At 45.0% G+C, this 57671-nt stretch carries 45 protein-coding genes (2 of these 45 running past the window's edge); 26 read left to right on the top strand and 19 right to left on the bottom strand.

The features are described from left to right. The 4 genes from LZG72_RS04530 to LZG72_RS04515 all read right to left on the bottom strand — a co-directional run. On the bottom strand, nucleotides 1-586 hold the 5' end (the start) of the coding sequence (locus LZG72_RS04530) for an argininosuccinate synthase (protein WP_233868077.1). Its footprint begins 614 nt before the window's first position; the window shows 586 of its 1200 coding nt (coding positions 1-586); the start codon lies at nucleotides 584-586; its stop codon lies off the left edge, out of view. Between the two features lie 35 nt (nucleotides 587-621). After that, nucleotides 622-1026, bottom strand: coding sequence for a type II toxin-antitoxin system HigA family antitoxin (locus LZG72_RS04525; protein WP_233868075.1), 405 nt, complete (start codon nucleotides 1024-1026; stop codon nucleotides 622-624). Between the two features lie 15 nt (nucleotides 1027-1041). Then, entirely contained in the window at nucleotides 1042-1338 is a 297-nt protein-coding gene (locus LZG72_RS04520; RefSeq protein WP_233868072.1) for a type II toxin-antitoxin system HigB family toxin, read from the bottom strand. Nucleotides 1339-1512: 174 nt separating this feature from the next. Further along, entirely contained in the window at nucleotides 1513-2238 is a 726-nt protein-coding gene (locus LZG72_RS04515; protein WP_233868070.1) for a GNAT family N-acetyltransferase, read from the bottom strand. 294 nt (nucleotides 2239-2532) lie between these two features. Here LZG72_RS04515 and aat point away from each other — a divergent pair, with 294 nt between their 5' ends. The 5 genes from aat to LZG72_RS04490 are packed head-to-tail and all read left to right on the top strand — an operon-like array spanning nucleotide 2533 to nucleotide 7434. After that, nucleotides 2533-3168 carry a leucyl/phenylalanyl-tRNA--protein transferase gene (gene aat / locus LZG72_RS04510; RefSeq protein WP_233868067.1) on the top strand — a complete coding sequence of 212 codons (636 nt, stop codon included), beginning with the start codon at nucleotides 2533-2535 and terminating at the stop codon, nucleotides 3166-3168. Nucleotides 3169-3218: 50 nt separating this feature from the next. Then, nucleotides 3219-4250, top strand: coding sequence for a glutamate 5-kinase (gene proB, locus LZG72_RS04505; RefSeq protein ID WP_233868064.1), 1032 nt, complete (start codon nucleotides 3219-3221; stop codon nucleotides 4248-4250). Then, nucleotides 4250-5500 carry a glutamate-5-semialdehyde dehydrogenase gene (locus LZG72_RS04500; RefSeq protein ID WP_233868061.1) on the top strand — a complete coding sequence of 417 codons (1251 nt, stop codon included), beginning with the start codon at nucleotides 4250-4252 and terminating at the stop codon, nucleotides 5498-5500. The genes proB and LZG72_RS04500 overlap by 1 nt, the downstream gene beginning before the upstream one ends. Then, nucleotides 5494-6576 carry a M20 family metallo-hydrolase gene (locus LZG72_RS04495; protein ID WP_233868058.1) on the top strand — a complete coding sequence of 361 codons (1083 nt, stop codon included), beginning with the start codon at nucleotides 5494-5496 and terminating at the stop codon, nucleotides 6574-6576. The genes LZG72_RS04500 and LZG72_RS04495 overlap by 7 nt, the downstream gene beginning before the upstream one ends. Nucleotides 6577-6606: 30 nt before the next feature. Continuing rightward, a complete protein-coding gene (locus LZG72_RS04490) occupies nucleotides 6607-7434 on the top strand; it encodes an enoyl-CoA hydratase-related protein (RefSeq protein ID WP_233868055.1) in 828 nt (275 codons plus the stop codon). 30 nt (nucleotides 7435-7464) lie between these two features. Here LZG72_RS04490 and LZG72_RS04485 read toward each other — a convergent pair whose 3' ends face one another. The 3 genes from LZG72_RS04485 to LZG72_RS04475 form a co-directional block, all read right to left on the bottom strand. Continuing rightward, nucleotides 7465-9027, bottom strand: coding sequence for an Rne/Rng family ribonuclease (locus tag LZG72_RS04485; RefSeq protein ID WP_233868052.1), 1563 nt, complete (start codon nucleotides 9025-9027; stop codon nucleotides 7465-7467). A gap of 267 nt (nucleotides 9028-9294) precedes the next feature. Continuing rightward, nucleotides 9295-10137 (bottom strand): tetratricopeptide repeat protein, encoded by an 843-nt coding sequence (locus LZG72_RS04480; RefSeq protein ID WP_233868049.1) that lies wholly within the window; start codon nucleotides 10135-10137, stop codon nucleotides 9295-9297. A 30-nt stretch (nucleotides 10138-10167) separates the two neighbouring features. Beyond that, entirely contained in the window at nucleotides 10168-10473 is a 306-nt protein-coding gene (locus tag LZG72_RS04475) for an HU family DNA-binding protein (protein ID WP_233868048.1), read from the bottom strand. A 159-nt stretch (nucleotides 10474-10632) separates the two neighbouring features. Between LZG72_RS04475 and mutY the strand changes: the two genes are divergently transcribed. From mutY to guaB, 6 genes are all read left to right on the top strand, one after another. Further along, entirely contained in the window at nucleotides 10633-11712 is a 1080-nt protein-coding gene (gene mutY / locus LZG72_RS04470; RefSeq protein WP_233868047.1) for an A/G-specific adenine glycosylase, read from the top strand. Nucleotides 11713-11773: 61 nt separating this feature from the next. Beyond that, nucleotides 11774-12631, top strand: coding sequence for a phytanoyl-CoA dioxygenase family protein (locus LZG72_RS04465; RefSeq protein ID WP_233868046.1), 858 nt, complete (start codon nucleotides 11774-11776; stop codon nucleotides 12629-12631). A gap of 218 nt (nucleotides 12632-12849) precedes the next feature. Beyond that, nucleotides 12850-14055 carry a Gfo/Idh/MocA family protein gene (locus LZG72_RS04460; protein ID WP_233868044.1) on the top strand — a complete coding sequence of 402 codons (1206 nt, stop codon included), beginning with the start codon at nucleotides 12850-12852 and terminating at the stop codon, nucleotides 14053-14055. A gap of 60 nt (nucleotides 14056-14115) precedes the next feature. Beyond that, nucleotides 14116-14592, top strand: a complete 477-nt coding sequence (locus LZG72_RS04455) for a single-stranded DNA-binding protein (protein ID WP_233868041.1) — start codon at nucleotides 14116-14118, stop codon at nucleotides 14590-14592. A 114-nt stretch (nucleotides 14593-14706) separates the two neighbouring features. After that, nucleotides 14707-16023, top strand: a complete 1317-nt coding sequence (locus tag LZG72_RS29320; RefSeq protein ID WP_233868038.1) for a transporter associated domain-containing protein — start codon at nucleotides 14707-14709, stop codon at nucleotides 16021-16023. A gap of 75 nt (nucleotides 16024-16098) precedes the next feature. Further along, nucleotides 16099-17574, top strand: coding sequence for an IMP dehydrogenase (gene guaB, locus LZG72_RS04445; protein WP_233868035.1), 1476 nt, complete (start codon nucleotides 16099-16101; stop codon nucleotides 17572-17574). Between the two features lie 195 nt (nucleotides 17575-17769). On the opposite strand, the gene LZG72_RS04440 is transcribed toward guaB, so the two are convergent. Beyond that, entirely contained in the window at nucleotides 17770-18426 is a 657-nt protein-coding gene (locus LZG72_RS04440; RefSeq protein WP_233868033.1) for a DedA family protein, read from the bottom strand. Nucleotides 18427-18461: 35 nt separating this feature from the next. Further along, entirely contained in the window at nucleotides 18462-19256 is a 795-nt protein-coding gene (locus LZG72_RS04435) for a phosphosulfolactate synthase (protein ID WP_233868031.1), read from the bottom strand. 166 nt (nucleotides 19257-19422) lie between these two features. Between LZG72_RS04435 and LZG72_RS04430 the strand changes: the two genes are divergently transcribed. Then, nucleotides 19423-19893, top strand: coding sequence for a PaaI family thioesterase (locus LZG72_RS04430; protein WP_233868029.1), 471 nt, complete (start codon nucleotides 19423-19425; stop codon nucleotides 19891-19893). 2 nt (nucleotides 19894-19895) lie between these two features. On the opposite strand, the gene LZG72_RS04425 is transcribed toward LZG72_RS04430, so the two are convergent. Then, the gene (locus tag LZG72_RS04425) at nucleotides 19896-21743 is read right to left on the bottom strand and encodes an ABC transporter ATP-binding protein (RefSeq protein ID WP_233868027.1); all 1848 of its coding nucleotides are present in this window, start codon (nucleotides 21741-21743) and stop codon (nucleotides 19896-19898) included. A 132-nt stretch (nucleotides 21744-21875) separates the two neighbouring features. Between LZG72_RS04425 and mazG the strand changes: the two genes are divergently transcribed. Beyond that, the gene (gene mazG, locus LZG72_RS04420; protein WP_233868025.1) at nucleotides 21876-22703 is read left to right on the top strand and encodes a nucleoside triphosphate pyrophosphohydrolase; all 828 of its coding nucleotides are present in this window, start codon (nucleotides 21876-21878) and stop codon (nucleotides 22701-22703) included. A gap of 4 nt (nucleotides 22704-22707) precedes the next feature. Further along, the gene (locus LZG72_RS04415; RefSeq protein WP_233868023.1) at nucleotides 22708-23373 is read left to right on the top strand and encodes a thiamine diphosphokinase; all 666 of its coding nucleotides are present in this window, start codon (nucleotides 22708-22710) and stop codon (nucleotides 23371-23373) included. Here LZG72_RS04415 and LZG72_RS04410 read toward each other — a convergent pair. The 7 genes from LZG72_RS04410 to LZG72_RS04380 form a co-directional block, all read right to left on the bottom strand. After that, complete coding sequence (locus LZG72_RS04410) at nucleotides 23368-25008, bottom strand: M1 family metallopeptidase (protein ID WP_233868881.1); 1641 nt, start codon at nucleotides 25006-25008, stop codon at nucleotides 23368-23370. The two genes, LZG72_RS04415 and LZG72_RS04410, sit on opposite strands and share 6 nt — an antisense overlap. A gap of 192 nt (nucleotides 25009-25200) precedes the next feature. Then, the gene (locus LZG72_RS04405; RefSeq protein WP_233868021.1) at nucleotides 25201-26577 is read right to left on the bottom strand and encodes a glucoamylase family protein; all 1377 of its coding nucleotides are present in this window, start codon (nucleotides 26575-26577) and stop codon (nucleotides 25201-25203) included. A 26-nt stretch (nucleotides 26578-26603) separates the two neighbouring features. After that, nucleotides 26604-28274 (bottom strand): glucoamylase family protein, encoded by a 1671-nt coding sequence (locus tag LZG72_RS04400; RefSeq protein ID WP_233868019.1) that lies wholly within the window; start codon nucleotides 28272-28274, stop codon nucleotides 26604-26606. After that, a complete protein-coding gene (locus tag LZG72_RS04395) occupies nucleotides 28274-29116 on the bottom strand; it encodes a LamG domain-containing protein (protein ID WP_233868016.1) in 843 nt (280 codons plus the stop codon). Before LZG72_RS04395 ends, LZG72_RS04400 begins: the two co-directional genes overlap by 1 nt. 20 nt (nucleotides 29117-29136) lie before the next feature. Then, complete coding sequence (locus LZG72_RS04390; RefSeq protein ID WP_233868013.1) at nucleotides 29137-30630, bottom strand: RagB/SusD family nutrient uptake outer membrane protein; 1494 nt, start codon at nucleotides 30628-30630, stop codon at nucleotides 29137-29139. A 13-nt stretch (nucleotides 30631-30643) separates the two neighbouring features. Continuing rightward, entirely contained in the window at nucleotides 30644-33676 is a 3033-nt protein-coding gene (locus LZG72_RS04385) for a TonB-dependent receptor (protein WP_233868010.1), read from the bottom strand. Nucleotides 33677-33845: 169 nt separating this feature from the next. After that, a complete protein-coding gene (locus tag LZG72_RS04380) occupies nucleotides 33846-36722 on the bottom strand; it encodes a triple tyrosine motif-containing protein (RefSeq protein WP_233868007.1) in 2877 nt (958 codons plus the stop codon). Nucleotides 36723-36728: 6 nt separating this feature from the next. On the opposite strand from LZG72_RS04380, the gene LZG72_RS04375 reads away from it, so the two are divergent. Next, nucleotides 36729-38105: a hypothetical protein gene (locus LZG72_RS04375; RefSeq protein WP_233868005.1), complete on the top strand. Its 1377-nt coding sequence runs from the start codon at nucleotides 36729-36731 to the stop codon at nucleotides 38103-38105. On the opposite strand, the gene LZG72_RS04370 is transcribed toward LZG72_RS04375, so the two are convergent. Next, complete coding sequence (locus tag LZG72_RS04370; RefSeq protein ID WP_233868002.1) at nucleotides 38102-40894, bottom strand: TonB-dependent receptor; 2793 nt, start codon at nucleotides 40892-40894, stop codon at nucleotides 38102-38104. The genes LZG72_RS04375 and LZG72_RS04370 overlap by 4 nt on opposite strands. Nucleotides 40895-41052: 158 nt before the next feature. Further along, a complete protein-coding gene (gene mdh / locus LZG72_RS04365; protein WP_233867999.1) occupies nucleotides 41053-41979 on the bottom strand; it encodes a malate dehydrogenase in 927 nt (308 codons plus the stop codon). 207 nt (nucleotides 41980-42186) lie between these two features. On the opposite strand from mdh, the gene LZG72_RS04360 reads away from it, so the two are divergent. From LZG72_RS04360 to gldF, 11 genes are all read left to right on the top strand, one after another. Continuing rightward, nucleotides 42187-42603 carry a YkvA family protein gene (locus LZG72_RS04360; protein WP_233867996.1) on the top strand — a complete coding sequence of 139 codons (417 nt, stop codon included), beginning with the start codon at nucleotides 42187-42189 and terminating at the stop codon, nucleotides 42601-42603. A gap of 69 nt (nucleotides 42604-42672) precedes the next feature. Continuing rightward, nucleotides 42673-42873 (top strand): twin-arginine translocase TatA/TatE family subunit, encoded by a 201-nt coding sequence (locus LZG72_RS04355; RefSeq protein ID WP_026631334.1) that lies wholly within the window; start codon nucleotides 42673-42675, stop codon nucleotides 42871-42873. 90 nt (nucleotides 42874-42963) lie between these two features. Beyond that, entirely contained in the window at nucleotides 42964-44421 is a 1458-nt protein-coding gene (gatA, locus tag LZG72_RS04350) for an Asp-tRNA(Asn)/Glu-tRNA(Gln) amidotransferase subunit GatA (protein WP_233867993.1), read from the top strand. Nucleotides 44422-44694: 273 nt separating this feature from the next. Beyond that, nucleotides 44695-46275 (top strand): lytic transglycosylase domain-containing protein, encoded by a 1581-nt coding sequence (locus LZG72_RS04345; protein WP_233867990.1) that lies wholly within the window; start codon nucleotides 44695-44697, stop codon nucleotides 46273-46275. A 33-nt stretch (nucleotides 46276-46308) separates the two neighbouring features. Beyond that, nucleotides 46309-46899: a Holliday junction branch migration protein RuvA gene (ruvA, locus tag LZG72_RS04340; RefSeq protein WP_233867987.1), complete on the top strand. Its 591-nt coding sequence runs from the start codon at nucleotides 46309-46311 to the stop codon at nucleotides 46897-46899. A gap of 99 nt (nucleotides 46900-46998) precedes the next feature. Then, on the top strand, nucleotides 46999-54165 hold the full coding sequence (gene sprA, locus LZG72_RS04335; RefSeq protein WP_233867985.1) for a cell surface protein SprA: 7167 nt from the start codon (nucleotides 46999-47001) through the stop codon (nucleotides 54163-54165). 75 nt (nucleotides 54166-54240) lie between these two features. After that, nucleotides 54241-54621, top strand: coding sequence for a glycine cleavage system protein GcvH (gene gcvH / locus LZG72_RS04330; RefSeq protein ID WP_233867983.1), 381 nt, complete (start codon nucleotides 54241-54243; stop codon nucleotides 54619-54621). Between the two features lie 80 nt (nucleotides 54622-54701). Continuing rightward, nucleotides 54702-55985, top strand: a complete 1284-nt coding sequence (locus LZG72_RS04325) for a dihydroorotase family protein (RefSeq protein ID WP_233867980.1) — start codon at nucleotides 54702-54704, stop codon at nucleotides 55983-55985. Beyond that, entirely contained in the window at nucleotides 55982-56542 is a 561-nt protein-coding gene (locus tag LZG72_RS04320; protein ID WP_233867977.1) for a DUF4199 domain-containing protein, read from the top strand. The genes LZG72_RS04325 and LZG72_RS04320 overlap by 4 nt, the downstream gene beginning before the upstream one ends. 44 nt (nucleotides 56543-56586) lie before the next feature. Beyond that, nucleotides 56587-57102 carry a DUF4199 domain-containing protein gene (locus tag LZG72_RS04315; protein ID WP_233867974.1) on the top strand — a complete coding sequence of 172 codons (516 nt, stop codon included), beginning with the start codon at nucleotides 56587-56589 and terminating at the stop codon, nucleotides 57100-57102. 36 nt (nucleotides 57103-57138) lie between these two features. Beyond that, nucleotides 57139-57671, top strand: the 5' portion of a protein-coding gene (gene gldF / locus LZG72_RS04310; protein ID WP_233867971.1) for a gliding motility-associated ABC transporter permease subunit GldF. Its footprint extends 196 nt past the window's final position; 533 of the gene's 729 nt are visible here — the first part of the coding sequence; it begins with the start codon at nucleotides 57139-57141; its stop codon lies beyond the right edge, outside the window.

Raw genomic sequence — 57671 nt, 5'->3', positions numbered from 1 at the left:
TCTCGGAGGTAAGCGTTTCTTTTCCACCAACCGAGGTTCCCCAAAGTCCTTTATTAATACTATATGCGGCTTTGGCCCATTCGCGGCCCACACCTTTTTTAGTCAAATATTCAATTTCAGCTTCGCGGGATAGTTTGAGGTCACGGATTGGTGTGATGATTTCTGCTTCCGGAATAATAATCCGGAAAGCCATATCAAAACGTACCTGATCATTTCCGGCGCCCGTACTTCCATGGGCAATTGCACTTGCGCCAATTTCTTTTGCATATTCGGCAACCGCGACCGCCTGAAATACGCGCTCCGCACTCACCGAAAGTGGATAAGTGTTGTTTTTAAGGATATTTCCGAAAATGAGGTATTTAATGCAGTCGTTATAATACTCGCTGGTTTTAGAAATCGTCGCGTGCTTTTTCACACCTAATGCATACGCATTTGCCTCGATCGTTTGAAGATCTTCCTGAGAAAACCCGCCCGTATCAACCAATACAGAATGGACTTCATAGCCTTTGTCTTCGGCCAGATATTTTACACAAAAAGAGGTATCTAATCCTCCGCTGAATGCTAATACTACTTTGGGTTGTGACATTTTATTGAATGTGATACTAATAAATACCGTAATGATTACTGAACTGCCAGAAGTGTATCCGCGGATATTCCCAGATTTCTGCTCAACTCCCTAATCATCTTTATAGTTAAATTGCGCTTTTTGTTTAAGACTTCTGAAACCCTGTTTTCACCTCCAAAATAAGGCGCTACATCTTTGCGTGTAAGATGTAACTGGTCCATCCTTTCCTTAATTGCTTCAATTGGGTCAGGCTTTGGAATAGGGAAATGCCTCTTTTCATAGTCGATAGCTAGCACCGTGACCGCTTCCAGAATATCCAAAGCCCTTTTTCGATCCTGAGGATCTTCTATCAAATCGGCATCGATTAGGGATTCTATGATTTCACCAGCTTCTTCAAAGTCGAGTTGATTTGTTATCGGCTTAATTTTAATGCTGTCAAGAGCAATCGCAAGTTTTTTCATTTGTCTGATCGATTACTATGTTTCTTTGCTATTTTCTATTATATCGTATTGGGCATGAGTCCCGAGAAATCGAACAAAAACGAGTTGTTTCTCGTACTCAAATTTTGCCACCAACCTATATTTGTTACGAGCGATATTAAAAACAATCCTTCCGTTTCCAACAGTATCGGCGTTTTTGAAAAACTTGATGACCTCATTCGGATTTTGGAAATGGTTTTTTTCTATTGAGTCATACCAAAATTCGAGCGCCGGTCTCGCGTCATTCGTCTTGTTCCAAAACTCCCTTAGTGTGGCTCGGGTAAACACTCTCATAGCGGCTGCAAAAGTACGTAAGTTTCACTGAATGGTATCCCATAATGGGAAAAGGTTATGCCGCTAAGTCACCTGAAACGATTGAAAACAAAAAAATACCTCGCTTAGGGCTTTTAAAGGCTGCCGCGCGAGGTATTTAAAGAGATATTCTAATCTGTAAATGAATGCAGTACTTTAATGTACGAGCAATGCCCCGGCGTTTTTCTTTTTAGCACGTTCCTCCCTTCGCAACAAAATGCGTTGTTTGATACGCATCCAGCGCTCATAAAGGCTCGACTCTTTCAAAAAATCCCAGGAAGTTTTTTCGACGACCTCTGCACCAACAGAAACTTCTGTTTTCTTTTTATCATCCGGGTTATACATCATTCCGGTGCAAAGGCAATGCTTTCTGCCAGTCCGTGTGAGTACGTCGTAGTTTACGCAACTGGCGCAGCCCTTCCAGAATGCATCATCTGCAGGTAACTCGCTGAAAGTTACAGGTTCATAGCCCAGATCGGAATTTATTTTCATCACCGGCAAGCTGGTGGTGATACCAATAATTTTCGCATCGGGATATTTTTTGCGGGATAATTCAAAAGCCTTTTGTTTGATGGCTTTTGCCATTCCGCTGTTACGGAAATCCGGGTGAACGATAAGGCCGGAGTTCGCCACAAACTTTCCATGTTCCCAGGTCTCAATATAGCAAAAGCCCACCCATTGCCCGGTATCCGTCGTCGCAATGATCGCTTTTCCCTCGACCATTTTTTCCATGATGTACACCGGGGAGCGTTTTGCGATACCAGTACCACGTTTTTTGGCACTCTCCTCCATCTCTGCACAAATTGTCTCCGCAAAATGAAGGTGATTTTCATTGGCAGTCTGAACTACAAATTTACTGCCCACTACTTCGGTATTTTTCATTGATGGCTATGCTGACAAAAAATTCGAAACAATAATTACTATACCCAGAGAAAACGATGGGACGTTTAGAACTGCAAGAAAATTAGGGGTATAAAAGATTTACCACGTAGGTAAAAGATAATTATGCGGTCCACGGGGACCTGAATCGGAAAGGCGTAGTATGAAGGACAGTATATATGCCGTTGTTGTTCATTGACTTGTTATCCGTCTTGGAAGGTGCAAATTTTAGAAAAAAAAATATCACTCCAAAGAAACAGAAGATATATTTTTATGGTTCAATTCAATCGCATTTGCATGTCAGAACTTAGTACCGATGATATTCTGAATGGCTATATAAACGGAATTTTTCCGATGGCGGAATCAGACGGGACGATTTACTGGTATTCTCCTAATCCTCGGGCCATTATTCCAATCGATACATTTAAGCCGCCAAAGTCTTTGCGGCCGGTTATTAATAAAAATTATTTTGAGATACGGGTTAATTCAAACTTTGAAGGTGTTATGCGCGGCTGCTCGGGGCCACGTGCGAAGGAAGAAGGGACGTGGATCTCAGAAAATATCATAGCCAGCTATACGGCTTTGCACCATATGGGTTATGCACATAGTGTTGAAGCTTACCGGGAAAACCGGTTGGTAGGTGGGTTATATGGAGTGGCTATTAATGGGGTTTTCTTTGGAGAATCGATGTTTACCGTTGAAAGCAATGCCTCCAAAGTTGCCTTTTATTACCTCATTCAAATTCTGCGTTTAAACCAGTTTGTTCTGTTGGATACACAGTTTATCAATGATAATGTACTTCGATATGGAGCAATCGAAATTCCGCGTAACGAGTACCTTGATCTTCTCGAAAAAGCCTTGAAAGAAAAACGCAGGTTTGACGCGCGGGTCATAACGAAAGTAGCTGGCGATAGTGCGGCAGCCCGGGGGTAATGCGCCTATTTCATTTAAATCGTTAATTTTGGCCAAATTGATTGAAAACAGTGTCAAAACCCATACTCGTCATCAAATTTGGAACGGCCTCGATTACGCTTCCTTCGGGTGAACCGGATGTCCGGATTATTTCGGAAATAGCCAGGCAAGTTTCAGAAATTCATTCCAAATACCGGATTATCATTGTTTCTTCGGGTGCAGTAGGTGCGGGAAAAGCCTATATTGGAGATTATAGAGGCACCATGACCCAAAGAAAGGCTGCTGCTTCGGTCGGGAACCCACTATTGGTCGGCTTATATGCTTCTCATTTTGCGCCTAGTAAAATTTACATTGCTCAAAGTCTTTGTGAAAGACAGCATTTCGCCAACCGTGACAAGTTTTTACAGCTTAAAGAGACATTTCGTGAGCTTTGGGAAAACAATATTATTCCGATTGTAAATGAAAATGATGTCGTTAGCGACCGGGAGTTAAAGTTTTCAGATAATGACGAACTGGCCACTTTGCTTGCCGTGGGGTTTGGAGCCGAATCATTGATGTTTTGTACCTCAGTAGGCGGTTTATTGGATGAGGGCGGGGAAATTATCAGGAACGTATTCAATGTCAACGAAGTTTTCAGGTTTGTAAAGACCGATAAATCTTTTCTTGGCTTGGGAGGAATGGCATCCAAGCTTACATTCGCCAAATTAGCAGCCAGAATGGCGATCCGGGTGGTCATCTTTGGTATGAATAAAAAAGATGAACTTCTTGAAGCACTAAAAGGCCAGGCGGGAACGGTGATCCACGCGGGTAGAAGTACATTGTCTGCAAGGAATCGCTGGTTGGGTAGTGGTGGACTGGTTTCAGGTAGTTTGCAGGTGGACGATGGTGCTTCGAAGGCTTTATTAAAAAGGAAAAGTTTACTGGCTGTCGGTGTCAGCGACGTTTCGGGGGATTTTGAATCTGGAGAAATTATTGAGATTTACTCTTCTGCGGGTGAAATGATTGCAGTAGCACGGGCACGGGAAACGTCTTCCGCGATCCGTGCGAATCTTAAAACAATGAATTTTGAAGTGGCTCATGCCAATGATATTGTACTATTATAATGGAATCTATTTTACCACTTTTAGAAGAAACCCGGCAAGCCTCTGCGGTAGTTCGCAGGCTTTCGGATCAGCAACGGGCTGATCTCCTTCTATCGCTTTCTGTTAAAGTGTTGGCGAATTCCGATCATATTATTGCTGAAAACCAGAAGGATCTGGCAGTAATGGATGACGCAGATCCAAAGAAGGATCGTTTGTTACTTAATGCGAAGAGAATTCAGGATTTGGCGGATAGCCTTCGTGACGTCGCTGCATTGCCGGACCCCACAAGTGAAGTGTTTCTGGAAAAGACCATCGAGCAGGGACTTTCCTTGAAAAAAATCGCAGTGCCTTTGGGAGTTGTAGGTGTTATTTATGAATCGAGGCCAAATGTAACGATTGACGTAGCGTCACTTTGCTTGCGTTCGGCAAATGCATGTGTATTAAAGGGGGGCAAAGAGGCGCATTTTTCGAATACCTATCTGGTAAGTCTGATACATGAGGCATTGGCCGAATTTGACGTGCCAGCTGCTGCCGTTACTTTGTTGCCGACAGGCAGGGAATTTGTAGGCGAGCTGCTCACTGCTAAACAGTATGTGGACATTATTATTCCGCGCGGCTCAGAAGGTCTGATAAACTTTGTGAGACAAAATTCTTTGGTTCCAACCATTGAAACGGGTGCTGGCGTTTGCCATACTTACATTGATGAAACCGGAGATTTGAATAAAGGAGCTGAAATTGTAATTAATGCAAAAGTCTCAAAACCAGCTGCTTGTAATGCATTAGATACGGTTTTGGTCGACAAAAGCGTTGCAGGAGAATTTTTGCCTAAGTTAAAAGAAGGTTTTACAAAATGGAATGTTGAAGTTTTCGCGGATGACGCGTCATTTGATATACTGAATGCAACAGCATATCCTTTCCTTGTGAAAGCCGGACCTGACGATTTTGGCAGAGAATTTCTTGACTATAAGTGTTCCATTAAGGTTGTTGATGGGTTAAATGAAGCTTTAAAACACATAGAAACATATTCGTCCAGACACTCAGAAGCGATTGTTTCTACAAATCAGGAAGCGATCGAAACATTTTTGAGAGAGGTCGATGCGGCTTCGGTTTACGCCAATGCTTCTACAAGATTTACAGATGGCGGGGTGTTTGCCTTAGGAGCTGAAATTGGCATATCAACTCAAAAATTACACGCGAGAGGTCCATTTGCATTGGAGAAGCTGGTAACAGAGAAATGGATAGTCAAAGGTGACGGACAGGTGAGATGGTAGACACGTTGAAAAATATAAATGCGTTAACCCAGGAAGCCATTGAGCTTTTAAAACGGCTGATTGAAACACCTTCATTTAGCCGGGAAGAAGCTGAGACTGCACAGCTGATCTCGGATTTTTTTGAACAAAAAAATATCCGGTTTCATACGAAGAAAAATAATCTTTGGGCCTATAACCTCCATTTTGACGAATCCAAACCAACTGTATTGCTTAATTCTCATCATGACACGGTGAAGCCAAATAAATCCTGGACGCTCAATCCATTCGAGGCGATCGTGCAGGATGGAAAATTGTATGGCCTGGGAAGTAATGACGCAGGGGGTTGTCTGGTTTCACTTCTAGCAACGTTCTGTTACTTCTACGAGCACGACGATCTGAGTTACAATATTGCTATTGCTACAACTGCGGAGGAAGAAATTTCGGGAAAGGAAGGACTTGAAATTGTGGTTCCGGAGTTGCCTGAAATTGCGTTCGCGATCGTTGGTGAGCCGACGGAAATGCAATTGGCAGTTGCAGAAAAGGGATTACTTGTGCTGGATTGTACAGCTCGTGGGAAATCAGGGCATGCTGCACGAGAGGAAGGCGAAAATGCCATTTATAAAGCATTAAAAGACATTAGCTGGATAACAGAATACATATTCCCGAGGGTGTCTCCTACACTCGGGCCGATTAAAATGTCCGTGACGATTATCAACGCAGGTACCCAGCATAATGTGGTTCCGGACGTTTGTACGTTTACAATCGATGTGCGGGTCACTGATCAGTATACACTGGAAGAAGTAATTGAAATTATACAATCCAATATTCAGTCGGAAGTCACAGCACGATCGATCCGGCTTCGTCCTTCCAGTATACCCATGAATCATCCTATTGTGGTGGAAGGCTTAAAATTGGGTCGTACCGCATATGGATCTCCAACTACCTCGGATCAGGCACTTCTGGATTGTCCCTCTCTGAAAATGGGTCCGGGCCATTCAGGACGATCACATAGTGCAGATGAGTATATTTATTTATCTGAGATTGAAGCTGGTATCAGGCAATACATAACCATGTTGGAAGGCGTTGTTTGCAGATAATTCAATTTCATTCGACCAAAAGCAAAGAGTATGCAGTTCTACACCCGCGAAGACACACTTGCTTTTAAGGATGTGAAATTTTTGTATATCAAAACTTCATTAGTAGGTCACATTTTTACTGTTACACTTGACCGCCCGGAGAAGCGTAATGCATTTACGCCTACAATGGCCGCAGAGATCATTTTTACACTGGCCTTTGCACATTATAATGAGAACGTCAGATGTGTGGTAGTTGAGGCAAATGGTCCTGTTTTCTGTGCCGGAGCTGATTTAAATGCTTTTCACGACAGCTCTGTAGATCGGGAAAATGATACTCTGCCTAAAATACGCGAAGAAGCCAGGTTGGGTGATGCATTTGATGGATTATTAAAACCTGCAATTGCAAAAGTAAAGGGACCGGTTTTGGCGGGAGGTTTTCTCTTAATCTGCGGTTGCACCTTCGTTATAAGTACTCCAGAAACAAGTTTCAGCTTACCAGAAGTGAAACGAGGCATTTGGCCGATGCAGGTACTGGCTTCTTTATCAAGGATTTTATCTGATCGAAAAATTTTAGAATTAGCTATAACCGGTAAAAAATATTCTTCTAAAGAAGCGTTAGAACTCGGTTTGGTTACTAAAATTGAAGAAGAAGAGAATATTGATTTTGAGGTAAATGCATTAGCTGATTTAATCTGCGAAAATGCTCCACTCGCGATTCAGGCCGGCATATCTGCGCTCCGGCAAATGAAGAAATTAGCCGAAGAAAAACGTCACGCTTTCTTAAAATTACAGCTAGACTTGCTACTAAAAACAGAGGATGCGAAAGAAGGCTCTTTAGCGTTCAAAGAGAAAAGAAAGCCAGAGTGGAAAAGCAGATAAATCTAAGAACTAAAGGCTAATAGCTATCCATCAATTCACCGGCACAATCTCAATTTCTTCTCCGTATCGGTTATGAAATTTGAAATCGACTACGCCCAATGATGAATCTTTCGTGAGTTTTACCCAGGTTTTATATTGGAAGAACCATTTTACCTGTTCCGAGATTAGCCCCTTGGTAAAGTAAGAATGGAGGAATGGATGAAGTGAAATGGTTATTCCACGTTCATTTTGTTTACTTAAAATGTAATCAAGGTTGTTAGAGATCACGTCCGATACCAGAATACTCGCCTGAATCGTTCCGGTACCGCCGCACGTTGGGCAGGTTTCACGGGTAACGATATTCATTTCCGGCCTAACCCGTTGGCGGGTAATCTGAAGAAGGCCGAATTTGGAAAGGGGGAGAACCGTGTACTTGGAGCGGTCGCCTTTCATTTCATCGCGCATGATGTCAAAAAGCGTACGTTTATTTTCCGCTTTTTTCATGTCGATGAAGTCGACAACGATGATTCCGCCCATATCTCTCAGACGAAGCTGTCGGGCTATTTCTTTGGCAGCTTCCAGGTTGACACTCAAAGCAGTCGCTTCCTGATCCTCCTCGGAATTGGATTTGTTTCCGCTATTGACGTCAATTACGTGAAGAGCCTCCGTGTGCTCGATAATCAGATATCCACCATTTGGCAAACTTACCGAGCGTCCAAAAAGGGATTTAATCTGCTTTTCTAAGCCAAACTGTTCAAATATCTTGTTTTTGCCATTATGCAGTTTTAAGATATTTTCCTTGTCAGGAGCAATGTTATGGATATAAGCTTTAATGTCTTCGTAAACCTCTTTCGAGTCAACCGTGATGCTGTCGAATGATTCATTCAGCATGTCACGGATAATGGAAGAAGCCCGGTTCATTTCACCGATAACCCGGTCGCGAGGTTTGGCGTCGCGTAATGCCTTGATACCGTTTTCCCATTTGTCAAGGCAATCCTGCAAGTCGCGGTTCAGTTCGTCTACATCCTTGCCGGTAGCAACGGTGCGGATAATGACACCAAAATTGGCGGGCTTAATGGACGACATCAATCGCTGAAGCCTGTTCCTTTCTTGTTTATCAGTAATCTTTTTTGAAAGATTCACCGAATTAGAAAAAGGGACTAGAACAATGTAACGGCCAGCAATGGAAATATCGCAGGATAATCGGGGGCCTTTTGTAGAAATTGGCTCCTTAACGATCTGAACAAGAATCGGCTGATTTTTGGAAAGAACTTTGTCAATTTTACCAAGCTTTTCAATTTCCGCCTCCATCTTGAAGTTATTCAATTTGCCGGAATTGACGCGTTTAGAAATGACGTCCTTGGTAAGCTTGTTGAGAGAATTAATATTTGGCCCTAAATCCAGGTAATGCAGAAATGCATCTTTTTCAAAACCAACATCTACAAATGCGGCATTAAGCCCCGCCACCAGTTTTCTAACAGTACCAAGATAAATATCTCCTACTGTAAAGCTTTGATCCGGTGTTTCGACGTGATATTCTAAAAGTCGCTTATCCTGCAAAAGGGCTATACGTTCTCCCTTTTGAGTAGAATTGATTAGTAATTCGTTACTCAATGTTCAACCAACTGAATGGCTATATAATGTTGATAATTAACCTCCGCTTTTGTAAGATTAAAAAGGCGGCATTGCTACGTGGGGAAGAAGGATGACCGGATCTTAACTATAAAATCCGGTCATGCCAATTATTTCTTCTTATGTCTGTTTTTTCTAAGTCTTTTCTTTCTCTTGTGAGTGGAAATCTTATGTCTCTTTCTCTTTTTTCCGCAAGGCATAATTAAGTCGTTTATAAAATAAAAAGTTATTTTCTTATTTCGGTGATGATCAGTTGTTCAGACGCACTTCTAGTTCACCAATCGCCTGCTGGATAACAGGATCTTTTTCTTCCTTTTTGACTTCAGAAAGAACTTTGGTGGCTTGCTCATTATCTCCCAGCTCCACCAGCGAAAGTCCTAAATAAAACTTTGCTTTTGTATTAGCTGGGTTATTTGTCAAGATCTGTCTGAACCTGTCAACAGCTTTTGAGTACTGGTTTGATCTCATGGATAAGATCCCTAAATTGAACAAGGCCAATTCGTTGGTGGGGTCTGTATCGATCACTTCTCGTAACATCAAAATTCCCTGCATTGGGTTTTCTGTATTCACGAAAGTCATTGCCATATTAGCTTTTGCGGCTAATAATCCTGGATTCTGGTCAAGTGCTTTCTGGTAATATTCTCGCGTCTTTGCTCCGAGGTTTTTGGATTTTTGTTCATCCACTGCAAAACCGTAAGCCTCATAATATCGGTCACCGGTTCGTACCAGATTTTCAATAGTAGGAGATAACAGGGCCACTTTTTCCGCGTAAAATGCAGCACTGTCAAATTTCTGAAGTGTCGCAAATTTGTCAGATAAACTTACCCCGGCGGCTACTTTATCTTTTTCACTAGCTTGAATAAAGCCACTTCTCAGTTGGTCAACAATTTTTTGCTGATCAGGTGATAAAGTGGCTTCATCATGCGATTTTGGAGCGGACTCAGTCGGAGCTGCATTTGGTGCAGCGGCGGCCTGTGTACCTTCCTTGTCCACTTCCTTACCCTTTGTATTCACAACGACCTTCGGAAGGCTAAAAAGCGTTCCTACCAATGCAAATGCGAGTACGCAAGAAAGAAGAATGGATTTTTTCATACAGTGTATCAGTCAACCTCGTGAGGCCAATTATTTTTCGACAACTGCTTTCAATTTGTCACTTTCTTTCACCTGCTCAACGAAAACTTTCGCAGGCTTAAAGCTGGGTACAAAGTGCTCGTCAATAATCATTGAAGTTCCCTTCGAAATATTACGGGCAACTTTACGCGCACGCTTTTTATTGATGAAACTACCAAAACCTCTTACATAAAGGTTCTCACCTTCAGAAAGCGAATCCTTTACCACGGTGAAAAACGATTCTAGCGTTTGCTGAACATCGCCTTTGTCTACGCCTGTTTTTTCAGAAATCTGTGCGATTACGTCTGCCTTAGTCACTTTGATTGTTTACTTTAAGTGGATATTATTTCATTTACTTACTTACTCCTCGGAATTTTGGGAACACAAAGGTACGGTAATTTTACTAAAACTTAAAAGAATGGTAATTTCATTTTTTTTCTAATTGGTTAAAAAACAGCGTATATAAGAGCAAATATTATGATACTGGATCATTTTCAGGTAATTGATTTTAATAAAAAACTTAGATCCTGGTATCTCAAAAACCATCGACCTTTACTTTGGAGACAGACGACCGACCCCTATAAAATCTGGCTATCGGAAATTATTCTACAGCAGACCAGAGTCGCGCAGGGAACGCCTTACTACGAGAAATTCCTTTTGCAATTCCCAACTGTTTTCGACCTAGCTAACGCTGACGAAAGAGATGTATTGCGCCAATGGCAGGGTCTTGGCTACTATTCCAGAGCCCGAAACATGCACTTTACTGCCAAATTAGTTGTAAACGATTTTGGAGGCGACTTTCCCGAAACGGCTGAGAAATTGGCCAAGCTCAAGGGGCTAGGGAATTACACAGCCGCCGCCATTGCTTCATTTGCTTTCGGAGAGCAGGTCGCGGCAATTGACGGAAATGTGTACCGGGTTATGGCCCGCCTGTTTGGAGTCAAGACAGACATTTTAAGTAATGAAGGGAAAAAGCAATTTGCCGCGATTGCTAAGGAACTTGTCCCCAGCGATAATCCCGCGACCTATAATCAGGCGATGATCGAATTTGGTGCGCTCCAATGTGTGCCCGTGTCTCCGGATTGCCTGATCTGTCCATTCAATGACATTTGTTATGCATTCGAGTTTAAAATGCAGAACCAACTGCCGGTTAAAGCAAAAAAAGGGAAAGTTCAGCAGCGTTATTTCAACTATTTTGTGATCCGGCAGCATGGTAAACTAGCCATGCGGGAGCGGCTTGCCAAAGACATCTGGCTAGGCTTGTATGACTTTTACCTCATCGAATCCACTACTTTAACCGCAGTTTTCGATGATCTGGTTTACGATGATTTTCTGGCCGATCTACTTCCAAAAGGCATCATTGAGGAAATGCCAAAACTATATACGCACATTCTCTCCCATCAGAAGTTGAACGTCCGATTTTGGCGGCTTGAAATTTCGGAGGAGGGATCAATAGATTTGCCTGTCGGGATGGCTTTTTATACGGAGCGCGAGGTAGAGGATCTGCCTAAACCGATTCTCGTTGATACCTTTCTTAAAGAAGAGCGGTATCTATAATCGTTTTGAGGGTGTTTCTCTAAGTGTTTTACTTTGTTCCCAACAACTTAATATGGAAGCTATGGCAAATTTCAGTTTAAGCGCAAATCAGATTGAAGATTACAATCGTGATGGATATCTTGTTGTTAAAGGTCTTTTTTCTCAGGAGGAAGTAGGGAAGTTGTATCGGACAGCCGTGGAAAATTCGGTAATGCAGAAAAACGCAATGGACTTAAACGACCAATCAGGCAAAAAAACGAAGTTATCGCTCTGGTTTACGCCGGGAGACGATGTATTCGGTTACCTGATCCGGAGTGAGAGAATGGTAAATTCGGTAGCAACGTTGTTGGGTGAAGATAGCGAGGTATGTCATTTTCATACAAAGCTTATGCAAAAGGAGCCAAAGGTTGGGGGTGCCTGGGAGTGGCATCAGGACTATGGCTATTGGTATAAAAACCAATTCATTTTTCCCGACCAGCTAATGAGCGTGATGATCGCATTAACTCCTGCGAATAAGGAAAACGGATGTCTGCAGGTGATCAAAGGTTCGCACAAAATGGGGCGGGTTAATCATGGGTTTGCAGGAGAGCAGGTAGGAGCGGATATGGAAATGGTAAACCATGCATTAAAAACAATGGATCTGATCTATTGCGAAATCGAGCCCGGCGACGCGTTGTTTTTTCACAGTAATTTACTGCACCGTTCTGAAGCCAATCTTTCTGACCATCCAAGGTGGTCGCTGATTTCATGCTACAATTCGCAATCGAATATCGCTTACAGCGAAACCTCGAATTCGTGGAAGGTGCCGGTGGATACCGTTCCCGACCGGGCGTTGCTTGAATGGGAAGCTGTTTCGTTCGGAAATGCTGATTTCCTTAAAAAGGAAGATGATCCGGCATTGAAAACGACTGGCTGGGAGAGTGAGGTTAAGACGAACTAGGTTTGTTTCGACTGGTTCTGTGTGGATCGGGAGTGTTCAGTTTGGTACGGTGTTGTTCGAATTGGTGTATTTATTTGATACAAATACAAACTGCCGGAACATCCGCGAACAACTCCAAACTATCCTGAACTACCTCGAACAACTTCAAACTACCTGAACAAATCTGAACCATTCCGAACTATTAAATAAAAGATTAAGAATATTAACCCTTTAGTACTATGCAGAAAATTGCAATGCTGGGTTCCGGCTTCATCGGACGTTTTTATGCGGAATCAATTCACGGCCAGCGCGGTCGGGACAGAGTGGTTGCCATCTATGCCAGAAGGGAGGAAAGTGCGAAAAAATTTGCTTCGGATTATGGCTGTGCCTTTTGGTCCAGCGATATGGAAGAAGTAATTGCAAATCCGGAGGTAAATATGGTTTGCATTGCATTGCCCAATAACATTCACGAAGAAGCGGTAATGCTTTGTGCCAAACACAAAAAAGCGGTGGTATCTACCAAGCCGCTGGGACGAACCGGTGCGGAGGCTTTGAGAATGATGAAAGCAGTCGAGGAAGCAGGAATATTTGCCGGTTATCTGGAAGATCTTTGCTATACCCCGAAATTTCTAAAATCGCTTGAAAGTGTTAAAAACGGCTCGTTAGGAAGGATTATCTGGGCTAAATCCCGCGAGGCGCACCCCGGGCCGCATAGTGAATGGTTTTGGGATATCGAGCAGGCGGGCGGCGGTTGTATCCTGGATCTGGGCTGCCACTGCATTGAGATATCAAGGAATTTTATCGGAAAAGACATCAGGCCAGTGGAGGTAATGTGCTGGGCGGATACGCAGGTGAAGCCCATTGATGCCGAGGATCATGCGATCGCATTGGTTAAATATGAAAATGGCGCAATCGGACAGTTTGAAGTAAGCTGGACGTTTCGCGGGGGAATGGATTTAAGAGATGAGGTAATGGGTACGGAGGGGACTATCTGGATCAATAATTTTCTCCGGACAGGCTTCGAAATGTTTACAACCGGAAAGAATGCGGATGGCGCAGGCGAGGAATATGTGGCTGAAAAAGCCGAAAGTAACACGGGGTGGCTGTTCCCCGTGGGTGACGAAGTGAATGACCTGGGATACAACCACATGTTTACCGATATGTTCAATTCTGCGGAAAGTGGAAAGGATGCTGCGGAAACTTTTTATGACGGTTACGTCGTGAACGCAATCATCGACGCAGCCTATAAATCGGCCAGAACAAAGCTTTGGGAGAAAGTGGAACTTCCGGTTTGGCGAGGTCGAGAAGGTGTCGAGAAACCATCAAATTATGTTTCCTATGATGAAAACTACTATCTGATCAAACAGGAAATGACCCACGACGGACGCAATAAATTGATTTTAAAAGATAAATTGACGGGTAAAATAAGTGAGCAGGATATATAAAACAGTTTGATTTTATATCCCTATATTTAAATATGCATTCAAATATCCACAACTAGAGACATGGCAGGAAGCGTTAACAAAGTAATTTTAATCGGTAATTTAGGTAGTGATCCGGAAGTTCGCTACCTGGAAAGCGGTTCGGCGGTGGCTAAGTTTAACATTGCTACCACAGAATCATATACCAACAAGAGTGGCGAAAGAGTCGACAATACCGAATGGCATCGCATTGAACTCTGGGAGGGACTCGCAAAAGTCGCAGAGAAATATCTCAAAAAAGGAAATCAGGTATATATCGAGGGGCGTATTCGCACCGATAGCTGGACTGATAAAGAGGGTCAGCAACGTACGGGTGTTACGATTCGTGCAAATAGCATGACGCTTCTTGGCGGGCCTTCCGGCTCAGCTTCTGGTGGTGAAAGCAGCTCAGGATATCAGCAGCAAAACCAGCCGAGAGCAAATCAGTCGCCTCGTCCGTCCGACCCGATCCCGCCATCTCTGGCTTCGGGAAGTGACGATGAAGACGACTTACCTTTCTAATATAGATAAAATGATTCTGTCACGCCGTCTTAAGTTGAAACCAACTGAAATTGTGTGGCAGAATCATTACATTTATCTTGTTATATGTTTATTGTCAACGTTTTCTGATCCTTTGTGAACGACGCAGCCGATAGTGAAGACCCCCTCTCCCGAACGGGTACGGGGATTTCATTTTCCCCCCAAACCACTCAACTAATTCTGGTAGGGGCAGTTACACCCCTTGACCTCCTCGAACCCTACGACGTTATTCTCGTCACGATCCTTTTCCTGATCTCTCTTTTTTTGTCCGGTATCCGCGCTGCCTATGCTGCATCAGGTGCAATGGAAAACCCGTGGGAGCGGAAAACGGAGGACGAAAGCCACATACCAAACCGCATTCAGCAGCTTTCATTATCTCTTGTCCAACGCGCAATTACCTTATTCGCATTAGTGTTGGCTGCCAGACTAGCCTGGATCCATTTGGAAACCCATGATGACCAGATTTCCCGAGGCGTTATTTTAGGATTTCTTGCATTCTGGATCTGGATCGATGCCATTGTCCGATACAACAGCGCCCGCAGGGCCAACGAATTTATTCCAAAGATTTCGGGTCTCACGCAATTTCTGATCAAAATCTGTAAACCGATTACCCAGCCCGTCATGAAGCTGGGTTATGCTTTTGGAATACTTACGCCCGAGGGTGCAGAGGTAACCACGGAAATGCTTGAGGCAAAAGCAGAAAGCGAAGAAGAGACGGACCTTTTACGCGGGCTAGCACATTTCCGGCAGACCAATGCAAAAAAAGCCATGCAGGCCCGGTTGCATATTACTTCGTTCGATATTGAATTGGATTTTCATGAATTGATGGATAAGATCAATAAGTCGGGATACTCGCGGGTGCCGATTTTCAGGGACGATCTCGATCACATCGAAGGAATTTTGAATGTGAAAGACCTGTTGCCTCATATCCATCAAAATGAGCACTTCAACTGGCAGAAGCTGATAAGGCCGGTGTATTTTATTCCGGAAAGCAAGCGCCTGGATGATTTAATGAAAGATTTCCAAAGTCGCCGCGTGCATATGGCCATTGTTGTTGATGAATATGGCGGGACCAGCGGGCTTATTACACTCGAAGATATTATCGAAGAGATTTTCGGGGATATTAATGACGAATACGACGAAGACGATGAAATTAACTTTACTCAGGTTGATGAAAATACCTATGTTTTTGAGGGTAAAGTGCTGATCAACGATTTGTGCAGGATACTTAACCTTGAGACCGATTACTTTGATGAAGTCCGCGGGAACAGCGAATCACTTGCCGGACTTTTGCTGGAATTATTTTCAAGACTTCCCCGAACCGGTGAGATTGTAACACACAGGCAAGTAACATTTAAGGTTCAATCTGCTGATAAAAAGCGCATTAAGAAAGTCAGGGTATTAGTTGGTTAACTTGTTTTTCTTTTTTTTGGCCGACTCCTAACTTATAGCTAATTTTGCCCGGCAAATAACAATAGTTTATTTGCTATGAGCACATCAGACCCATCCAAAGTCCTCTTCGAGGCTCTCACTTACGACGACGTTCTTCTAATACCTGGTTATTCAGAAATTCTTCCTCGCAATACCACAACTAAAACCAAGCTTACCCGCAACATCGAACTGAACATTCCACTTGTTTCAGCGGCTATGGACACGGTAACCGAATTTGATCTGGCCATTGCAATGGCCCAGGAAGGCGGCATTGGTATCATTCATAAAAACATGAGCCTGGAAGCACAGGCTGAGCAGGTTAGAAAGGTGAAACGTTCGGAAAGCGGGATGATCCTCGATCCGATCACACTAAATGACACTGCAACCCTTGGCGATGCGCATCAGATCATGCGTGAATTCAAAATCGGCGGTATTCCTGTTATAGACAAAGATCACAAGCTGATCGGAATCCTTACCAACCGTGATTTGCGTTTCGAGAGAGAAATGTCGAAACCGGTGACGGAGATTATGACGAAAGACAAGCTGATCACCGCTTCCGATGGCTTGTCACTCGACGATGCTGAGAAAATCCTGCAGGAATACAAAATTGAAAAGCTTCCGATCGTTGACTCTCAATATCGTTTGACTGGATTGATTACTTATAAGGATATCCTGAAACGCAAGTCACACCCCAATGCATGTAAAGACGAGTATGGTCGGCTACGGGTAGGTGCTGCTGTCGGAGTTACTCATGACCTTTTGAAAAGAGTTGAAGCATTGGTGAAAGCCGGTGTGGACGTAATTAGTCTGGACACTGCACACGGACATTCACTTGGAGTGATCGAAGCGCTGAAATCAATTAAAGCACAGTTCCCAAAACTCGACGTAATAGCTGGAAATGTGGCTACCGGCGAAGGCGCGAAGGCATTGGCAGACGCAGGAGCGGATGCGGTGAAAGTAGGAGTCGGACCGGGAAGTATCTGTACAACCCGAATTATCGCAGGTATCGGAGTTCCGCAATTAACTGCAGTGATGTGGGCCGCAGAAGCACTGAAAGATACAGATGTACCGGTTATTGCTGACGGTGGAATACGCTTCTCAGGTGATATGACCAAAGCATTGGCAGGTGGCGCGAGCACGATTATGATCGGTTCAATGCTGGCGGGTAGCGATGAGGCACCAGGCGAGATCGTGATTTACGAAGGCCGGAAATTCAAAGCATATCGTGGAATGGGATCGGTGGAAGCAATGGAAGATGGTTCAAAAGACCGCTACTTCCAGGATGCCGAAGACGATGTTAAAAAGCTGGTTCCGGAAGGAATCGTTGGCCGGGTTCCATTTAAAGGCAAAGTTTCCGAAATCGTTTATCAAATGGTTGGAGGTTTGAAGGCTGGAATGGGATATTGCGGAGCAGGCGACATTACCGAATTGCAAAAAGCACAGTTTGTAAAAATCACTTCTGCCGGGGTAAAAGAAAGCCACCCGCATGATATTATGATTCAGAAGGAAGCACCGAATTATTCGAGAGGCTGAAAAGCTGATGGTTGAAAGCTAAAAGCCATTAGCTGTTAGCCATTAGCTTTTAGCTCTTTTGTAATGTGAACTTAAATTTGCATTTCTTCGAAACAAAAATCCCTTGCGATGAACAAGGGATTTTTTGTAGTATAAAAATAGCAAATGTTAAAAGCTAATCGCCAAAGGCTAATGGCTAATAGCTAATAGCGAACCCTAGGCTGCCGAAGGCTTTGCAAATTTGCTTCTGAAATAGCCGAAAATCATTGGAAGTATCGATATTCCGATGATACCGAAAATAACCAGTTCGAAGTTCTTTTTAACAATTTCCATGTTCCCGAAGAAGAATCCGAGAAGTGTTAATGAAGGTACCCAAAGTAAAGCACCGATGACACAGAATACAATATATTTCGAGTAATTCATACTTCCGGCACCGGCTACGAAAGGTGCAACGGTACGTACGATTGGGATAAAACGAGCCATAATAACGGTACTTCCACCATGTTTTTCGTAGAATGCTTCTGTCTTTTCCAGATATTCCCTTTTAAGGAAAAGGATCCGTTCTCGTTTCTTGATTTCACCCCCGAATTTTTTACCCACAAAATAATTGACGTTGTCACCCATCAATGCAGCGACGATCAGAATGACAATGATCAGCCATACATTCAAACCTGTATCCTGGTTTGCGGCAATGGCGCCGGCTGCGAAAAGCAGTGAATCTCCCGGTAGTAAAGGCATGATTACAAGGCCGGTCTCAGTAAAAACAATCAGGAAGAGGATCAGATAAGTAAGTGTGCCGTATTCCTGGACAATGTCAAAAAGGTGTTTGTCCAAATGAAGGAAAATGTCAATAAACTGCTTAATGAATTCCATAGCTATGAATAAGATGAGACTAATGCTTTATGATTTTATTTTGAGTCAATTTTCCATTTTTGTTTGGTCTTCGCATTCAGGAAGTGATTGAATGTATCACCCCTGAGGCCCAGGCGAATCGTTTCAAGTGGAATAAGTTCGGACGGCGCAATGTTTCCCAGGTTCACATTGGCTCCCAACAGTTTGACGAACCAAACTTGTTGTGATTTTTGAGGAGCTTCCCAAAGCATGTCTTCAAATGCGATTTCTGTCAGGATTTCTTCAACCAATCCCTGGCGAACCTCTCCGCTGGCGCGGAAAAGACCAACATTACCCGATTCGCGAGCTTCTCCAATCACTTTCCATGCGCCTGCCTGCAATTCCGATTTAATGAGCTGGATCCATTTATAAGGAGGAATGATTTTGTTCTCATCCTTGGATCCTACTTCCGACAAGACGGTTACCTGCTGGGCGAGCTTTCTAATGTACTCGCATTTTACGTCCTGGTTCATTTCAATGGAACCGTCGGATACTTCCGCGTATTTCAAATCATATTTGTCTAGTAGCTTCCGGTAGTCGTCAAACTGGTTTCTTACGACAAAAGCTTCGAACAAAGTACCGCCGAAATAAACCGGAATATTGGCATTTTTATAAACAGCCAGTTTTTCATTGAGATTCGGGCTCACGTAAGAGGTAGCCCAGCCCAGTTTTACGATATCAATATAAGGTGCCGAAGTGGATAACATATCCTCTGTTTCCCTGACACTGAGTCCTTTATCCATTACCATGGTTAATCCCTTTTGACGGGGTTTTTCGGAACGATCAGGAACCTGCGATAACGTAAAATTCATATATGGGAATGCTTTTAACTCTTGCAAAAACTCCGGCAAAGGTAGCAATAACCTTCAAAACCTAGCAATTAAATCCACATAATTGACACATAACCATAGATTTTTCTATGATAATTACTATTTTTCGGTGCAACCTGCATATCTGAATTTTACCTGATTTTTAACCATGAGTAATGTAAGTAATGCGGCATCGGACGGTGAAAATAAACGTCTCGCTTTTATGCAGGAACTTATCGGGCAGCGGATGAGCCAAAGTGTGTCGCCGGTGGGTCGATGGCTGAATGGAAAACTACTTGACATTCAGGAGGCCAGCATGGAGGTGGAATACACCGTTCGCGAAGATATGACAAACCCGATGAAAGCCCTTCACGGCGGAATTGCAGCAACGATTCTGGATGATATCGTCGGTACGCTGGTGTATGCAATGGGACGCGAATTTGCGTTTGTTTCTGTTAATCTGAATTGTGATTTTCTGCATGCCGCAAAGCTTGGAGACATTATTTTTGCAAAAGCTCAGGTCGTGCGCGCGGGCAAAAATATTATTCATGTAGAAGGCCAAATCCACGATTTTGAAGGCAAAATTATCGCCAAATGCACCAGTAATCTGATTCAGTCGAGCTTTAAAATACCCTCCTGATTTTACAAATATCCCTGCGCCTGGATGTTGAAAAGTTCGGCGTACTTTCCATCTTTAACAAGCAGCTCATCGTGCGAGCCGTATTCGATCAATTTTCCTTTTTCCAGAAATAAAATCCGGTCAGCCATTCTTACCGTGGAAAAACGGTGCGAAATCAAAACCGCCATTTTTCCTTCGATCAAACCGGTAAACCGTTTGAAAACTTCGTGTTCCGCCCGGGCATCAAGTGCAGAAGTAGGTTCATCCAGAACAATGATCTGAGCATTGCGCATATAAGCCCGCGCCAGCGCAATTTTCTGCCATTGACCACCCGAAAGTTCAGTGCCATCTTTGAAACGTTTCCCCAAAACCTGTTCATATCGGTTCGGTAAACGTTCGATCAGCTCATAAGCCATACTTTTGTCTGCGGCACTTTCGATCGCCGTTTTATCATCAATATTTGAAATATCCCCCACTGCAATGTTGTCCGAAACGGTCATTTCGTACCGGATGTAATCCTGGAAAATGATCCCGATGTTGGCGCGAAGATCGGCTAGCTGGTACTCCTGAATGTCGACGCCATCGATGAGAATGCGGCCCTCGGTAGGTTTGTAAAGAGAAGCTAACAGTTTTACAAGTGTTGTTTTTCCCGCGCCATTTTCGCCAACTAATGCGAGCTTTTCACCTGGCTCAATCGAAAAAGTAAGATTACGCAGAGCCCAAAAATCATTGTCTGGATATTTGAAGCCTACATTTTCAAATGTAATACCTGTTTTGATTGGTTTGGAAATGAGCTTCCCATTTTCGTTTGCAAGAATTGTCGGTTGTATTTCGAAGAAGTCGAACAGATCCTGCAGATATAATGCATTCTCGGCAATTCCGGAAAATCGGCTCATGATACCCTGCAACATCGCGTGCATTCTTTGGAAAGAACCCGACAAAAAAGTCATCGTACCGATCGTAATCAAACCCGCGAGCGTTTGGGCCAAAACAAACACATATGCGCCATAATAAGCAAACGTGCCGATCGCAGAAAGTACATAACCCCAGCCGGCGCGACTGATCGCTATCTTTTTATTTGCATTAAAATACTGATCTGATAGTGATTTGAATTTTCCCGCAAGGTAATTTTCCAGTCCAAAAACCTTCACCTCTTTTGCCGTTTCGGCACTTGAACCCAAATATCTGAGGTAATCAAGTTCGCGCCGCTCGGGAGTCCAGCTTCGTGTAAGTGAATATGTTTTTTCATTAAAATGTGTTTCCCCGATAAAAGAAGGAATTACCGCGACGATCAATATCAGGATCAGCCAGGGATTGAAAACCACTAATCCAGCTCCCAATGAAAGTAATGTAAGAATATCCTGCATTTGAGCGAGTGTCTGCGAAAGCAAAACCGTCCGGCCGGATGTTTGCCGGCGCGCACGTTCGAGCTTGTCATAAAACACCGGATTCTCAAATTGGTACAGGTCCAGTCTGGCGGCGTGATGTACCAGGTCAACCGAAGTTTTGTTGGCGACCAGGTCTCCGAGTAAACTGTCAAAAAGACTAATGCAGCGATTGAGTAAATCGGATAAAATGGTCAGCGCCAACTCGGCGCCTACGAGCAGCCATAGATATTGATGTGAGTCGTTGCGATGGTCCATTAAATGGATCACCTCGTCGATAATTTCTTTTCCAATGTAAAGGACGAGCAGCGGCAATGCAGATTTCAGCAATCTGAGAGTGATATCACCGATAGTAAGAAGCTTGTTTGTTTGCCACACCAACTGAAAAAATCGTGGAAGGTTTTGCAGTGCGGAAAAGCGCTTTTTAAAGGATTGATTGTTTGCCGGAGTCGGATTATCGGGACGTGGCCCGCGGGTTTTGCTCAATGATGATGTTTTTGGTGAACGTTTTGATTAACATTTTAATAATGAAAAAGTTCGTTGCAAAATGGCGTTTCCGTCTGCCAGGAATGCAGACCGAAGTGGGCCTGTGTAAGTTGCTTTGTCTATCTTTGTTTTATGGAAAAAAACTTTGATTCGCTTCCCAAACACCGCCAGGATCAGTTAATGGCATTCGACAGGTTGCTGACTATCATGGACGAACTTCGCGAGCAATGTCCCTGGGACCGCAAACAAACGCTGGAAAGTCTGCGACATTTAACGATTGAGGAAACGTACGAATTATCCGACGCCATTCTGGAAAATGACAGGCCGGAAATCAAAAAAGAGCTGGGCGATTTGCTTCTTCATATTGTATTTTATGCCAAAATCGGTTCAGAGGAAGGAAACGCATATCAGTTCGATATCCGGGATGTGTTGAATGGAATTTGTGATAAACTCATTTCCAGGCATCCGCATATTTATGGTAATGCAGTGGCGGATACCGAGGAAGCCGTCAAGCAAAATTGGGAGAAATTGAAATTGAAAGAAGGTAATAAATCTGTTCTGTCGGGCGTACCGGGTTCTCTGCCTGCATTGGTGAAAGCCATGCGCATTCAGGAAAAAGCGAGAGGAGTAGGGTTTGACTGGGATGAAAAACAGCAGGTTTGGGATAAAGTGCAGGAGGAATTACAGGAATTCAAGGCAAACTTCAATATTGAGACCGGCGAGGTGATCGATCAGCGGGAAGCTGAGGGAGAGTTTGGCGATTTACTGTTTTCACTGGTGAATTACTCAAGATTCGTCGATATCAATCCGGAGACGGCTTTGGAAAGAACAAATAAAAAATTCATCAAACGGTTTCAGTATTTGGAAGAAGCATCGAAAGCCGATGGTAAGTCGCTTTCCGAAATGACATTGGGCGAAATGGATGAGTATTGGAACAAAGCAAAAACGCTTGGCGCATAACCCAATGTCTTCACACCATATCGTCAGGGAAAAGCAGGAACCAGCGCTCATTATCGCCAACGGAGAAGCGTGCAGCGAAGAACTTCTCGGCCAGTTGCTCGAATGGAGCCCGTATATTGTCGTGCTCGACCACGCCATTTACCGGGTTCTGGATCTTGGAATTAAGTTTGACGCCTGGTTAGGTGACTTTGACGAACAGCATGATTTTGAAGGAATTCTGGAAAAGCACCATCCTTTGGAAATCATCAGTACGCCCGATCAGGAAAAAACAGATCTGGAAAAAGGCATCGATTTTCTCATTGAAAGAGGTTTTCCAGCTGCTAATATCGTCTGGGCGACAGGCCGCCGCCAGGACCACGCCATTACAAATGTGACCAATCTGGTTCGCTATAAAAACCAGATCAAACTGGTCATGTTCGACGATCACTCGAAAATATTCCCACTCGCGGACAGCTTTGAGAAATGGTACACGGCCGGTACACCCATTTCCTTAATTCCCGTGGGCATTGTCGAAGGCATCGAAACCACCGGATTGAAGTATAATCTGTATGACGAAACATTAACGCTCGGTCATCGGACAGGCAATAGCAATGAAGCATTAACTGACGGTATGGTCAGGATCACAGCCAAAAAAGGAGATCTGCTGATTATGGAATGCTGGGATTTATGATGCCTGCTTTGCTTCTTTCGATTCCACGTAAAAATTAGGGTCGACGGAAAGTGTTTTTCCAACCTTGGTCTTCAACACTTTCCATTCCGTCGTCGGATACAGAAATTCATCTTTTCCACTGCCGATCTTTACTTTAACCGGCATATCAAAACCTTCCACCACATTGGCCCAGCGATATTGCAAGCTTTTTGAACCAAATGCATATTCCAAAACCGGAATCCGGGTATCCCTTAAATACTGATCGAATACCTTCGAGATATTTCTCCCGGCTTTCTCGCTCACATAAGCTTCAATCTGAGATCCATCGACGGTCTGGTGATAAAATGTTTTGTTCAGTCCCCTCAAAATCTGCCTCCATTTCTCATCATCATTTACGATCTGCCGAATGGTATGCAGCATATTGCCGCCTTTGTAATACATATCCTTCGAGCCCGACTCATTAACCCCATATACCCCAACAATCGGCGCGTCATTTGCAATCAGTGCCCGAGTCCCAATCACGTATGCAGATCCGGCTTCTTTGCCAAAATAGTATTCCGTATACAGGTTTTCGGAGTAATTGGTAAAACCTTCATGCACCCACATGTCGGCCGCATCCTTGTAGGTAATGTTATTGGCAAACCATTCATGTCCGCTTTCGTGGATGATGATGAAATCCCACTTCAATCCCCAGCCGGTATTGGATAGATCGCGGCCGAGATAGCCCATTTTGTATTGATTTCCATAGGTTACCGAACTCTGATGCTCCATGCCCAAATACGGGACTTCCACCAGCTTGTAGCCATCTTCATAAAAAGGATAGGGGCCAAACCAGTGTTCAAACGCTTTCAACATTTGCGGTACCTGTTTGAATTGCTCTTTTGCCTTCCCGACATTTGCCGGAAGCGCGTAGTAGCTGACATTCAGATCGCCTTTTTCACCTTTGTAAATTTCTTTCCAGCTCACATATTCGGCCACATTCATATTGACCCCGTAGTTATTGATAGGGTTTTTAACTACCCAATTGAATGTGTGCGTGTTATCATTGTTTTCTACGACCGAACGGAGATTGCCATTTGAAACATTCGTCATATTTTTCGGGACTGTGATGCTGATCTGCATACTGTCCGGCTCATCATACATATGATCTTTGCACGGCCACCAGACACTGGACCCAAGCCCCTGGCAACTCGTTGCGATCATTGTATTTCCCTTTCCGTCCGGTACCCATTGAATGCCGCCATCCCACGGTGGCCGTTTTGCCAATCGCGGCTTACCTGAATAAAAAACTTCCAGGTTTTCCGATTTTCCGGGCTCCTGTTTTTTCTTCAATGTGATAAAAAACGCGTTTCCGTCCCGCTTGTATTCCAGCGATTCGCCATCCTGAACAACCTTACTTATCTGCAACGGCTCCTGCAAATCGACCTGAATGCTTTGGTTTGGCTGCAATACCTTGTAATAAATACGGGTACTGCCTGAAATCGTGCTGTCTTTCGCATTGGGGGTCACATTCAGGTGATAGTAGGTGAGGTCCCACCAGGCACGCTGCGATGTAATAGAGCCGCGCAGCGTATCTGCACGCGTAAATTTTTTATCCTGTGCAAAAACATGAAAGGTGCTTGTCAGTAAAAGGCAACAGATAATAGCTCTCAACATCGGTTGATTTTGTTTATTGAAATGCATGGATGACTTTGTATAGCTTTCTCATAATTGTTTAGTTAGATCAGGCAGAAAGGTAATTTGTTTGGCGGTCTTCTGCTAAACGTGACATTAAGGTACAATTATAATTTATAAAACAGAAAGACCAGTTCTGGGCCGGTCTTTCCATCCATTTAGGTTAAAAAGCGATCAATTTTTGCTGCTCAATTCCAGCGCCGGACTCTCAAAACCCAGCTTTTTCAAACCAACCTGCACATCAGGATCTTTCATGAATAATTTCCAGAGCAACCCCGTCCGGTAGTTTTCGATCATTACAACGATCGGTCCCTGATCGATCGCGAGATGCGATTTGGCATACCAGTTTTGCGACTCATTAAATGCATCAGTAAATCCGTATTCAGACCAGATTTTATCTCCTAAGTCGTCATAAAAGTGTCTCAATGCTTTCATCGACTCTTTCGGGGTGTATGGAAATGACGATAATGCGGCCGTAGGTGTAATTGTGCCAAAATCATTGGTCGGCGAATGTGCATTGTAGCCATTGTAAGTATCACTGGCTGTGAGCCCCCAGCTATTTTCTCCATACCCTTTGAATTTTCCGGGATTTTCCACGCAGTGTTTGTAATTAATCAGCGAGTGATTTACATTTTGCTCCCAGTAATCGGCATACTGGTCTTTCAGTTTTCGCGGATCCAGCCCTACAAATGAGTAATGCGCGAAAAACAGTGGCCCGCCATAGTCAAAACCCAGCGGAAGCTTGATACCATAATATTCCTTCCCATTCTTGAAATGGTCACTCTGCGCCCAGCACTTGTTGTAAACCTGCGCAGTGATCGGATATCTCGGCGACGACGCAGCCAGGATATAGGTGATCAAAGTTTCATTATAGCCTCTCAATTCGAAATTCATCGCCCAGCCATTGTTGGGGCTCCAGTGCCAGTAAAGCTGGTTCGGATTTCCTCTCGTGTACCAGTCCCATTCCGCTTCGTTCCAAATCCATTGAATCCGGTTTCGAAGATCCCTTTCTAGATCATTATCCCCATCGAAATACTGTCGTGCAGCTAAAAGGCCCTGAAATAAAAACGATGTTTCCACTAAATCTCCGCCATCATCCTTGCGGCCGAAAGGCACAATTTTACCCGTAGCCCCATTGAGCCAGTGCGGGAAAATGCCGTGGTAATGATCGGCTTTTGACAGGAATTTGACCATTTTCAGTAAACGTGCCGCCACCGAGTCGCGGGGCTGCCACTTTCTTTCCGCTGCAACGATCATCGCCATAACTCCGACACCCGTTCCGCCCGTCGTTACCACTTCGTTGCCATAATCGTAGGCCGCGTTGCTTCGTTCGCGGGACATGCCACTCACCGGGTGCCCGAAATCCCAGAAATACCGGAAGGTCTGTTTTTGCACCAGTTCGAGCAATGCGGAATCGGACAGATTTCTCGGTCGGTCAGCGGCATTGAATGCAACTGGCTTCGTATTGATGGTTTTTTTCTTCTGTGCATGCGCATCCACTCTTGCAAAAAGCAGCAGAATCCCGAGAAGGTAATAGAAGGAAATCTTCATAATTGAGTAAGGTTATAAAGTCTTGATTAAATGTCAGGGCTGGTAAAACCCAGCTGTTTCAAGCCGGTTTTAACCTCCGGGCAACTCATAAAAAGTTTCCACGGAAGCCCGCTGCGGTGGTTTTCGATCATGATTACGATCGGCCCCTGATCGATCGCCAGGTAAGAATCGGCAAACCAGAGTTCGCTCAGAGAAAATGCATCATGGAACCCAAACTCGCCCCATAGCTTATCTCCCAGCTTGTAGTAAAAGAATTTCAGCGCTTTCATCGACTCCACGGGCGTATACGGAAATGCCGACAATGCGGCCGTTGGCGTGATCACACCCTTATCATTAGTAGGCGAATTGGCATTGTAGCCATTCGGAATGTCGCTAGCCGTCAATCCCCAGCATTGATCACTATACCCCTCGAATGATTGCGGATTGGTAATGCAATAGTTGTAGTTAATTAATGTATGATTTTTGTTTTGGGTAAAATAATTGGCAAAACGGTCTGTCAAACCGGTTGGGTTCAAACCTAGAAAAGAGTATTGTGAATAGAATAATGGCCCGCCATACGGTTCTCCGAGCGGCAATGTAATTCCGTAGTACGATTTTCCATTTGCAAAATTGCTATTCCCGGCCCAGCCATTATCGTATACAGATTTTGGAATTGAATGCGTGGGCGACGAGGCTGCGAGCACATAGGTAATGAGACATTCGTTCCACCCTTTGATCTGGTGGTTCATTTCCCAATTGTAGTTTGGGCTCCAATGCCAGTACAGTACGTTTTCATTGCTTTTCCGAAACCAATCCCATTCAACTCCCTGCCACAATGCATTGATATTGGTCCTCAAAGCCGTTTCCGAGGCATCCGTTCCGTTAAAATACTGACGCGCAGTCAGCAAACCTTGCATTAAGTACGAAGTTTCCACCAGATCGGCTCCGTTGTCTTTTTCACTGAAAGGCTGCACAGCCCCCGTTGCGCCATTGAGCCAATGGGGAAATGCTCCGTGAAACTTCTGAGCTTTTTCGTTCAGGAAGGTGACGATCTTTTGCATTCGTTCCAGGCCCTGGGCCCGGGTAATGAATTTCCGTTCAATGGCAACCGGAATGGCCATAATTCCAAATCCGCTGCCGCCACTGGTGACGATGTCGCCCGATGTATTTCTTTCCCTGGCCAGCCCGCTCACCGGATGCGCAAAATCCCAGAAGTACTTAAAGGTTTGCTTTTGAACGAGCGTAAGCAATTCTTCATCCGGAATGACCGGAAACTTGTCCGTCGAATCTAAAGCAGTCGTAAGATTTACGGTAACCTCATTCAGCAGCGAGCCATTTGTTTTGGATTTCAATGCCTTTGTCGCAGAAATGCTATATGTCTGGAGTGCATTCAGGTTTGACACTGGAATAACCGAAACAATGCTGTCGCCGGTTTCGAGCGTAGCAGAAAATGGGATATTCTCCCCGGATTTCGATTTAAAGGTGATACCGGCCGCGAGAGTCGCATGATTAAGCGGACTTGAAAACGTGAACTTTACCTCCGGTTTCAGATTCACATTGACATAATTAAATCCTGAAAACGCATCGTTGACTTTTAAACTGTTGAAGCTGAAAGAGGTGGGTGTTACGATTGGGTTTGGCGCGGGATCCTGTTTTGATTTACAGGATATCCCGAGCCAAAGTAATAAGCCAATAAAGATGAGGTTTCTAAAAGACATTATTTTCCTCTCGACTCCAGTTTGACCAACGCGTCAACTTCGCTGTCTTTCAATGCGACATTGTAAATCCTGACTTCGTCCAGCATGCCAGTGAGGTAGCTTGCCCAGGATTCTCCTTTCGACGAGGTAGTCAGGCTTGGGGTGGTTTGAAACTGAACGGTCCCAAAAACCATTTTGCCAGGATTTTTCCATTTCAGGTTTCCAAACTTCGCCACCGTAGCGGTAGCTGTTTTAGAGCCATTCACATAGATTGAAAAAGTAGAGCTGGCCGCATCGTATGACAATGCAAGGTGGGTCCAGGAGTTATACAGATTCACAATTCCCTCTTTGGAAACCCAGGTATCAAGCGTATCATTTTGAATATGCGCTTTAAAAATCCCGTCGTTACCGGTACCTCCGTTTTCAAAGAAAGTTTCCACATTACCCCAGAAACCATCTTTTTGAGATAACCCAACAAGACCGATAATGCCGCCGGCAGCCGTAGTGGAAGGACTGTTGACCCAGTAAGTCATTGTGAAACTTTTCAACCCCAGAATCGCCGGGGTAGGATCGAAGAGTACGTAGCCGCTTTTTGCACCACGCATTGCCTGGCCTTTTAACCCATTCGTGAATGCGGTTCCGGTATTTACGCCCGCTGTTTTCGAAACAGCATCTGTATAATCCCCGTCAAATGGAAAATGGGCAACCAGATTCGCCGCTGCAATTTCATTGGAAGCCGTGAAGCCGCCGATGGTCACGCTGGGCGCGTAGCTTTCCGGATCAAATTTTTCGTAGCAAGAAGACAGTCCGGTAACCAGCAGTCCACTGATCACCCAGATCATTTTATTTTTTAAAGTTTTCATCGATAGCTCGTGGTTTACAATTAGTACCCTGGATTTTGAACCAATACACCTGCACTAAGGTCAATCTCGTTTTGTGGGATCGGCCAAACCTCATTTTTGCCGGCTTTCCATCCTTTCGGACCAAATATCTCAGCAGCTCTACCCTGACGGATCACGTCGAAGTAGCGGTCAAATTCCATTGCAAGCTCGTGGTGACGTTCTTCCCAGATGATAATGCGCAATGCTGCTTTGTCGGTGGTTGTTATTTTAGGGAGTATTGTTTTACTGGTTCCGCGAGCCCGTGCCCGTACCATTTCGAGCGAAGCCAAAGCCTGAGTGGTGTTTCCCAGTTCGTTTGCAGCCTCTGCATTCATTAGCAGAACTTCAGCGTAACGGAGTACGCGCACATTTTGCTGCGAACCTTCATTGAAACCCGTTGTATAAAGGTTAAATGGAACATACGATTTTTGATTGTACATCGGATTGTCGCCGGTAGCCGCAATCGCGTCACCCGAAGGTGTAGTTTCTCCACGAAAAATAATGGTACCGTCTCTCCTCGGATCACCGGCTTCAAACGACTTGGCCAGCGTTTCGGTAGGTACATTGAACCCCCAGCCGCCACCTACAACACCGCGAACGCCTTGAACCTGAGAGTACTGCGAGTTGGATGCATCTTTATTGGAAGGGATCAGCTCATTTTGCAGCTCAAAAATCGACTCAACGTTGTTTTCATTCGCCACACGGAAAAGTGCTTCGTAATTCGGGAAAAGTGAATACTGGCCGGAAGCAATTACCTGATTGGTAAGGTCAAAAACCTGCTGCCATTTCTGCTGATACATCGACACTTTTGCATGCATCGACATTGCTGCTCCTTTTGTTACGCGGCCGATATCCGTTGCTCCGTAGCTGAGAGGTAATACCGCAGCTGCATCGGTCAGATCTTTCTCGATGGCTGCATACACTTCCGCTTTTGGAGTACGGGGCACGTTATATTCTGTTGCATCTTTTGGTAATGCCAGTCGCAGCGGAACATCACCGAATGCGCGAACCAGCCTGAAATATGAATAGGCGCGCACAAATTTCGCTTCTGCGATGTAGCGGGCTTTCAAAGTTTCATCCATGCTGATGGGCGGGATGTTGTCGATCACCTGATTGGCATAGTTGATGTTCTGATACTGTCCCTGCCAAAAGCCGCCAAGCTGCCCGTCACTGGAACCAACCGAGAAGTTATCATAGTCATTGAAAAACGTGGCATCGGAGGGGGTACTTCCTTTTTCCGCGTCATCGGAACCCACGCTTTCGAGCGCAATGGCTGCAAATGCCGTGTTGTTCCAGCTACGCAGGTTTGCATACATTGCATTTACCGCCTTGGTAGCATCGCCTTCATTTTGCCAGAAAACGACTCCTGCCTGTTTTCCCTGCGGATCTGTGTCCAGGAAACCCTGGTCACATGCGGACGGAACCAGGATGAGCGAGGCCAATCCCAGATAAAGTCCGGTTTGTCTTAATTTATTTTTAAAATGTATGATTTTCATGTCTGTTCTGAAATTAGAAAGTAACATTGATACCGAAGTTGTAAGTCGCAGAAAGCGGATAGACGTTGGCGTCAATTCCAGCCTGGGTAGGCTTGTTTTCATTCGCCCGAACCTCAGGAGATAACCCTTTGTATTTGAAAAAATTAAGCGGGTTTTGCGCATTAGCATACAAACGAAGTTTTCTAATTTTCAATTTTTCGTTTACTGCCTGCGGAAATGTGAAACCTAACTGCGCATTCCGGACCCGGAAATAACTGCCGCTTTGTACAAAAAAAGTATTTGGAAGATAGTTCTGACCACCACCGATGTTTGCGGAAGGATAGGTATTTGAAGTTCCTTCTCCATGCCAGCGGTTGTCATAGAAATCCTTGGTGAAGTTTTCGTTACCATATCTCCAGCCAAGATTTGCATTATAAATGTCAATTTTCGCAACACCCTGAAAGTCCAGGGACAGATCAATGTTTTTGTAGGTCCAGCTGGTGTTGATACCGTATGTAAACTTTGGATTCGGATTGCCGATCACCTGTCTGTCCAGACCTGAAATGGTACCGTCCGGCGTTCCCGCTGTTCCGCTGACGTCGCGGTATTTGAAATCACCCGGTTTTGCATTGGGTTGAGCCGATTTGCTGATTTCATCCTGGTTTTGGAAAATGCCTTCCACAACGTATCCGTAGAATGAACCGATCGGGTCGCCCACTTTCGTGCGGGTTGCCAATGCACCACTGGTAAGTCCCACGCCTCCATCGTAGATCGGATTGGCACCCGACGATACAGAGAGTACTTTGTTATTATTCACGCCTCCATTGAAACCAATGCTGTATGAAAGGTCTTTCCCGATCTCATCTCTCCAGTTCAATGCAAACTCAAAACCTTTGTTCTCGAAATTGGCCTGATTTCCTACAATTCTTCCTGATTCCGTTCCGATCGAAGTAAGTACCGGGATGTCAAAAATCGCCCGCTCGGTCTTCTTGATATAATAGTCCAGTTCAAGAGTCAGTCGTGATTTCAGGACAGCAGCCTCGATACCAATGTCTGTTCCGACACCTCTTTCCCAATACGTTGTGGGTGGAATAATGGTGTTAATGCTGGCACCGGTATTCAACTGACCACCAAAAATCGCAGCAAGTCCGCCGCCGGTTGCGACAGTAAGTGTCGACAAGTTCGAGGGGACAGACGCATTCCCGATTTTACCCCAGCTACCTCTCACTTTAAGATTGTCAAAGATATTCTGACCTTTCATAAACGACTCATTACTAATTACCCAGCCAGCTCCAACGGACGGGAAGTAGCCCCAGGCATTTCCACCCTGGAAGAATTTTGAAGAACCGTCGGCGCGAAGAGATGCATTCAGAAGGTAGCGATCGCCAAATGAGTAATTTACCCGACCGAAATAAGAAGCATAAGTCCCCAAATCACCCTCGTCGACCACATTACGTCCGTCGGTATTACCGAGTGTCAGATAAAGGTCACCTTCGCTGGCATACGGAACGTTCAATGCGCTGGCGGTCAGTTTGTAAGACTGGTCACGTTGTGCGGATTGCCCGACCAATGCGGTAAAGCTGTGGTTTCCGAAGTCTTTTGTGTAGGTTAATGTATTTTCAAAAATCCAGTAGCGACTTTGCGGACGCGTGAATTCAAGCAGACTTGTTGTATTGCGTTGTTTGAAAGTGGCAACGTATTGCGGGTTATAAAACCGTGTTTCATCCTGCGAATAACGCCCGCCTAGGCTGGTTTTAAAAGTCAGACCTTTCAGTACCGATAGTTCTGCGTACACATTACCAGTCAGCAACGTCTTTTTGGTATTTTGGTTAAAATAATCAATCGTAACCTGCGGGTTGAAATTGTTACCGTCACCCAGATTGTAATCCGTTGGATCACCGTAAGTTCCATCGGCATAATACACGGGAACAACAGGTCCGGCAGCATACAACTGGCGGAAAATCCCGCCGGCCTCATCTTTGGACTTGCTGAATGAACCCGTGGCAGTATACCCGATTTTCAGACTTTTAAATACTTGAAAATCACTTTGAAGACGTGCGGTATAGCGTTTGAAATTATTTTTCTCAACAACACCATCCTGGTTCAGGTAGCCGAGCGAGAAGTTGTACGTCGATTTTTCGCCGCCACCGCTAATGGAAAGCTGGTGATTGGTAATCAGCGCATTGCGCAGGATCTGATGGTACCAGTCGGTGCCTTCGCCATACTGGGTCGGATCGAGTACGTTTCCTTTGCCATTGATATTACTAAGCTCGTTGACCATCGTGGCATATTCGTTCGCATTCGCCATTTTGATCTGGTTTGTCACTTTCTGGAAGCCAACAAAACCATTGTAATCGACAACGGCTTTTCCGGATTTCCCTTTTTTCGTTGTGATCAAAACCACCCCATTTGCAGCGCGGACACCGTAAATGGATTGGCTTGAAGCATCTTTCAGAATGTTCATGCTTTCGATATCACCTGAATTCAGAAAGCTGATATCATCAAACCACACGCCATCAACCACATACAATGGATTTGCGCTACCATACGCGGTACCGACGCCACGAATCCGAATTTGCGGAGCTTCACCAGGCTTTCCTGAATTGTTGATCTGAACCCCCGCAACTTTTCCCTGCAAACCGCTCACTGCGTTCATAGAAGGCTGTTTTGATATTTCTTCCCCTTTGATCTGAACAACGGAGCCGGTAACATCAAGCTTTCGCTGAGTTCCATAACCAACCACCACAAATTCTTCCAGAGACCGCACATCTTCCTGCATTGCTACATTTACGACGGTTTGCGTTCCTACGGTGACTTCCTGGGGATTCATCCCGATCATGGAGAAAACAAGCACAGATTGTGCCGACGGTACGCGGATCGCATAATTTCCCTCAGCGTCGGTTGGGACACCTGTAGTAGTTCCCTTTATCAGAACGCTGGCACCTGGAAGAGCAGAATTATCGGTACTGGATGTGACTTTTCCTGTCACATTGATTTCCTGCGCCAGCACTGTGGTGCCGACCGACAGGAAAACGAGCATGTACAGCAATCGTACAATAGTTTTCATTTAGTTATTAATTAGCTGATTGAATTATTATAAGAATTAATTGACTTCAAATATAAATCCAGTCGGTGGCGGGAATCAAAAAAAGCACTACATCACCACTACATCACTGGGAATAATGCAGGAGAATAGCTTGTATTGAGGAATTTCTAGAAGATAAGTACAATAAGCATTAAATGTCCATCATAACCTGGTTCAGGTTGGCATCCATGCCCAACCCTAGTTTTTTGCGCAGCCTGTAACGCTTGATCTCCACACCGCGGTTAGAAATGCCCAATACGGGAGCCATTTCTTTTGTAGATAAATTCATGCGGAGGCAGGCCGCCAGGCGAAGTTCGGACGGAGAAATGTTAGGTGCCAAAAGTCTTAACCTTTTAAAAAAGTGTTCGTGTACTTCGTCAAAATTTTGTTCAAAAAGGACCCAGTCATCTTTTCCGGCGACATTGCGTTCAATGCTGTTGAGTAGTTTCTGGTAATGGATGTTAGGTAATTGCTGGCCCATTTCGGCCTTTACCTGTTTGAGCTCATCACGGATCTCTTCCAGGATCTCGTTCTTCCTGACCACATTGATCGCCACATTGCTCAGTTGCTGGCTTTTGCTTTGAATCTCACTTTGCAGTTTCTCGTTCTGGATCTGCATAATTTGCCTTTCGCTGGACAGACGTTGCTGGCGAAGTTTTTCCTCCTGTTCTTCCAGCAGTTTCCGGCGGTGCCGGACCAATCGTTTTTCCTGATAGTAAATCAACCCGAGAATGGCGAGCGCGATCAGTATTGCAAATAACACTTGCGCCGCAAATGTTTCCCTCCAATAGGGTTTAATGCGAAAGTGGTAGGCAGTAATGGTATCATTCAGGCTGTTTTGTATCTCAAACACATAATCGGTGGATTCAAGGTTGGTGAATTCCACAAAACTCTGATCCGTCCATTCCGACCATTGATCCGTAAGTCCTCTCAAACGGTACCTGTATTGAATCGTTTGCCCATACTCTGGCAATGCAAACATGATTCGGAGTGCTCGAACTTCTGCAGGTAGGGAAGGTTTGCCGGAAATCGGAAATGTTTCTGCAAGATTCCGAAGGTTCGCGACTTTCCGGATGACGGGACTCATCGTAATATCGGTGGTTTTTGTATCAGTCAACCGATTGTAGAGTGCATATCCATTGTCCAGGCAAAAGAAGTAGTATTCCCGGGAGATTGGAATAATCGTTTCACTATTGCGTATCAGGCTCAATGCCAGATTTTTAGAAGGCTTTCCTAGGGAATATAGCGTTACCCGATTAATGAAAACTTTAAACCATTCACCATCAACCCCATTTCTTATTTTGAATGACTCGTCTTCGTGGCCGGTTAACGGGCTGACTTTTAAGTTGTTTTCGGCATTCGGTTCCAGAAATGCATTGCCGGACCGTATTCGAAGGTTATTTCCTGAATCGGTGATCTCGATCGCAAATTCACTGGGCAGATCAGCCGGTGCTTTGAATTCCTTCCATTGCAATGCCGAATCCAGCTTTGCATTCAATCGGGTCAGGAACAGGCCTTTGTAAGCATGTCCAAGCCAGAACATTCCATTTTTATCACGCACAATCTGCCGGATAGGAATGGGTAAAATCCCTTTTACAGGATATGCGTACGACCAGCGTTTCTGACTGTTCTTTTTGTAAACATGCAACCCGATGTAGCCACCCTGTAAAAGCAATGTGTCGTTCCCGCTTTTGACGGGCAACATCACCCAGCCGCCATTGATATCAGAAATTTTAGTTATGCCATTCTCTTCAATGCGGTAAGTCGCGTCATTGTGGCCGCATAGCAGCTGATCGTCAAATACTTTCAGGAACCAGGTTTGGCCTTCCAGACCCGGAATGGAACGAAATGGCTCGCTGGATGGCCATTTCTTATAAAACACTCCTTTATTAGACCCTACATAAAGCCGGCCTCGCCAGATTGCGGCTGCATAAGTAGATCCGAGGGGATTATCGCTGGTTTGATAAGAGATAACCGGTGACGATAATTTGGTCAGGTCAATTCCCTGATCCAATCCAATCCATAACTGACTTCGGAAATCTTCTTTGAGGGCTAGTACCGTGTTGTTCTGCAGACCGGTTTCCTTGTTGAAATGATATTTTAGAGTCCCGTTTTTTGAGATAATATATACCCCGTTTTGAATGGTCCCGAAAACAAGACTGCTGTCCTGGCTGAGCACCAGTGCGCGGTTAATGATGTCCGTTTTTAAATCTTCCGATAGGCCAATATTCCAGGGAGTTAAAATCGAATCTTTATAGAGATATAATCCGTTTTTTGTGGTTGTTACTAATATGGTCCCATTCGACCAGGGTAAAATCGAGGATACGATCGCCCCTGAAAGGACTTCCGTCCCTTTCAGAGGTGTAAACCGGTTTTCTTTTAATTCAAAAAGTCCTTTTCCAATTAGCTGTACCAGTATTCGTCCATGTACGAAGCGCATGAACATGAGGTTCCATGACGAGGTTACTTCGGTTACCGTTTTACCGTCATACTTGTAAATTTTAGAGAATGACTGAAAGTAAATGTGCCCGGGTGTTTTGAGAATGTGCCAGATTTCTTCCGTTTTAAGGCTCGGCAGATTCGCTTTTTTGCTCAGCGAATAGTAGCGAAGCTGACCATCCGATTCTTTTTTCCAATATCCAAACTCAGAAAATCCCCCAACGTAAATTCGCTGCTCCGCAACTGGTTTGCTCCCCGCTTTTCCGGAAGCAGCGACAGCTATTGTATCGCAAAGCAATGTCCTCACAATCTGTCCATCGGGTAGCGGATAAAGTTTCCAGGATGCGCCGTCATATTCCATTAAACCGTCCGAATTGGCGGCGTAGATCAGATGGTCTATACTCTGATCTATCGCCCAGTTCTGGTTGTGGGCTTTATAAAGTGAGGAAGGAAAATTGATCAGCGGGGGTGTCTCCTGGGCAAATGTTTGAAATAAGAACTGGGCAAAAAAGAGTATGGTGACAAACAAACCAGTCTTATATTTGGCAGACTGACCGGTAAGTTGAAGTTGACCTATGAAACCATCCATTCGTTTATGAAGAAAGTACTTTCTATAATTTTGCTTAGCTCTGGCCTTGTTGCGGCGCAGATTAAACCCTCAGACGACAATACAAAGAGTGATATTCGTTACAATCTTAACGAATCCGGGTCACATTATGTAAAAGCTACATTCACGAACCAGGTCTGGTTGCGGTGGAACGATAGCAATCCGGGCACCACTGTTTTCGGTGACCCCAAATCAAACACATTTGACATTGGTTTGCGCCGTACCCGCATGCAGTTGTTCGGACAAATTACCGATCGTATTTTCTTTTACACGCAGTTCGGGATGAACAATTTTAATAAAGTCAGTGCGTCCCCGGCTTACAATACTGCCGGAACACCGAGCAACCGGAAGGTGGCCGCATTCTTCCATGATGCATTAGGAGAATATGAGATCCAGCGTAAAGGGACAAGTTTTATTCGTTTCGGAGGTGGTTTGACGATTGTAAATGGGTTATCCCGCTTTTCTCAACCAAGTATTTCCACGATCATGACCATGGACGTTCCGGTTTTCGCTCAGGCAACCGTCGATCAGACGGACCAGTTTGCACGAAAGCTGAGCGTTTACAGCCGCGGGCAGGTCGGTAAACTGAATTACCGCGTTGCAGTAGCAGATCCGTTTCCTGTGGAGACAAATGGCGCTGCGCCACCGGCGATCGGGGTGAATTCTACCTTCTCGCAACGCAAACATCACAAACAGTTCGAAGCGCTTTTGATCTATAACCTATTTGATACCGAGGATAATACCACGCCTGGCTACCTGACTGGTACTTATCTCGGAAAGCGCAAGGTCCTGAATATCGAGGCGGGCATCAATTCCCGGAAAGATGCTACGTGGAGAAAAGAGGCTGTGGATACATTGTATAGTAATATGAATCTCTGGTCGGTGGCGGCCTATATGGATATGCCTGTGAATAAGGATAAAGGAACTGCGGTTTCGGCTTACCTGGGCTATTTTCAAACTGATTATGGCAAAGGATATCTCCGTTATAATGGGATCATGAACCCGGCAACTGCGACCACCCAACCGATTTCAAGCGTTGGTGGAACGCAGGGTAATGCATTTCCAATGTTTGGAACAGGTAGCGTGGTTTGTGCGCAGGCCGGCTACAAACTTAAAGAAGGGTTACTGGGCAGCCAGGGAACACTTATGCCTTTTGCGTCGCTGCAATATGCAGACTATGAAAGGTTGAACGACGGAATGAGTGTTTACAACCTTGGAATAAACTGGTTGATTAAAGGTAATAATGGTAAAATGACACTTAATTACGAGAATCGGCCGGTGTATGGGAATGCTGCTGACGCTAATCAACTGGATGCGAACGGAAGACGCGGCTCGCTAACCTTGCAGTATCAGATTTCGATTTAAAAATTAAAATTTACCCGCGCGAATACATACCTGCCATTCACTCCCATTTGCTGGACCCTCCGGGAATATATAAATCGGCCCAAACTCACATTCCCTGAATGCGTGTGTTTTTCCTGATACACATCAAAGACGTTATTTGCGCCGATTGAAACATTGATCCCTTTCACAAGGCTGTAATTGATGTTAACGTCCGTGACAATTCGGGCGTCGAAAGTCTGGTCCAAAGTTTCTTTCTGGCCGGTTAATGAATTGACTGGCCAGGAATCAGGCTTGGTAGGATCGATGGTAGGGTCCCAATATGTCACCTCGCCGAAACGCACTGCGCGAAGCATCAACCCAAGTTTTCCAATGTTATAATTGATCGTCAGGCTCTGCTTGTTTTTTGGACTGGCTATTTCAAAACGGCTCAGGTCTTCCCGGTTAAAATAGGTATTGACCTGATTGGTTTGCACCAGAATGTCGGATGCATGAATGATCGGTTTCCCTGCGGCATCTTTCTTCACTTTATTCTGGATAAATGTGCCTGCAAGTACAGCTCGCAGCGATTGGTTACCGCCAAACTTCGTGTTGTAAGAAAGTACGCTTTCAATACCGCGTGACCTTGTGTCAACCGCATTTGAGAAAAAGTTGGCGGTAGTTGCATTTGCTGCTGCGAGCTGGGCTTTCAGTGATGCATTGCCACCATCGTTGAAATTGTTAGTTAAAACGATCCGGTCGTCGATGTCAATCTGGTATGCATCGACGGTCAGTTCAAATGCATTTGAAAGCTGAATGGTGGTTCCGACCGTATAGCTTTGTGAAGTTTCCTGTTTCAATTTTGGTATACCCAGGATTTCGGCGGGACGGCTGTCGTTCGTAAATGTTCCACTTTCCTGCGGAACTTGTTGACCATTTTGCGTCACAAAAAGTGTATTGGTTTTGGCATAATACCTTTGTTGCAAAGATGGCGCTCGGAAACCGCTGCTAGCCGAGGCACGTAATGCGATACCATCGGTGATTTTATACCGGGTCGCGAGTTTGTAGTTCAATGTATTTCCAAAATCCGAATAGTTCTCAAAACGTAATGCGCCACTCAAAACCCAGGCTTTGGTAATGTCTTGTTCCAGATCAATGTATCCTGCTACGCTGCTGCGGGAATGTGAGCCGGCATTCTGCGGAAAAAACCCTGAAAAAACCTGCGCTCCCGCTGCTACTCCGGCTGCGACGTCGTAGTTTTTGTAGGAAGATTCTTCACCCGCTGTGATCGTATACTTGTCTGTGCGCTGCTCCGCACCGACCGCCACGTTAAGTCCATATAAAACATCAAATTTCCGGCCGAGATCCAGGTTAATGGTGTTTTGAGAAAAGCCATTTCCACCTGCGTTAAACTCCGTCTGAAAAGTGCTGCTTGAAACGGCCTGCGTGTAATTGACAGAGTTGGATATGGTATAATCAAAGTCATTCTTTCCAAAAGTATTGCTCAGATCGAATTTCCATTGTCCCATTTTCCCGCGAAAACCGGCTGCAGCCGAAATATCGGTGACGTCGCTGTTGATCTCAGGCAAAAAGCCGAGACGGTAAATGGAAAGAACTGAGGATCTGACGGCTGCTGGAATAGAATTAGGATAACGATAAAACCCGGCTGCATTTCCTTCCTTCTTATTGTAGCCGCCAAATGCGTAGACTTCAATATTTTCAGATAATGGAATATTGGCATTCATGACCACGCCGCCACCTCTCACTTTCGAATTTCCGATCCGCATGTCAAACGCATTTCGTGTAATTTTCTGAGCAGCCAAAAGGTCTTCATCAATGATGATATTACCTGCTGCCGGAAAAATCTGTCCTGTGTACGTCCCGGTCCGGTTAGTTGCTTCTCGGTTTACAAATTCACCCGTGATATTCAAAAAACCTTTCGGGCCGATTTTGAGACCATAATTGAGGCCAACCTGCGCGGTACCGCCATCAGAAATGTTCACGGATCCATCTTTGCCGTTATTGAGCACATAATTCTTATCGTAACTCGTCACATTCTGTCCGTAAGATACATTTCCGCTCAATCCGGTCCGTGACTTTAAGATGATGTTGATGACGCCGGCGATGGCGTCTGACCCATATTGCGCGGCTGCACCATCTCTCAGAATTTCAATTTTGTCCACCGCCGTTGCTGGAATTGCATTCAGATCGGTTCCGACGGTTCCGCGGTTTACTGTACCGTTTACATTCACGAGCGAAGACTGATGCCTCCTTTTTCCATTTACCAAAACCAAAACCTGATCGGGACCGAGGCCGCGCAGCTGTGCCGGGTCGATGTGGTCGGAGCCATCCGAAATGGTTTGGCGTGACGATTGAAATGAAGGCGCAACGTAAGTCAGGATCTGGTTAATATCCACCTGGCCCACGTTATTCGTAATCTGCGAAACCGGAATGATATCTACCGGCACCGGCGAATCAATGCGTGAACGTCCGCCGCTGCGGGACCCGGTAACAACAATTTCGCTGAGCAATTCCGACGATTCGGACATTGAAAAGTTTGCCGCGGGAGATTGTCCGGCACTGACGATGATCGGGACGATTTTTGGCGTGTAGCCGATAAATGAGATCACCAGATTATAAGAACCGTCGGGTGCATTCAGTGAAAAATTCCCCTCGGAATCGGTGACGGTGCCATTGTTTGTACTCTGGATTAAGATGGATACTCCAGGCAGTCCCGACCCATTTTTTTCGTCTGTGATTTTCCCTTTGATTGACTGCGAAAATGCGGTGAATGAAGCTAAAATGGCTAGCAATAAGAATAATGTTGTTTTCATGGAAGTGTGTTTAAAAGTGATTAGGTGAGATGAGAATGTAATTATGTATACTTTTTGTTATATTAAATTACGTGATAACCAGGTAAAAGCAAACGGTCGGGCAAACAAAAAGCCGACCCGGATAACCGGATCGGCCAGTATACTGCCAATTAAGGATTTTAGAAACTTAGCGCACCATTCATTGAGCGAACGGCTTCCGCAGACTTTTCGTAGGCCGCTTTTTCGGCATCGCTCAGGCGAAGATTGATGATTTTCTCCCAGCCATTTCTTCCCAAAACTACGGGCACTCCCATACAGATATCCTTCTGGCCATATTCGCCATTCAGATAAACGCTGCAAGGAACAATGCGTTTCTGATTGCGCACGATACTTTCAACAATCATCATCGTAGCTGCACCGGGAGCATACCACGCCGAGGTACCGATCAGCTTGGTCAGCGTAGCGCCGCCAACCATGGTATCTGCCGCCACTTTTTCCAGTTGCTCGGCCGACAAAAAGCGGCTTACCGGGATACCATTATACGTGGCAAGTCTGGTGAGTGGGATCATGGTTGTATCACCGTGTCCACCGATCACCATTCCGTGGATATCCAATGGCGACACATCCATTGCGAGAGCCAGATACGTTTTGAAACGTGCGCTATCCAGCGCGCCGCCCATTCCGATCAACCGTTTTTTAGGAATACCCGATTCTTTGAAAGCCAGGTAAGTCATGGTATCCATGGGATTGGAAACCACGATAATGATCGCTTTTGGCGAATATTTAAGAATGTTTTCAGTTACACCTTTTACAATCCCTGCATTAATCCCAATCAATTCTTCACGTGTCATACCAGGTTTGCGGGGGAGGCCGGAAGTGATCACAACGACGTCTGATCCTTTTGTTTTTTCATAATCGTTGGTTGAGCCGATTGGTTTTGTATTGAACCCGAGTAAAGCTGCCGTCTGATACATATCAAGCGATTTTCCTTCGCTCACACCTTCTTTTATATCGAGCAATACAACCTCTTCTGCCAGTTCGCGACGAATAATATTATCGGCAGTAGTAGCGCCAACGGCACCCGCACCTACAACTGTAATCTTCATAAAGAAATATGGTTAATTGTATAGAAATTAATGCTTTTTAAATTTTCTCCTAAAAGTAGGACACATAATTTGTTAATACCAAGATGAATGAAATTTTTTGCCAGAAAAGTCGGCGGAGAAATCCAAAGTGCAATTTTTTACGTATTTTAATAGTTATATCGACATTATAAACCACTTTTTCTGCCTGATGTAATGAATGAAGAGTCAATGATTTCACGAATTTTAAAATCTGTTTTTTTTAAGAGCGCCACTGGAAAAGCTGGACGGTATGCCAGAAATTCAGGCAAATTATTTGAGTTGATCAAGGATTCTGTAAGCAAGCTTCAGGGTGTCGGCTTCAAAGGAAATCTAGCTGAATTTCAGACAAGTGTTCAGTTGCTGATCCGGATGGTGCGGGCTTATGCTTCGGGAGAATACAGGAACCTGCCCTGGAAAAGTTTGCTTTCCATTGTGGCTGTACTCATCTATTTTGTATCTCCTATCGATCTTATACCTGACTTTTTGCCCTTCATAGGCGTTACAGATGACGTCGCGCTGGTGGTCTGGCTGATTAAAACATTGAGCACGGATGTGCAGAAATTCGGAGAGTGGGAGAAGAAGGGAAAAACGATTAACATAGGATAAAACAGAACCGTTTAGTAGTTTCTGTAGAAAAGAATTTTTATTTTTGTAAACATTAAAAAAGAAACAGATATGGAATCAGTAACCGTTTTGGCATTTATGGGATTAGGTGGACAAGAGATCTTTTTGGTTGCCTTGTTCGTTTTACTTTTCTTCGGTGCGAAGAAAATTCCTGAGTTGATGCGCGGTTTGGGGCAAGGTATCAATGAATTCAAGAACGCTACTAAAGACGTTAAGGAAAATATTGAAAAAAGTATGGAAGACCCCAAATAACGCTTCCATCTTATCGAAATTATAACCAGGGCCTGTAAGTCGCAACTTATCGGCTCTGATTCTTTATTTACAACCCACAAGAAAATTGCTTTGAAAGAATATCTGACGCTAGCCGAAATTCAGGAAGATTTGCGTGAAGGAGGTTTGACATGCGTCCAGTTAGTTGATCATTATTTACAAAATATCGAGTCCAATAAACATCTGAATGCGTTCGTCGAAGTCTATGCAGACGAAGCAAAAAAAGCAGCTCTTGCTTTGGATCAGAAAATGGCCAGCGGCAGTTCCGGCAGGCTTGCCGGGCTGGTAGTCGGACTCAAAGATGTGCTTTCCCACAAAGGTCATGGCCTGCAGGCCGGAAGCCAGATCCTTCGTACATATCAGGCGCCATTTAATGCAACGGCTGTACAACGGTTGCTGGATGAAGATGCGATCGTCATCGGTCGCCAGAACTGTGATGAATTTGCCATGGGGTCGTCGAATGAAAATTCCTCATTTGGTCCGGTGCTCAATGCAGCTGATACGACCAAAGTCCCGGGAGGTTCATCGGGTGGTTCGGCGGTAGCAGTCCAGGCTGGCCTTTGCCACGCTTCTCTGGGAAGCGACACGGGCGGTTCTGTTCGTCAGCCTGCTGCATTTTGCGGGGTTATTGGTGTGAAACCTTCATATGGTCGCGTTTCGAGGTATGGACTGATCGCCTATGCATCTTCATTTGATTGCATTGGCCCGATCACGAAAAGTGTGGACGATGCTGCGCTAATTCTTGAAATCATGGCGGGTGCGGATGAGTATGACAGCACTGTTTCTGAAAAAGAAGTGCCTGCATATTCAAAATCAACTGAATGGAACGGAAAAGCGAAGATCGGGTACATCCGTGAATCAATAGAAAGTGAAGCAATTTCCTCGGAGATAAGGCAGCAGACACGGGAAACGCTCAATCGCCTCCGGGCGGAAGGCCACGAAGTAACTCCTGTAGAAATCCCACTTCTGGATTCGCTGTTACCTACCTATTATATCCTGACTACCGCTGAGGCTAGTTCTAACTTATCCCGATTTGATGGAGTACGTTACGGATACAGAAGCCCTGAATCCGTAGACCTTGAAAGCATGTATAAAAAGACTCGCACAGAAGGGTTTGGGGAAGAGGTAAGGAGAAGGATTTTGCTCGGGACTTTTGTTTTAAGCGCAAATTATTATGACGCATACTATACCAAGGCGCAACGCGTTAGAAGATTGGTGCGGGAGGAAACGAACCGTTTCTTCGAACAGTTTGACTTCTTGATTTCGCCCGTGTCACCTACTACGGCTTTTACAATTGGAGAAAAGACAGAGGATCCGTTACAAATGTATCTCGCTGATATTTTCACAGTACAAGCTAATGTAGTTGGCAATCCGGCTATTTCTATCCCAAATGGAGAGGATAAGGACGGAATGCCGATTGGAATTCAAATCATGGCTCCTTATTTTAGTGAGGAAAAAATGCTGGCATTTGCCAAATACCTCACAGGGCTTAATAAAAAGGTTGCCGTAGAATATAATACAAATGAATAGTTGGCATAATCCCATTTTGGGTTATTTTTGCGATCTTGCTCATTGAGCTGCATTTGTATTTAAACCCAAGGTTTTAAGTAAATAATCGTGCCAGGATAGCAGGCGGTTGGTCAGTTATTCAGTCACAGATTTTTGTGCCGATAGTAAAATGTATTAGAGTTTATTCTGATTCATAAGGCCAGTTTAAGAGGATTTTTATCTGTAAGTAGTTCATCAGCAGGTATCAGCCATTGAAAACCATGAATTGATTAACCTTCAAAAAACATTTAATTGATGAGGATTTCGAAAAAAGTATTGTGGCTCGGAGCCGTGTGTGTTGGATTATGGAATACGTCAGCAATGGCAGGAGACGCTACTCCGGTTGTTCCACAGGAGAGATTAGCATTCGAGTCAGATACACTGCAGACTACTGCTCAGGAAGAGAAAGATTTGTTACCCTATTTACCTGAGGTTGAAGTAATCGGCCCCACCCCGGCAGTTCCGGAACAGCTTCTGAAAGAGCGGTTTGCAAAACTTGAGAAATCGATCCCACTCAGGTACCACAAGTCTTCTCATGAGTTTGTAGAATATTTTATTTATAAAAAAGCAGAGTTCACCAAGACGATGATGGAGAAAATGCCTCTCTATTTTCCTCTTTTTGAAAAGGCACTTCAAAAGCACGGGCTTCCAACCGAACTCAAATATCTTTCGATGATTGAATCGGGGCTTAACCCGACTGTCATTTCCCATGCCCGCGCCGGCGGATTGTGGCAATTCATGCCCGCTACGGGCCGGGAGTTCGGTTTGTATCAGGACAAATACATTGATGAGCGTTTTGAGCCGGCAAAAGCCACCGAGGCAGCTTGTCTTTATCTGGCGCAACTTTATCGGATTTTTGGCGACTGGGAACTGGCGCTGGCATCCTATAATACAGGTCCGGGCAATGTAAAACGTGCCATGCGTCGCTCGCGCGGAACCACTTTCTGGACGATCTACAATGTACTTCCACGCGAAACCCGTTCGTACGTGCCGCAATATGTGGCTATGAATTACATGATGAACTATGGTCACGACCACGGCATTTACCCTGAAAACACAGAGTTCCCGATCCCGAACGACACCATTCATATTAATGGATACATTGATTTAGCTGCGTTTTGCCAGCAAAGCGATATCCGGTTTGAAGATCTTCAAAAGCTGAATCCACAAATCACTAAAACGATACTTCCGGAACAAACCAGGGATTTCGTATTGAAAGTACCAAGTGTGCAATACACCTATTTTGTAAGTAACCGGAACGTAATCATGGATTCCTGCACGAGAAGATTTCTTGCGTCGGGTCTGATGGTTGCGAAAGTGGATAGCACCAAAACCGATTCACTGGGAAGGAATTCTGCGTTTCCTTACGCCTTGGCAAGTGTTGACACGGGTGTAGAGGATGATGAACACGATTCGGAAACGGAGCAGGTCGTAACGTCGAGAAGTTCGACTAAAACTAAAAAATCTTTACATACCGTCCGCCGCGGCGAAAACTTAGGGGCTATTGCGAGACGTTACCATGTGAGTGTGGCGGAATTGAGGAGATGGAACCACATCCGGAGAAATAACATTCAACGCGGGCAGCGACTGGTTGTTTACAAAGAAGTAAAAGTTGCAGCGCCAAACACAAGGGTTGTACTGGCATCATATCGTGCCGACGAACCCGTTGCTAACAAAGACAGGCACGTCAGAAAGAAATATCACACGGTACAGAGAGGGGATACATTATGGATCATTTCGCAACGATATGGTCTGGAAATCGGGCAGTTGAAAAAACGTAACAGGATTAGAGGAAACTCCATTAAACCTGGCCAAAAACTCATCATTTCGACCTAATAAACAAGAGTCACAAACACACATACTATTTCTATGATTGCCTACGTTAACGGAACTGTAGCTTACAAAGATCCGGCATACGCCATTATTGATGTCAATGGAGTAGGCTATGAAGTTAAAATTTCTTTACAAACCTATACTTCCCTCCCGGATGTAGGTGAACGTTGCAAGCTGGTAACGTTCCTGAGTATACGGGAGGACGCTCATGTCCTTTACGGGTTTTGGGGAAATGATGAAAAAAGGCTGTTTCTTGATCTTACGAGTATTTCAGGGATCGGGCCGTCAACAGCATTGGTTATGCTTTCATCACTTTCTTCTTCCGAAATCAGACAAGGCATTATAGACGAAGACCTGCGTCTGATACAATCTATAAAAGGTATCGGATCAAAAACTGCTCAACGCGTAATCCTGGAATTAAAAGACAAAATTCGTAAGGAAGAGCTGGTCTCAACAGGTCCAAAGTCCTCAGAAACATCTTCCGGCACAATAAGAAGTGAAGCATTAGCTGCATTGGTGACACTGGGTATCCCAAAACCAACTGCGGAGAAAAGTGTGGATACCATTCTTAAACGTGAAGGACAGGCTATTACTGTTGAAAACCTGATTAAGCTGGCACTTCGCTAATAGGGACCGCAATGATATTTGATGTAAAACTTTACGATAAGAAAATCGTTCGGACGGCTTTGAGTGTAAATACAACCTTCTCTAAATAAGTACATTACCTTGTCATCAGCGATTTACTCTTTTCTTTTCAAGGTAGTAAGCATCTCGGCCGCGGCGGCATTGTTGGCCAACGTTTCGGTTGATGGGAATGAACCGTACTCACAGCAAGCTCAGGAATGGGCGCTGCTGGCGGACACCATTCCCGAGGATACCATTAGAAGAAATCTGGACCGTTCCGGTAGCCAGCTCATCATGCGCTGGAAAGATTTCTATTCTAACAGGATCGCCGAGCCGCGACCCCGTTCTCCATTATACCTTCGCGACCCAGCCAACATTTCCACGACCATTATGCTGGACAGTGCGGGGAAAGTCGCCGTGTCGGAAAAAATCCAGACGCCTAATGGCAATCTGAACTTCCGCGCTCCTGAGCGTATGAGTCTGGAGACATATGACAAAATTCAGGAAGACCGTGCTTTTAAAAGTCTGTTGCGGGAATACGCAGGAAGGCAGGATGGAAAAAGCGCAATGGGTGCGAGAGGGCTTTTACCAAAACTGGATATCCCACCTGCGCTGTCAAAACTGCTCGGCGATGATTTTGTCAATTTCAAACCTACCGGTTTCGTATCGCTGGATCTGGGCTTAATGCACCAGTTTCTGGACAACCCGTCCATCCCGATCCGTCAGCGCCGGAATACGCAGTTTATATTTAACGAGCAGATCAGTATCAACTTTGATGCAAAACTTGGAGATCAGCTCGGGTTTCAGACCAATTTCGATACCAAGGCAAACTTCAATTTCGAGAATGCGATCAAGCTGAACTATAAGAATCCCGAAGAGAGCTTCATCCGCAAAATTGAGGCGGGGAATATCAATTGGGCTATCAATAGTCAGTTGATTCCCGGCGTTCAAAATTTGTTTGGTTTAAAAACAGATTTCCAGTTCGGTAGATTGAGTGCAACATTCGTGGCTTCCCAGCAAAAATCCAGTAAAGAACGGATGGTACTGAGAGGCGGAGCACAGAACCGGGATTTCGAGCTGCGGGCCGATACTTATGATGAAAACCGCAACTTTTTCCTTTCTCAATATTTTAGAAATAAATTCGAAAGTTCATTACAAAATACCCCCACGATCACGTCAGGTGTAACCATTACAAGGCTGGAAGTGTACGTGACTAACCGTACAACTACCACCGAGTCGCTGAGGAATGTCGTCGGTTTTACTGATCTCGGCGAACCGGCACCGTATAAAGCTGCGAATCCCAACCTTCAACCCATCCGCTCTACTTCGCCGGCAGACAATGCTGCAAACGGTTTATATCGAACCCTGACTTCCAACGATGCATTCAGGCAGGTGGATAATACAAATAGTGTTATTACCGGTCTCGGCCTTGAAAAGACGGTGGATTATGAATTGCTTCGCGGATCTAAAAGGCTTATAGCGGACCGTGATTACACATTTCATCCGCAATTGGGATATATCTCGCTGACCAATGCATTGCGGAATGATGAAGTGCTCGCCGTTTCCTACGAATATACGCTTAATGGCCGCGCATTTAAGGTGGGTGAACTTACCGAAGACTACCAGGCCAGAAAAGACAATGAAGTAATCGCATTGAAACTGCTTAAATCGTCGACCATCCGGAACAACACAAAGCTTCCGATGTGGGATTTGATGATGAAAAACATTTACTCGCTGGGGACCAGCCAGATTGATAAGCAGGGCTTTCAACTACGGATTATTTACAAAGATGACCAGACAGGTATCGATAACCCCAATTTGCAGGAAAGCAGCATTGCCAACGTTCCGTTAATCCGCCTGGCAGGTCTGGACCGGCTGAACCCGGTGAACGATCTGCAGCCGGATGGCAATTTTGACTTTGTGGAGGGCATTACAATGGATAGTAAGACCGGCCGCATTATTTTCCCGGTACTCGAACCATTTGGCAGCAACCTGTCCAGGAAATTCGGAGCAGGGGAGGATCAGTTCAGGAACAAATATGTGTTCAATGAACTGTACCGGACCACCATGATCGACGCGCAACAGGTTACGGAGCGCAATAAGTTTTTTATCAAAGGATCTTATCAATCCAGTGGCGGGGCGGAAGTACAGTTGCCTTTTGGCGTACTCGAAACCTCCGTAACGGTTACTTCGGGCGGTGTGCCGCTTTCGCCCGGTTCGGATTACATTGTTGAGGCGCAGATAGGCCGCGTACGTCTGCTGAACAGCAGTGTGCTGAATTCGGGGAGGGAAATTGTGATCGAATACGAACGTCCGGATATGTTCCAGAACCAGATCCGCTCGCTTCTCGGAACCCGGCTCGACTATGTGTTCAACAGGGATTTCAGCATGGGTTTTACCGCAATGAAATACCGTGAACGTACTGCCGGATTTTTATCCCGCGTTTCGATCGGCAACGAACCGGTGAACAATACGATCCTCGGGTTCGATATGAATTTCCGGAAGGACGTGCCATTTCTGACGAGGTGGCTCGATGCATTACCATTGATCCAGACGAAGGAAATGTCGAGCATTCAGTTTAAAGGTGAATTCGCCAAAATGCTGCCTGGCGTTTCAAAAGATGTAAGAAACCGATCGCTGGTTGATGACTTCGAAGCTACCAGAACCATTTACGATCTCGCCCGCCAGCCACAGAAATGGAGATTGGCATCCGTGCCAACGAAATTCCGTGACGGGCTGGATGGAAAAACATTGAATTTCGGTTATAAGCGTGCTAAAATTTCCGCCTATACCGTCGACAACATCTTTGGCGGGGCGCAGGGACTGGGCGGAGGTTATCAGCCGCCGGCTAATTTCGAGGAGAGCGACCGTGAAAACTTTTATGAGCGTTTGTTCCTTCCAAATGAGATTTTCCCGAACCGTGCCATCGCAGGTTTGGTAACATATCCTCAGCAGGTTTTAGATATCGCCTACTATCCGAGTGAGAGAGGGATGTACAACTACAATACTGATCTGAGTTCGGACGGTCGTCTTAAAATTCCGAGGCAGAACTTCGGCGCATTAAGCCGCGCGATTACTTCGGATAATGACTTTGATAATGCGAATATTGAGAGCATTGAATTCTGGATGCTGGATCCATTTATAAACGATGCTACCCGCGGCCAGGTGCGGGACGGTTTTGAAAACAGACCTAATACTACGGGTGGAAAGCTGGTATTTAACCTGGGGGATATATCCGAGGATGTGATCCCCGATGAACGCTACAACTTTGAAAACGGACTTCCGTTGGTGCCGAAGCAGGTTGGGGTCAATGTAGATTCTACCGCCTGGGGCTATGCTACCAAGTCGCAATACCTGATCAACGCATTTAGTAATGAACCGGGGGCGCGGGAAAAACAGGATGTTGGTTTGGATGGGTTGACAAATGCGGAGGAACGGGCATTTTTTAAACAATATCTTGACCGGCTGCCAGCTAATTTAACACCGGCTGCGAGAGACAGAATACTATCAGATCCTTCGGGCGATGACTTTAAATTCTTCCTCGGGGAGGAGCTGGACAGCGCAAACCTGAAAGTCCTCGAACGCTACAAGAATTACATTGGAATGGAGAACAACTCGCCCGAAAGTCAGGGAAGAGCTACCGATGTAACACCGGCATCCACCAATGTACCTGATGGCGAGGATATGAATGTCGACAATACGATCAATGATAATGAGTCGTATTACGAATATGAAATTGACCTTAAACCGAACCAGCTGGCGATCGGTAATGGATATATTGTAGATAAAACAGTTACTGCGGGACAAAACTGGTATTTGTTCCGGGTACCGATCAAAGAATTTTCGGGAGTTATCGGGAATATGAATGGGTTCAAATCCATTCGTTTCATGCGCATGTACCTCACCGATTTTCAGCAGCCGGTTGTTTTAAGGTTTGCCCAATTACAAATGGTTGGTCAGCAATACCGGAAATACACTGCCAATCTGGATGCACCCGGTTTGCAGGAAGTTCCGGAACCTTATGATGCGAAATTTACGGTCGGGACGGTTAGTATTGAGGAAAATAGTGATAAACCGCAACCTGGCAGCACGAACAAATATGTCTACCAGATCCCACCAGGCTGGATACGCGATCAGGATAATACTCAGAGGCCGCCTTTATTGCTCAATGAGCAGTCAATGAGTTTGTGTGTGACGGATTTGAGAGATGGCGATTCTAGGGCCGTTTTCAAGAATGTAAATCTCGACCTGCTTTTCCGCAAACGACTGCGTATGTACGTGCACATGCAGAACGAGCAGAGTGAAGATGGAATGGTGGGCGCATTTATGCGGATTGGTACGGACCTTACCCAAAACTACTACGAAATTGACCTGTCAAGCTTGCAGGCGACCAGGCCGACGGCCACACGTGATACGGAGATCTGGCCGGAGGGAAATGAAATTAACATTGCTCTGGACGACCTGATCGAAGCGAAATCGCTGCGTAACAGGCAAATCGACAGGAACCTGAGTGTACCATATACGATTACTACCGCTGACGGTAAATATAAACTTACGATAGTTGGTAACCCCGATCTGAGTTCGGTTCGGGTGATGATGATCGGGATGCGAAACCCGAAATCGGTTGACGAGCGTCCGAAATCATTTTGCATTTGGGTGGACGAAATGCACGTGGAAGGTTTTGACGACACCGGCGGAATTGCAGCCGTCGCTCAGGTGAATGCGAAGCTTGCCGACTTTGCGACAGTTACCGCGTCTGGCCGGATTGAGACATTTGGTTTTGGAAGTGTTCAGCAGAGAATTGGCGAGCGTTCGCGGAATTTCACCCAGGAATATGGGTTTTCATCAAATATCGCCCTGGATAAATTGCTGCCTGCCTCATGGGGTTTCAGTATCCCGCTGTTTGTGAGTTACGACAGGCGAAATGTAAAGCCGCACTTTAATCCGCTCGATCCGGATACGCCATTGAGCACGTCACTGGATAATCTTTTGTCTGATGAAGAACGGGACGGCTATCGGCGAATGGTGGAGGAAAATGCGGTGAAACGCGGATTCAACTTCTCCAATGTGAGGAAAATGAAAACGAAGCCGGGTGCCAAAAGCCATATTTATGACTTCGAGAACTTTGCATTTACTTATGCTTTCAGCGACGACAAGCGGAGGAATGTGCTGACACAGGAATATAATCAGCGCATGTATAAAGGCGGAATATCGTATGTATACGCCAGTCAGCCGAAACCTTTTGAGCCATTCAAAAACTGGAAATCCACCAGCCGCTGGACGGAGCTGATCAAGGACATTAACCTCACGCTGATGCCGAACATGATCCAGCTTCGGACGGACGTGGATAGGCGTTTCCTCAAAACACAGTTGCGTAATGCGGATTTGACGACGGACGGTATTCAACCATTATACGAAAAGTATTTCTGGTTTAACCGCTATTACGATTTCGGCTGGAACCTGACCAGAAATATGACATTGACCTACAACGCAGCGGCCAACTCGATCATCGATGAGCCCATGGGGGATATTAACTCGGGTGAGAAAAAGGATTCGCTTTGGACCAATTTTAAAAAACTGGGAAGGATCAAGAATTTTGATCAGAAGATTGACCTGACATATCGTTTACCTCTGGATAAAATACCTCTGGTAGACTGGATGACCGCCGATTACAAGCATTCGGTCGCATACCAATATCAGGCGAATGCATTGGGCCTGAAAGATACGTTGGGACTTCCATTTGGAGATATCATCCGTAACAGCCGCGAACGCGGGGTAACCGGGAAGGTGGATTTTGTATTGCTTTACAATAAATTGCGCTATCTGAAATTTGCCAACACACCTTCGGCTGCACGTAAGAATTTTGCGAGAAGCCCGGGTGATATTGAGGACATTGATATGCGGACAACCGACATTCTCAAAAATGTGACGCGCATGTTAATGACCGTCCGGGGAATTAATGTCAGCTATTCGGTTTTGGAAACTACGGCTTTGCCAGGGTATTTGCGGGCACCTAAATATTTTGGACTTGATAATGCGAATGCGCCCGGACTTCCATTTGTATTAGGGCAGCAAGACAGAAACTTCCAGATCAAAGCGGCGGAAAAAGGCTGGATCACCACAAGTAGGGAGCAAAATATGCCTTTCCAGCAGACGATCTCGAAGAACTTTTCTGCCAATACGACGCTCGAACCTTTTAAAGATTTCAGGCTGATCATTGAGGCGCGGTTGACAAGACAAGACGCTTATCAGGAATTTTACCGGCCCGATACAACCGGAGGTTTTGTGTCTCAAAGCCCATTACGTAACGGACAGTTCAGTATGTCGTTCATGTCGTTCCGGACTGCATTTGCCAAAATGAGACGCGATAATTCTTCTCCGGTTTTTGATAAATTCAGAGCTTATCGCGCCATTCTCCGCGACCGTCTGAATGCTGAAAATCAAAGTGGCGGAGAGTACAATGAAACTTCTCAGGATGTACTGATATCTTCGTTCTTTGCGGCTTATACCGGTAAAGATCCGAATACAGTCCGTACCAATCCGTTCCTTAAATTCCCGATGCCTAACTGGGATCTGAGTTATAATGGTTTGTCTCAGTTGCCGATGTTTAAGAGAATGTTCAGTTCTTTTACATTGAAACACAAATACATGTCGAATTACAGTGTGGGTAACTTCACTTCATCGCTGGATTATGAGGCACTTTATGTGAACCTGGCGGTTACCGGATACCCATTATCTTCCAGACTGAATGATTTGGGTCAGTACATTCCGGTTTTCTCGATGAGTACCATCACATTATCAGAAAAATTCCAGCCGCTGGTGGGTGTTGAATTCCGAACGCAAAGCAGAGTGACGGCCCGGATAGAATACAACCGGGATCGCACCATTGCATTGAACCTTTCCAATTCGCAGGTAGCTGAACTTTTTAATCAGGATGTGACGGTGAATATTGGTTTTACCAAAAACAATGTGGCAATTCCATTTAAGATCAACGGCGTTAAAAAGAAACTGAAAAATGATATGACCATGCAGCTGGGGCTAACTTTCCGCGATACCAGGTCTATTCAGCGCAAATTCGACGGAGAAAACATTCCGATCGCTGGTAACATCAATTTCCAGTTGCGACCTACCATTAACTATATGGTTAATAACAGGTTAAGCATTCAATTCTATTTTGACCGGACCTTCAACGATCCGCTCGTTTCCAACTCGTTTTACAGGGCCAGTACCTCCGGCGGGATCCAGTTGAAGTTCAATCTCGCTGAATAATATTTGATTTGGAAAATACAAGGTACATCCTGTAATTTGCGCTTCAAAGATGTATAAAACTTACCTGATTAAATCATGAATTTTCCGTCAGAATTGAAATACACAGAAGATCACGAATGGATCCGTATCGACGGAGATATCGCAACCATTGGAATTACGGAACATGCGCAGAACGAATTGGGCGATATCGTGTATGTGGATATCAATACGGTAGGGGATGCACTTGAAAAAGGCGAGATTTTTGGTTCGGTTGAGGCAGTGAAGACGGTTTCTGATCTTTTCATCCCGGTTCCGGGTACAGTACTTGAAGTGAATGAAGAACTTGACGGCGAGCCAGAACTTGTTAATACAGACCCTTACGGACGCGGCTGGATGGTGAAGATCAGTCTTACTAACCCAGGCGACGAAGATGGTCTTTTATCCGCAGAAGACTACCAAAAATTTATAGGTGCCTGATATAAAGTTTAAGCTCCATTTGGAGCTTTTTTTTTGAAACCGGTTTTCGTTTAGGCTCCGGGCATTAGTTAAAAACAAACATGAAATTGTTAATCCGTTCCGTACGAATCATTGATAAAAAGTCTTCATTTCACAATCAGCGTAAGGATTTGCTGATTGAGGATGGGAGAATTAAAGAAATTGGAGAGGGGTTGGAAGTAGGAGAAGCAGAGATTAAAGAAGGTACCGACCTATGCGTTTCGTCCGGCTGGGTCGATATGCGTGTGGCGTCCCGTGACCCTGGTTTTGAACACAAAGAAGACCTTACCTCCGTTCGCGAGGCGGCCGGCCATGGCGGTTTTACTGAAATCGTATTATTGCCAAATACCCAGCCCGTAGTTCACAGCAAAGACACGCTCAATTACATTCGCCAATCCGGTACTGGCGGGTTGGTGAAGCTGCATGTCGCTGCGGCGGTTACTAAGAAGGCGGAAGGGGAGGATTTTACGGAAATGATCGATCTGCATGAAGCCGGCGCCGTTGCATTTACCGATGGCGAACATCCGGTACAGAACACAGACCTTTTTCTGAAAACAATCTTGTATCTGCAGCCGCTCAATGCGCTGCTCATGAACCGGCCGGAAGACAGGCAGCTGACACTTTACGGACAAATGCATGAGGGCATTACCAGTACGTTGATCGGGATGAAAGGAATGCCTGCCCTGGCTGAGGAAATGATGCTGACACGTGATCTTAAATTGCTTGAATATGCATTGGAAAAAAGCTTATACCATTCCGACGCGCCGGTCCTGCATATTTCGCTGATTTCCACAGCAGCGGCGGTCGATCTGATCCGCGTAGCCAAAGAGAAAGGATTGCCCGTTTCGTGCGACATTGCCGCACATCAGCTTGCATTCGAGGATACGGATCTCATTGATTTTGATACAAACCTGAAAGTAAATCCGCCATTCCGCTCGGCATCTGACTTAGAAGCATTGCGAAAAGGCCTCGCCGATGGGACGATCGACGTGATTGTTTCCGACCATAGCCCGCATGATGAAGAAAGTAAAAACCTCGAATTCGACCATGCCGATTTTGGCATGACCGGGTTAGAAACGGCATTTTCACTTTCGGTTATGCACAGTGGATTAAAACTTGAAAATATCGTCGAAAAGCTGACTTCCGCGCCTCGCCATATTCTGAGGCTTAATGAAGCGCGGATTGAGGTCGGTGCAAATGCGAACCTGACATTCTTCGAGCCTGAAACCGAATGGGATTTTAATAAAAGCTACTCCAAATCAAAGAATACACCATTTTTGGGAAAAAGGCTGAAAGGAAAAGTGTGTGGTGTGATCAATAATGGAAAAACAGAGTGGTATTCATGAATGCGATTATAGAATATTTTAATAAACCCCTTTTAAAAGTTTCCCTGCTTTTCGGCCTGCTGACCGGCGTGCTGGTTTTTGTGTTTTTTATCGGATTGTACCTGATCGGCATTGTGCCGCTCGGCAATAACAAGATCCTGGATTTCGGGATCCATATTATCCTGATCGCATTTGCCTGCTGGTATTACCGCAAGAAAGTAGGCAATGGGTTTTTGCATATTTGGGAGGCATTAACGATCGGTTATGTAGTCAATACATTTGGTTCGCTCATTGCCGGCTGGCTCATCTACTTTTTTGTCACGTACATGGATCCCGCCATTTTTACAGAATACATTGCCCAAATGAAAACGCTCATGCTGAACGGCAGGGCGGAGCTGGTGAAGAACATTGGAAATGCGGAGTTTCAAAAGATGTTTAATGAGGTAGGAAACATGCAGCCATCCGGGATTATCATGGATGAGGTAAGCAAGAAAACAGTCATGGCAATCATACCCATTCTCGTTATTTCGCTGATTTTCAGGAAGCAGGATTACAGCGTATTTGGAAATAAACCCTAAATTTAGATTACTCCTAACCTATCAATTCTCAACAGAAATTCAGAATGGAAGAAAAAACATCTACCGCACGCGTTGCACTTAAGTACGGAGTGGTGGCTTCGGTTGTGATCATGGTATATTCCACGATCATCAATGTGGCCGGACTTTCACAAAATAAGATACTTTCATCCTTGTCTTTCGTCTTTATGGTCGTTGCTATTGTGCTGGCAATGAAGGATTTCAGGCAGCAGAATAAAGGCTTTATGTCTTATGGAGAAGGTCTGGGACTTGGGTCGCTGCTATCCGCCATTATGGGATTGCTGAGCTCCGCATTTACGATGTTTTACATTCAGTTCATTGATAATACATTGCTTTCGAGCGGAATGGATCAGGTGCGGGAAGATATGGAAAGGCGTGGAATGGACGATTCGCAAATTGATCAGGCCATGGAGCTGTCGCAAAAATTTATGTCGCCCGGAGTCGTTTTTGTAATGGGCGTTTTGGGTTACCTGATTATGGGCTTCATTGTTTCCTTAATAATAGCTGCGATTATCCGCCGTGAGAAGCCTGTTTTTGAATGATGGCGGTTACGATTTGTCTGTTTAAATAACCAGAAAGTGTTAGCAATTTTCCGAAAAGAGATTGGCAGTTTTTTCAACTCTTTGATAGCCTACATCGTGATGGCGGTTTTTCTGACTGCTATCGGACTGATCGTATGGGTTTTTCCCGAATCCAATATTCTCGACTACGGTTACGCCGATCTGGGGTCATTTTTCAGTCTGGCACCATATGTACTCATTTTTCTGATCCCGGCAATTACCATGCGCTCGCTGGCCGAAGAATCGAGGAATGGGACGCTGGAATTGTTGTTGACCAAGCCGCTCCACGATTACGAGCTTGTGATCGGGAAGTTTCTTGCAAATTGGGTTTTGGTACTGCTCACCTTACTGCCGACGGTCCTTTATTATTACAGCGTTTATGAGCTGGGCAATCCGGTTGGGAATGTGGATTCGGCGGCAGTTTTCGGATCTTATATCGGGCTGTTATTACTCAGTGGGGTGCTCGTTTCCATGGGATTATGGTCGTCTTCCCTGAACGATAATCAGATCGTTGCATTCATACTCGGCGTGTTTCTGGCGTTTATCTGGTA

This window comes from Dyadobacter sp. CY323 (assembly GCF_021390245.1).
In the GTDB taxonomy this organism is placed as follows: Bacteria; Bacteroidota; Bacteroidia; order Cytophagales; family Spirosomataceae; genus Dyadobacter.
This window is presented reverse-complemented; position numbering and strand designations above follow the sequence as displayed.

What these genes read in the sequence shown, in the direction of transcription:
- LZG72_RS04440 (WP_233868033.1), bottom strand. Translation starts at nt 18,426, where the DNA reads ATGGAATTCATTAAGCAGTTTATTGACATTTTCCTTCATTTGGACAAA.
- LZG72_RS04465 (WP_233868046.1), top strand. Translation starts at nt 11,774, where the DNA reads ATGGCAAATTTCAGTTTAAGCGCAAATCAGATTGAAGATTACAATCGT.
- LZG72_RS04395 (WP_233868016.1), bottom strand. Translation starts at nt 29,116, where the DNA reads ATGAAAACTTTAAAAAATAAAATGATCTGGGTGATCAGTGGACTGCTG.
- mdh (WP_233867999.1), bottom strand. Translation starts at nt 41,979, where the DNA reads ATGAAGATTACAGTTGTAGGTGCGGGTGCCGTTGGCGCTACTACTGCC.
- LZG72_RS04390 (WP_233868013.1), bottom strand. Translation starts at nt 30,630, where the DNA reads ATGAAAATCATACATTTTAAAAATAAATTAAGACAAACCGGACTTTAT.
- LZG72_RS04460 (WP_233868044.1), top strand. Translation starts at nt 12,850, where the DNA reads ATGCAGAAAATTGCAATGCTGGGTTCCGGCTTCATCGGACGTTTTTAT.
- gcvH (WP_233867983.1), top strand. Translation starts at nt 54,241, where the DNA reads ATGAATTTTCCGTCAGAATTGAAATACACAGAAGATCACGAATGGATC.
- LZG72_RS04400 (WP_233868019.1), bottom strand. Translation starts at nt 28,274, where the DNA reads ATGTCTTTTAGAAACCTCATCTTTATTGGCTTATTACTTTGGCTCGGG.
- LZG72_RS04455 (WP_233868041.1), top strand. Translation starts at nt 14,116, where the DNA reads ATGGCAGGAAGCGTTAACAAAGTAATTTTAATCGGTAATTTAGGTAGT.
- LZG72_RS04370 (WP_233868002.1), bottom strand. Translation starts at nt 40,894, where the DNA reads ATGAAAACAACATTATTCTTATTGCTAGCCATTTTAGCTTCATTCACC.
- LZG72_RS04435 (WP_233868031.1), bottom strand. Translation starts at nt 19,256, where the DNA reads ATGAATTTTACGTTATCGCAGGTTCCTGATCGTTCCGAAAAACCCCGT.
- LZG72_RS04480 (WP_233868049.1), bottom strand. Translation starts at nt 10,137, where the DNA reads ATGAAAAAATCCATTCTTCTTTCTTGCGTACTCGCATTTGCATTGGTA.
- LZG72_RS04415 (WP_233868023.1), top strand. Translation starts at nt 22,708, where the DNA reads ATGTCTTCACACCATATCGTCAGGGAAAAGCAGGAACCAGCGCTCATT.
- ruvA (WP_233867987.1), top strand. Translation starts at nt 46,309, where the DNA reads ATGATTGCCTACGTTAACGGAACTGTAGCTTACAAAGATCCGGCATAC.
- LZG72_RS04315 (WP_233867974.1), top strand. Translation starts at nt 56,587, where the DNA reads ATGGAAGAAAAAACATCTACCGCACGCGTTGCACTTAAGTACGGAGTG.
- LZG72_RS04320 (WP_233867977.1), top strand. Translation starts at nt 55,982, where the DNA reads ATGAATGCGATTATAGAATATTTTAATAAACCCCTTTTAAAAGTTTCC.
- LZG72_RS04525 (WP_233868075.1), bottom strand. Translation starts at nt 1,026, where the DNA reads ATGAAAAAACTTGCGATTGCTCTTGACAGCATTAAAATTAAGCCGATA.
- LZG72_RS04325 (WP_233867980.1), top strand. Translation starts at nt 54,702, where the DNA reads ATGAAATTGTTAATCCGTTCCGTACGAATCATTGATAAAAAGTCTTCA.
- LZG72_RS04375 (WP_233868005.1), top strand. Translation starts at nt 36,729, where the DNA reads ATGAAGAAAGTACTTTCTATAATTTTGCTTAGCTCTGGCCTTGTTGCG.
- LZG72_RS04355 (WP_026631334.1), top strand. Translation starts at nt 42,673, where the DNA reads ATGGAATCAGTAACCGTTTTGGCATTTATGGGATTAGGTGGACAAGAG.
- LZG72_RS04430 (WP_233868029.1), top strand. Translation starts at nt 19,423, where the DNA reads ATGAGTAATGTAAGTAATGCGGCATCGGACGGTGAAAATAAACGTCTC.
- LZG72_RS04520 (WP_233868072.1), bottom strand. Translation starts at nt 1,338, where the DNA reads ATGAGAGTGTTTACCCGAGCCACACTAAGGGAGTTTTGGAACAAGACG.
- LZG72_RS04360 (WP_233867996.1), top strand. Translation starts at nt 42,187, where the DNA reads ATGATTTCACGAATTTTAAAATCTGTTTTTTTTAAGAGCGCCACTGGA.
- LZG72_RS04405 (WP_233868021.1), bottom strand. Translation starts at nt 26,577, where the DNA reads ATGAAGATTTCCTTCTATTACCTTCTCGGGATTCTGCTGCTTTTTGCA.
- LZG72_RS04495 (WP_233868058.1), top strand. Translation starts at nt 5,494, where the DNA reads ATGGTAGACACGTTGAAAAATATAAATGCGTTAACCCAGGAAGCCATT.
- guaB (WP_233868035.1), top strand. Translation starts at nt 16,099, where the DNA reads ATGAGCACATCAGACCCATCCAAAGTCCTCTTCGAGGCTCTCACTTAC.
- LZG72_RS04380 (WP_233868007.1), bottom strand. Translation starts at nt 36,722, where the DNA reads ATGGATGGTTTCATAGGTCAACTTCAACTTACCGGTCAGTCTGCCAAA.
- LZG72_RS04385 (WP_233868010.1), bottom strand. Translation starts at nt 33,676, where the DNA reads ATGAAAACTATTGTACGATTGCTGTACATGCTCGTTTTCCTGTCGGTC.
- LZG72_RS04410 (WP_233868881.1), bottom strand. Translation starts at nt 25,008, where the DNA reads ATGTTGAGAGCTATTATCTGTTGCCTTTTACTGACAAGCACCTTTCAT.
- mazG (WP_233868025.1), top strand. Translation starts at nt 21,876, where the DNA reads ATGGAAAAAAACTTTGATTCGCTTCCCAAACACCGCCAGGATCAGTTA.
- mutY (WP_233868047.1), top strand. Translation starts at nt 10,633, where the DNA reads ATGATACTGGATCATTTTCAGGTAATTGATTTTAATAAAAAACTTAGA.
- LZG72_RS04500 (WP_233868061.1), top strand. Translation starts at nt 4,250, where the DNA reads ATGGAATCTATTTTACCACTTTTAGAAGAAACCCGGCAAGCCTCTGCG.
- LZG72_RS04515 (WP_233868070.1), bottom strand. Translation starts at nt 2,238, where the DNA reads ATGAAAAATACCGAAGTAGTGGGCAGTAAATTTGTAGTTCAGACTGCC.
- LZG72_RS04345 (WP_233867990.1), top strand. Translation starts at nt 44,695, where the DNA reads ATGAGGATTTCGAAAAAAGTATTGTGGCTCGGAGCCGTGTGTGTTGGA.
- LZG72_RS04490 (WP_233868055.1), top strand. Translation starts at nt 6,607, where the DNA reads ATGCAGTTCTACACCCGCGAAGACACACTTGCTTTTAAGGATGTGAAA.
- aat (WP_233868067.1), top strand. Translation starts at nt 2,533, where the DNA reads ATGTCAGAACTTAGTACCGATGATATTCTGAATGGCTATATAAACGGA.